Origin of the sequence: Peribacillus sp. NPDC096622 (assembly GCF_044762665.1) — a bacterium.
Lineage (GTDB): Bacteria > Bacillota > Bacilli > Bacillales > DSM-1321 > Peribacillus > Peribacillus frigoritolerans_B.
Genome location: NZ_JBIWES010000003.1, coordinates 57,672 through 115,342, shown reverse-complemented (window position 1 = coordinate 115,342; position 57,671 = coordinate 57,672). Strand labels below are relative to the sequence as shown.

The window sequence follows — 57,671 nt, the reverse complement described above, 5'->3', positions numbered from 1 at the left end:
GGTGCAGAGGTTGATGGTTTGGGTTGAGAGCCATGGATTCGGTCCTTTGTTCATATTGCTCTGCTTCCCTTTTACACCTTCTGCTATCGTTAATATCGTGGCAGGACTTTCAAAAGTCAGTACCCTGCAATATGGACTTGCAGTAGTGGGAGGGAAAGCGGTGATGATTTTTACGATCAGTTTCGTGGGTTACGATTTAGTATCCTTAATTCATAAACCGGTGCGAACGGTCATTATCGGAATCGTCATCTTCATCCTATGGTATGTGGGGAAAAGATTGGAAGTCCGGTTAAATAGAAGCATGAAGAGAGAAGAAGGACAATAAATTAATATATAAATGCAGTAGGGGTTGAACTAGATGGAAAAAACAAACAAGAATTCTTTATCCGATTGGATAAAACCAGCGATGATAGCTTTTGTTATTTACATCTTAATCCGTACATTTCTCTTTTCAAGCTATGATGTTGAAGGAAAGTCGATGCAGCCGACCCTTGAAGATGGAAATAAACTTGTTGTGAATAAAATCAATTACCAGATTCATGATATCAACCGTTTTGACATTATTGTTTTTCATGCGAATTCACAAGAAGATTATGTTAAGCGGGTTATAGGGGTTGCAGGCGACCGTATTCATTATAAAGATGATTGGCTATATGTAAATGGTAAGAAAGTGGATGAGCCTTATCTTGAGAAATTCAAGGAAGGTTTCCCAGGACAGGATTTTACGGGTGATTTTACATTAAAAGAATTGACGGACATGACCAAAGTTCCGGAAGGCAAGCTTTTTGTCATGGGTGATAATCGTCTTGAAAGTGCTGACAGCCGTCACTTTGGTTATATACCGGTTGAAAACGTTGTTGGTAAAGTGGATGTTCGATATTGGCCGGTCAAGGATTTCAATTTTAAATTTACAGGTGAATGATTGTGGAAGCCCGAGAATTATGTGGGCTTTTTCTTTTGGGGGAAAAGCGAACGTACGATTGGTGTTTTTTTAAGGGAAACGGTAAAATAATAGAAAGTAAATCTAATTGGAAACAGAAACCTAGTCATAAAGACGAAGCTATTTCTGGTATGATGGGTCTAGATATTAAGTTGTAAGGGGGAAAAAGAGATGTCACTCCGTTTTTTACTGGGAAGATCGGGTGCAGGGAAAACTTCGAATATATTGGACGAAATCCGTTCTAAAATGGCAGAAGATCCCGAAGGAAATCCAATTATCTACCTCGTTCCTGATCAGATGACGTTTCTATCTGAATATAAATTAATTAAAACACCAGGCCTTGCCGGAATGATCCGGACACAGGTTTTCAGTTTTAGCAGGCTTGCTTGGCGTGTTCTTCAGGAAACCGGGGGGATGAGCAGGCTGCATTTGGACAGTGTTGGCGTTAATATGTTGATACGGAAAATCATGGATGATAAAAAGGAAGAGTTAAAGATGTTTCGTCGATCTGCTGATAAGCAGGGGTTCATTGCACAGATGGAGCTAATGCTGGCTGAGTTCAAGCAGTATTGCATCCAACCTGATGACATTCAAAACTATATGGCTGAAACCTCGCAGGCCGGCAGCGGCATTCAGGATAAACTGCATGATCTTGAATTGGTCTATCAGGCTTTTGAGGATGAAATGGTCAACAAATATTTAGATTCCGAAGATTATTTCACTTTGCTGATCGAAAAAATGTCAGAGTCTTCATATATAAGGAATGCGGATATATATATTGATGGTTTTTATAGCTTGACCCCACAAGAATTATTGATTGTGGAAGAAATGATGAAGCTGTGCAGGAGTGTAACGATCTCGCTGACGTTAGATCAGCCCTACAGGCGATATGCTCCGGATGATTTGCAATTGTTCAGGCAAACGGGAAATCTTTATCATCACCTTTATCAGGCTGGATTGAGGAATAGCATTCCGATTGCAGAAGACCGAATCTTAAAAGGAACGGAAAGGTTTGGAAAGAGTCCGGGGCTGAATCATCTGGAAACCTATTTTTCCACGCGTCCTGCACAAACGTTTGAGCAGTCACCTGATGTAACGATCGCCCAGGCAGTTAACCGCAGAGCTGAGATTGAAGGAGTTGCCCGGGATATCTTGTCGCTGGTCAGACAGAAACAGCACCGTTTCCGTGATATCGTGATTTTAGTCCGTAATGGGGAAGCATACGCTGATATTTTACAAACCGTTTTTCGGGATTATCAAATTCCCTTGTTCGTCGATTCCAAACGGACGATGCTGAATCATCCTCTGATAGAACTGATTCGTTCCACTTTGGAGATCATCAATGGCTATTGGCGTTATGAGCCGGTATTTCGTGCAATCAAGACGGAGCTTCTATTTCCGCTGCAAAAAAACCACGATAGGATGCGTGAACAGGTAGATAAGCTGGAAAACTATGTGCTGGCCCGCGGCATTAAAGGAAGCAGGTGGACGTCCAAAGATCGATGGACCTACCGGCGCTTCCGCGGACTGGAACTCGAGGACCGTAACCAAACGGATAAGGAAATGATGCTTGAGCAAGAGTTGAATGAGATGAAGCAATTATTTACCGAGCCGATCTTAAAGCTCTCAAAACGGGCTAAAAAGGCTGCTAATGGCAGGGAATTGTGTGAAGCCCTTTATCTATACCTTGAAGAATTGCATGTGCCGGAAAAATTGGAAAAGCTGAAACTGGAGGCGGAAGAAGCAGGTGATTTGGTATCGGCAAGAGAGCATGAGCAAACATGGAATGCGGTTGTCGACCTATTGGACCAATTCGTCGAACTGCTGAGCGGGGAAGAGCTTTCCATGAAACAGTTTGCGGTAATCATTGAAGCTGGTCTGGAATCTCTTGAATTTTCTTTGGTACCGCCGGCAATTGACCAAGTATTGGTAGCTAATCTAGATTTATCCCGCCTGGATGATGTGAAGACAGCTTTTGTTATCGGCCTGAACGAAGGGGTTCTGCCTGGGAAAGCTGTATCTGACGGGATATTTTCAGATAGTGATCGTGAGGTGCTGCTGGCTGGTGGACTTGATGTTGCCCCAAGTTCAAAGGTGCGCCTGCTGGATGAGGAGTTTACAGCATACAAAGCATTCACTACGCCTGCCGAGACCCTTTATTTATCATATCCCCTTGCCGATGAGGAAGGAAAGGCGCTTTTACCCTCATCCTATTTGAAACGGGTAAGGGACGTATTGCCTAACGTTTCCGAGGTGTATTATATGAACGATCCGTCCGATCTATCTGCTGCGGAACAGGTGAAGTATGCTGCGAATCATGATGTGGCCCTATCGTACCTGGCTGCACAATTGCAGCTGAAAAAAAGGAACTATCCAATCCATCCACTATGGTGGGATGTATATAATGCCATTATTGATGATGAAATGGCCGGTCCTTCAGCAACTAAGGTTTTATCGAGCCTTTTTTATCAAAATAGGACAAAGAAATTATCTGAGGAAACAAGTAAGCAATTATACGGTGAGAGCATTCTTACGAGTGTATCCCGGATGGAAATGTTCAATAGCTGCCCGTTTTCCCATTATGCCGCTCATGGCTTGAAATTACGGGAACGGCAGATTTTCCGTTTGGATGCACCTGATATAGGCGAGATGTTCCATGGAGCGTTGAAAATGATTTCCGATTACTTGAAGGAACATGATATTCCTTGGGCTACATTGACCTCGGAACAATGCTTGGAGCTGGCCAGAATTGCTGTGGAGAGACTTGCTCCTAAACTCCAAAATCAGATTTTGTTAAGTACGAACCGCCATCACTATTTACGCAGGAAACTGGAACATGTGATTGGACGGGCCTCGATCGTATTAAGTGAACATGCAAAGGTGAGCGGTTTTGCTCCAATCGGATTGGAACTTGGATTCGGAAAAAATGGCGAGCTGCCGCCACTTTCTTTCACATTGAAAAACGGTACGAAGATGGAATTGATCGGCCGGATCGACCGTGTGGATAAAGCGGAAGAAGATGAGGGTGTTTATTTGCGTGTGCTCGATTATAAGTCGAGTGAAAAGGAACTGAACATGAGTGAAGTATATTATGGACTCGCGCTGCAAATGTTGACATATCTTGATATCGTCGTCACCCATTCAAAGTCGCTTATTGGAAAAGAAGCAATTCCAGCCGGAGTTTTGTATTTTCATGTGCATAATCCCGTTGTCAAATCAAAGGGAATGCTCAGTTTGGATAAAATTGAAGAAGAAATTTATAAAAGTTTTAAAATGAATGGACTTGTACTGGACCATTCAAATGTCATTCAGATGATGGATACCTCACTTGATATTGAAAATTCTGGTAAGTCGGATATCATTCCAGCTGGATTTAAAAAGGACGGATCGCTCCTGGCAGCTTCCAAAGTTGCCAGCAGGGAAGAGTTTTCGCTTCTGAATCATCATGTGCGCCGTATTTATCAGGAAGCTGGTAATCGAATGGTCGATGGTGATGTGGATATAACACCATACAAATTAAAGGAAAAAACGCCGTGTACCTTCTGTTCCTTTAAATCTGTATGCCAATTCGACCAGTCACTGGAGGAAAACCAGTTCAGGAATTTGGCACAGAAGAAACAAAATGACGTCCTTGAGCTATTAAGGGGAGAGGAGGAGAGAGATGAGTAAAACGAAAATTCCTGCCCTGCCAGAAGACGTGACTTGGACGGAAGATCAATGGAAGGCGATATGGGCTAAAGATCAGGACATTCTGGTAGCGGCTGCTGCAGGTTCAGGGAAAACAGCGGTACTGGTCAATCGGATCATTCAAAAAGTCATTTCAGAAAAAGATCCAATCGATGTTGATGAACTGCTCGTGGTTACATTCACCAATGCCTCGGCTGCCGAGATGCGCCATCGGGTAAGTGAGGCATTAGAAAAAGCGATCAATGATAATCCGCATTCACAGCATTTGCGTAAGCAGTTGAGCTTGATTAATCGTGCTTCTATTTCCACACTCCATTCTTTTTGTTTGGAGGTGATCAGGAAGTATTATTATCTTACGGATATCGACCCGGGCTTCCGTATTGCAGATTCTACGGAGATCCAGCTGCTCCGTGATGAAGTGATGGAAGAGCTTTTCGAGGAGCAGTATGGCCAAAGTGATAACGAAGATTTTTTTAATTTGGTTGATGCTTTCACAAGCGATCGAAACGATGATGCACTTCAGAATATCGTTCGATCGCTGCATGATTTTTCGCAATCGAATCCAAACCCGGACCGATGGCTCGACGGTGCGGCCAGAATGTATGAGCTGGCAGATGATGATGGGATCGATGATCTTTCGTTTATCGATTCATTGAAGTTCGATATTGGTTTACAATTGGATACTGCCAGGGATTTATTGGAACGCTCGCTTGCGTTGACAAAAGTCCCTGGGGGGCCGGCACCAAGGGCTGAAAACTATTTAGCCGATCTTGCCCTGGTTGCTAAACTTTCGGAAGTGAAGGACCAATCCTGGAATGCACTTTATGAGGAAATCCAAAACGTGAAATTTGGGACGGCAAAACGCCTTACTGGTGCAGATTTTATTAAGGAAGTTACAGATGAGGCTACCAAGTACCGGGATAAGGCCAAGAAGATCATCAAATCGTTACAGGAAGAGTTATTTTCCCGTAAACCGGAAAGCTACCTGCGGGATATAAGGGAGCTTAAGGGTTATGTTGATACACTTGTAATGCTTGTTAAACGGTTTGACGAAAGATTCTTTGCTGCAAAAGCAGAAAAAAACTTGGTGGATTTCGCCGATTTAGAACATTATTGTCTTCAAATTTTGACAGGGGAAACGGTGGATGGTGAACGAAAACCTTCAGCGGCAGCCATCGAATACAGGAACCAGTTCAAAGAGGTACTCGTAGATGAATACCAGGACACGAACCTGGTTCAGGAATCAATCTTAAAACTGGTGACGGCTGACGGAGAATATGATGGGAATCTTTTCATGGTAGGCGATGTCAAGCAGTCCATTTACCGGTTCAGGCTTGCAGAACCGAATCTCTTCCTTGGAAAATACACACGATTTACCCATGACGGTGTTGATTCCGGACTGAAAATTGATTTAAACCGCAATTTCCGGAGCCGAAAGGAAGTTCTCGATGGGACCAATTTCTTGTTTCAACAGTTGATGGGCATTACAGTCGGTGAGATTGATTATGATGAAGATGCCCAATTGAAAAAAGGTGCCCCATATCCCGAAGACGATCCAAACCCGATCGAACTTCATTTAATTGATGGAACAGCCGATCCGGAAGCTCATTCGGAAATGGAAGGATATGATGGCGGGTTTGAGGCCGAGGAGCTTGAAAAAGCGCAGCTCGAAGCAAGGCAGATGGCAAAGCTCATTAAAAAGGCTATAAGCGAAAAGCAACGGACATATGATACGAAAACCAAAAAGTACCGATCTGCCACTTATCGGGACATGGTCATTCTTCTTCGTTCGATGCCATGGGCACCGCAAATCATGGAGGAATTTAAAAAGCAGGGAATTCCAGTCTATGCCAATTTGTCTACAGGGTATTTTGAAGCGACCGAAGTGGCCATCATGATTTCCTTATTGAAGGTGATTGATAATCCGCAACAGGATATCCCATTGGCATCCGTTCTCCGTTCACCCATCGTCGGGTTGGATGAAGAAGAGATGTCAAAGGTGCGTTTATTCCATACAGGAAGCTATTACGAAGCGCTAGCTGATTTTTACAGAAAGAGTGATCCGGAAGAACATCCGGGGCTTTATGAAAAAGCCTCCGCTTTTTATAAAAAACTAGTGAAGTGGCGGAAGCTTGCCAGGCAGGAGGCATTATCAGATCTGATCTGGCTCCTATACCGCGAAACGCAGTTTTATGATTTTGCAGGTGGGATGCCGGGCGGCAAACAGCGTCAGGCCAATTTACGAGCGCTGTATGACAGGGCAAGGCAATATGAAGCAAGTTCTTTCCGCGGTCTGTTCCGTTTCTTGCGGTTCATAGAAAGGATGCAAGAACGTGGAGATGATTTAGGGGCAGCTCGGGCTTTAGGGGAACAGGAAGATGTAGTCCGGCTGATGACGATTCACTCGTCAAAGGGGCTTGAGTTCCCGATTGTGTTCATTGCCGGTCTTTCCAAGCAATTCAATATGATGGATTTACGCAAGTCCTATTTACTGGATAAGGATTATGGCTTTGCGGCAAAGTATGTGAATTCCGCATTACGAATAACTTATCCCTCCCTCCCTCAATTGGCTTTTAAGAAAAAAAAGCAGCTTGAATTAATTGCCGAGGAGATGCGTGTCCTCTACGTGGCGCTTACAAGGGCTAAGGAAAAGCTTTATTTGATTGCAAGCATCAATGATGCAGAAAAAACGCGCCAGAACTGGGAAAGTAATGCTGCCCATGGAGATTGGTTATTAAAGGACTATGTACGGGCAGGTGCAAAAAGTTATCTTGATTGGATTGGTCCCTCCCTTGTCCGACATCGGGATTCTCTTGGTGCTGCAGGTCTTGGCTCGGAAATGGAGTCGCATCCCTCGAATTGGTCCATTTCCGTCATTCCAAGTGAAGAGCTTGCTGTTCTGGATGAGGAAGAGGCACTGGTTCAAGAGCAAATGCTTGAACATGTCCAGAAATCGGAGAAGGTCGGTATCGTTTCCGAGTTTTATGATGATATCAAGGAACAGCTGGAATGGGAGTACCCCGAGCATGAGGCGACGGTGTATCGCTCCAAGCAATCCGTTTCTGAATTAAAACGTCAATATGAACTCAAGGACGAGCAAAGCTCCACAGAGCTGTTGCGTAAATTTAAGCGGCCTATCACGAAGCGGCCGACTTTCATGCAAGAAAAGTCACTGACTCCTGCTGAAAGGGGTACGATTACACATTTAGTCATGCAGCATATCGATCTATCTAAAGAAATTACCATTCAATCGATTCAGCAACTGATCATTGACTTGATTCAACGTGAGTTGTTGACGGAGGAACAGAAGGAAGCTGTGGATCCGGAGACGATCGTCGATTTCTTTGACAGTGAAATCGGGCAAAGAATGCAGAGGGCCGAAAGCATTCGCCGTGAAGTGCCATTTACGATGTCGCTGCCTGCAAAGGAAGCTTACAGCGATTGGACAGCTGGAGATGAAGAAGTCCTTATCCAAGGTGTGATTGATTGTATCTTTGAGGATGAACAAGGTCTTGTGCTTCTCGATTATAAAACGGATACAATCACCGGCCGTTTTGCAAGCGGGTATGAAGGGGCTAAAGGGATTCTTGCCGATCGATACCGGATGCAGCTTCAGCTTTATACGAGGGCTGTTGAAGGGATAATGAATAAGAAGGTAACCGGCCGTTACTTGTTTTTCTTTGACGGCTCGCATTTATTGGAAGTATAGGAGAGAAGGAGTGTCCCATTGATGTGGGACGCTCAGTTTGTAGACAAAAGGGGTTCGGAATTTAAAAAATTCCGAACCCCTTTTAAAATCCCCTTGAAATTTTGACCAAAGGATAAGAGATTTGGGCTCTTCGAGCCACTATGTTAAGCCATTTTAGGACCTTTCCATGTCCAAGTGGCCGTCTTCTTTAAATTAATGGCAGCGAAAGTAAGCATTGCTTGCATCGACAATTTTTTAAGTCCCCTTAAAGTAGTCCAACGCATACCATGCTTTTCTTTTGCATCTGCGAATACACGCTCAATCGTTTCTTTGCGTACGATTTTCTTTTCAAATTTACGCTTATTCGCATTGGCTTTCACATGTGTGGAATCGACAAATATATGTTTAGCACTTATTAACTTTCTTTCAGCAGCTGTCATTAAGATGCGATAGAAAATCTGTTCAAACAGGTCTGTATCTTTAAAGCGTCGCTCATAATTTTTCCCGAAAGTTGAGAAATGAGGTACTTTATCATGGAAACCATAGCCTAAGAACCAACGGTAAGCCATATTTGTTTCAACTTCTTCAATCGTTTTACGCATGGAACGAATACCGAAGGTATATTGAATGAATGTCAGTTTAACTAAGATAACTGGATCAATACTTGGGCGTCCTACCTCTGAATACATAACTATCACCAAGTCATAAATGAAAGTGAAGTCAATGGAAGCCTCCATTTTACGAACCAAATGATTCGCCGGAACCAGTTGATCTAAAGTAATTATTTCAAGTTGATCTCGCTGATTAGAATTATGTTTCGAAAGCATCCTCATCACCTCAAGTTTTAATAGTTCTATTTTAAAACAAAAAAGACTGTAGGCAAAAAGGAGTTCTATCTGAAATTTTAAACATAGTTGATTGGAACGGAAGGTGCGAGACTCCTGCGGGAATAGCGAGTCCAAGGGAGACCCCACAGGCGTAAGTGCGCCGAGGAGGCTCCCGGACCGCCCGCGGAAAGCGAGTGCCTGAAGTGGAAATCAACGTCAAAATTTGTACAAGCCCAAAAAAACTGTAGACAAACTCGATTTTCATCGAGTTTGTCTACAGTCTGAGTGTCCCATTGATGTGGGACGCTTCTTTCTGATTAAATAAACAGAATAGTTTGAAAAGGTATAAATGCTTACTATATACTAGTGGAGAAAAATACCTTTTTAAAGGAGTAGAGAAGAGTATGACGAGTGAGATCAAGAGCAAGGGATACTTTGGTGAGTTCGGTGGAAGCTTCATACCTGGTGAACTTCAGGAAGTTATGGATATTTTAGAAGCGGAATTCCTGAAATATAAGGATGATCCGGAATTTATTGAGGAGTTTCAATATTATCTGAAAGAATATGTCGGACGCGAAAACCCGTTAACACTTGCAAAGAATTTAACGGAAAAGGTTGGCGGGGCAAAAATATATTTGAAGCGTGAAGATCTGAATCATACAGGTGCTCATAAAATTAATAATGCGATCGGACAAATACTGCTCGCTAAACGAATGGGTGCTAAACGCATCATCGCAGAAACAGGAGCTGGACAGCATGGTGTGGCGACTGCGACAGCATGTGCGATGTTTGGCATGGAGTGTGTGATCTATATGGGTAAGCTGGATACGGAGAGGCAGGCATTGAATGTCTTTCGGATGGAATTGCTGGGGGCAAAAGTCGTAGCGGTCGAAAAGGGACAGGGTCGATTGAAGGATGCCGTTGATGAGGCATTGAATGACTTGGTTCAAAACTATGAAAATACTTTTTACTTGCTTGGTTCAGCAGTGGGACCACACCCGTATCCAACGATCGTTAAGCATTTCCAATCAATCATAAGTGAAGAATCAAAGCGTCAGATCCTTGAAAAGGAAGGAAAACTGCCAACTGCTATCATTGCTTGTGCAGGAGGGGGAAGTAATGCGATCGGTGCTTTTGCTCATTATCTCGATGAAGAAAATGTCCGTTTAATTGGTGTAGAGCCAATTGAAGCCCCAAGTATTTCGCAAGGTGTCCCAACAGTTTTGCACGGATTCAAAAGTTTGACGTTAGTGGATGGGCAAGGGGAACCAAAACCGACATTTTCCATAGCCGCCGGTTTGGATTACCCAAGCGTGGGACCCGAGCATAGTTTTTTGAAAGATAGCGGACGGGCAGAGTATGTGACGGTAAAAGGGGAAGAAGCTCTAGAGGCTTTTCAGGTATTATCCAAAACAGAGGGAATCATTCCAGCTCTCGAAAGCTCACATGCTCTAGCTCACGCCATGAAGCTCGCAAAAGAGTTAACAAGAGATGATATACTGATCGTTAATTTATCAGGCAGGGGAGACAAAGATGTTGAGCAAGTATTTAACATGTTAGAAAAATAGGCCGAGAATAAAAGCCTCCCTGGAAATGGGAGGCTTTTTACTTTGGCTAATTATTCCCTGTAATGGGCTGGTCGACCCCATTGACATCAAGGACATTGCTACCGTTCAGGCCATTAGCCGTGAAGGTGATTGCAGCTGTGTTCCCTGAACCGGATCCGTAAACGGATTTGGAGGAAGACTTAGGGGAAATGACAGCGCAATCACCGAATAACAGGTTTCCTTGCGCGACATTGAATACTTGAACTGGGCCGATAATGGCGGGCATATGAACCCCTCCTTTAAAAGTTTAAGTGTTGTTGGTTGAATCCTCGATTGGCGTCTCTTCGTTTTCTTTAGGAACCTCCCGAATATGTTTCACTCTTGATTCCATACGTGCATGGCCTACGTTCCCCACACCAACCACAGATGAGGCTGATACCCCGATTATATTGATATTGCCGACCCGTATGAAGGGATTCGGATTTGAAAAACTTGATATGACTGGTTCATTCAATCTTGGGATGCAAAATGGTTTCTTAAAAATGTCATAGTCTTCGAAATGAATATCGACTGAGTGGAAAGTTTCACTTCTCTTTTGGACTGCTAAAGCCTGGGAATTACCGTCTATATATGAAGTATCCCCGATTTGCAAAGTGGAGCTGAATGATACCGTGTCGGATAATAAAGATTTTACTTTTGATATTCTAGAAAACATGTTATTTATCCTTCTGGAGAAAGCGGCACGAGTGGCCCGATGATAAGGGATTCCGGCGGGGTATCGAATGCCGAGGATAGTTGGATCGTTTGTACATCCCCTATGAGAAATAAAGCAGAACTTGCTACACCGGTAATTTTAATATCTCCTACGCAAAGCTGATGATTGGTTACATTAAACTCCATTTGGATTTCCTCCTGTCTCGGCTTGTGAATGGGTAATGAATTGAAATAGTGCGGTTTGAATATCGGATTTCACCTTTTCCCTGATCTTTTCCTTGATATTATCCCTTTGCTGCGGAGCACGTTCAGCGTACGAAAGATTATCGAAATACATATTGATTCGTTGGTGCAGCTGGCGTTCTACATCCTGCTTAATGAAGTCATGATAAGAAGGTTCCAATGATATTTTCAGCTGGTTTTCCGCATCGTGAATCATATTTTCCAAGTCTGAAAGTATTTCGTTATGAATTTCCTGGACGACGATCTCCCTGCCTGGAAATAGGTTAGGGGCAGGTGGAACAGGTTGGTTGTTTACGGCAAATTCATCTATGTTGTTAAGGTCAGTTGGATTTAAACCGATATTCAATGTTCCATCTAAAGATTCGACCTTTAACTGATCGAATTTATATTCAATTTTATCAACATGGATTGGCGGTTTATTTTTCAGCTCGGCTAGTTCATCTGTCAGGCGTTTGATTTCGTGTTCAAGTTTCATGATCCGTTTATCCTGGGCTTCAAGAAAACGCTGCATTTGTATGGAATATGAATAAAGATCCTGATTCACGATTCAACACCCCGCCTTCACAATAAGTTAATTTCATATATGACAGTATATGAAAAAGTTAGATGTAGGTGAATGCCTATGAACTAGGAGGGTGTAAATGGGACGAAGCTGGTTAATGGGACTACATCAGCTTCAATTTCGGGAGCAGGCTCAGTGAATCCACCGGTATTGGCTAATGTGGAATATGGTTTAATCACTCCGGCACTTCCTATTTGAAAAACGGATGAATTGGCGATGCTTTCAATTTTTATCATATTGATTTGTATGGTCTGGTGAATATTGAAGATCATGCTGACTCCTTTCTTAAAACATTAGAGATTTAGGACCAGTGGCTGATCGACACCATCAGTATCATTTGTATTCGTGGTGCTATGCGCATTATAGAGGGATATGGATTCACCTGTATTAAAAGAGCCAGCACCTGCAAACGTTTTTGAGGTGGAATATGGATTAATTTTAAAGACGTCACCAATATGGACAATTCCACTGCTACCGACGTTGATGACTTGAACGATTCCTACGATGGCCGGCAAGAAAATCACCCTTTTTTTATTCTGGTTTTCCCCATGAATCTCAGGCCACGAGCCTATCACTGAAGGGAGTTTCAATGTATTGTATGTTGACTCATGATTGATGTGATTCATCTGCCTATAAATATATTGTTATATAACAATGGCTGACATTATTGAAATGTTAGAAACAGATATGGTAACATAATGTTAATTCAGAATTTTCTAAATAAAATTAGAGGTGAGGAAATGAACGTACCATTAGTTTTATCGCATTTCTTAGATCGAGCAGCCTTACTATATGGCGATAAGAAAGCCATCATTGGAGATGACAAGGTTTTAACATACTTAGAGCTGAATGGCCGTGTAAACCAGCTTTCAAATGGGTTAAGGGATCTCGGTGTCAAAAAGGGTGATAAGGTGGCCTATTTGGCACCCAACTCAATTGAAATGCTTGAAGGCTTTTATGGGGTATTTCAACTTGGGGCAGTAATCGTTCCCTTGAATATCCGTTTGAAGCCTGCAGATTATGTATTCATTTTGAACCATAGCGAGTCCAAGGTCCTTTTCGTAGATCAGGAATTGTATCATCTAATTTCACCTATCAAGGATGAACTTGAATCGGTGAAGCACATAATCGTTCATTATAAAGATGAAGAGATAAATGAAACCGATTACAACCATTGGCTGGAACGTTATGATAACAAGTGCTTTAATCGGGAGTCAGTGGATGAAAATGATGTTTCGAGCCTCCTTTATACTAGCGGGACCACAGGAAATCCCAAAGGGGTGATGCTGACTCACCGCAACAACTATTTACATGCCCTGGGTGCGATGCATCATTTCAGGGTCAATGACCGCGATACATATTTGCATGTACTGCCGATGTTCCACGTGAATGGGTGGGGTGCGCCATTTTATTATACGGCAAATGGTGCCACTCAAGTTTGTTTGAGGAAATCCAGCCCCGAGATGATATTTGATGCACTACAAAAGCATAAGGTTTCCATAATGCATATGGCACCCACGGTTCTGAATTCACTGTTCCAATATTTTGAACGGAGTGTTCCGAATATCGAGCAGGATATCCGAATTGTTGTTGCTGGTTCCGCTCCGCCTCCTGCATTCGTTACAAGGGTGGAAAAAGAGTTAGGCTGGGAATTCATTCAAATTTACGGAATGACTGAATCAACACCGGTCAGTCTGATATCGCTGATTCGTTCTGAATTCGATGATCTTCCGGAAAGAGAAAAATACAGAATGAAGGCGAAAGCCGGATATCCCATCATAGGCAGTGAGGTAAAGGTTATCCATGACAATGGTGAGGAAGTTGCCCATGATGGGGTGGATATCGGCGAGCTTATCGTCCGCAGCCATGGAGTGATGTTAGGTTATTGGAAAAATGAAGAAGCGACCAGCCAGACACTGATAAATGGATGGCTGCATACAGGGGATATGGCCACAATCGATGAAAATGGGAATGTGGATATCGTTGACCGCAAAAAGGATATAATCATTAGTGGCGGAGAAAATATCTCTTCCATAGAAGTGGAAGGAATACTCTACGAACATCCGGACATTCTTGAAGCGGCAGTCATTGCCGTTCCGCACGAAAAGTGGGGAGAGACACCGCATGCCTTCATTGTGCCGAAAATGGGCGTTGAATTATCGGAGGATGATATAAAGGCCTTCACACGGGAAAAATTAGCTCATTTCAAATCAGTTACCAGTGTGTCGTTCGTCGATGAGCTTCCAAAAACGGCATCGGGGAAAATACAAAAAATCCATCTCCGTAATGATTATTGGGAATCTAAGGGGAAAACAGGCAGATTCGTTAATTGAAGCTCGCTAACGCTGTTCAGAAATGATCAGCGTTTTTTTCTTTGCCCTTTAAATTCGGTTTCATATTAAGCAATGAAGATTTCATCCTGAAGAAATGAAAATTGAGGTGGACACTGATAGGTTTCCATTCGTAAATAAGCCGCAGTAACTCATGTCAATGTTGGATAAGGGATGGTCATTCAGGAACACTTGAATTTGTTTCGATAAAAAGCTTCCTGTTTAACGATAAAATGTTACTATTATAAAATATTTCAAATTATTATAATTTTTCTTTTTTCATCAAGTTGATTTTAAGAGTTTTGGATTGTGGGGGAGAGCATTGAAACGTATTCATTATAGCTGGGTTATTTTAATCATAGCATTCTTCTCGATTATTGTAGCCGGAATCGTAAGGTCATCATCAGGAGTATTCATCGTACCATTTGAAAATGAGTTCGGGTGGGACCGATCCGTCATTTCTTTAGCCTTCGCCATAAGTCTTTTTCTTTATGGATTATCGGGTCCGTTCATGGCCGCGCTAATTGAAGTTCTTGGATTGAAGAAAATGATGGTATTGGCCATGTCCACTTTATTGGCAGGGATTTTCCTCACTTTTTTCATGCAGCATGAGTGGCAGCTCATTCTTATTTGGGGAATTATCATTGGATTGGGTTCTGGAGTGTTTTTAACGGTATTGAGCCCATATGTGGCAAATCGTTGGTTCGAGAAGAGGCGGGGGCTGGCGGTCGGGATACTGACGGCAAGTACGGCAACAGGTCAGCTCATTTTACTTCCGGTTTTAGCCATCATCATTGAGAATTATTCGTGGAGATTTGCGATTGGATTAATTTTGGTCCTTATCTTGATCATGCTGGCAATCATCCTTTTGTTCATGAAAAACAATCCGAAGGAAGTCGGCGCTCTTCCATATGGATTGGAAGAGGAAAAGCAGGAAACTGTTACAGTCCAAAATAAGAACCCCGTCGCCATGGCTTTTCAGTCGTTGATTGAAGCGGTGAGAGTGAAGGAATTCTGGTTATTGGCAGGAAGCTTTTTTATATGCGGACTTTCTACGAGTGGGTTAATCGGGACACATTTCATTTCTTACTGCATTAGTTTTGGTTTACCAGTTGTGACGGCAGCATCATTGCTATCTTTCATGGGAATCTTTGATTTGATTGGTACGACTGTATCCGGGTGGTTATCAGATCGTTTTGATAACCGCTGGCTGTTGTTTTGGTATTACGCTCTAAGGGGTGCTTCCCTCGTATTACTTCCTTTTGCACTAAATGAAGGCTCTATCGGTCTATTGGTCATCTTTTCCATTTTTTATGGCTTGGATTGGATAGCGACCGTTCCTCCGACCATAAGCATTTCAAGGCAAGTATTTGGCATGGGGAAAAGCGGGATCGTATACGGGTGGATATTCGCGGCCCATCAGGTGGGTGCAGCAGTGGCGGCGTACGGTGGAGGGCTTATCTTCAAAATATTCAGCTCCTATACATGGGCATTCTTCCTTGCAGGAATCTTTTGCTTATTGGGCAGCTTGTTTGTCATACTGATAAAAAAGCAAAAAGCGGTCACGCAAGTTAAAGATGATGCAATGGAGATATAGAAAAGATGTTAAATCTGTATGAATGAAAGAGGGTGTACCCATGAAGGGTGCGATGGTACCATTGCAGGAAAGTAAACGGATCGTAAGCATCGATCTTTTACGTGGATTAGCCATTTTAGGGATCTTTTTAGTGAATATGCCTTCTTTCCACTCTCCGCTCTTGTACATAGATGGTGCCGAGCGGTGGGCAGGAGGATGGGACAGGATTTTGTACAGTTTCAGTGATATAGTCGCACAGGCTAGCTTTTATCCGTTATTTGCCTTTCTGTTCGGTTTCGGGGCAATCATTTTGGCAGTAAGGAGTGAAGAAAGGGGTATTTCATTTCCGTTACTATATATGAAAAGGCTAAGTTTCCTGCTGATACTTGGTTGCATTCATGCTTTCTTCATCTGGCATGGGGATATCCTCATTAATTATGCTGTATTTGGGTTTGCACTTTTGTTTTTTTATAAGATGAAGGCCAGGAATTTAATTCTGCTAGGTTCGGTTTGTTATGTCCTGCCTTTTGCGATATTGGGCTCTCTATTTCTTATAATGGGCATTTTTGATAGTGAAGGGATGGCGATTACGACTGATTCAGCGATGGTGAAACAGTCTTTGGAAGTTTATCAATCTGGTACATTTACGGAACTGATGAGTCAAAGGGCACTGGATTGGTATATGGTGAACAACCCTTTTAATGCCATTATCCTTTTTTTATCGATTTTTCCGTTTTTTTTAATTGGAGCAGGCGTTGCAAAACAAGGTTTTCTCCAAAATCCAACCCAATATAAACGACAATTGAAAGCGATATCGATTGTAAGCTTGCTATTGGGCATGTCAATTAAGATTCTGCCATATGTGTCTGTATACCATTTTGGAACGATATTCGTGCAGGATTATTTGGGAGGGCCGTTACTTACGGTTTTTTATATCACGGCAATCACGCTTTTGGCGGAACGGTCAGGGGCTTCCCGCCTGTTACACCCGCTTTCGTATATCGGAAGGATGTCGATGAGCAATTACTTGTTCCAATCGATGGTATGTACGGCCATTTTTTATTCATATGGCCTTGGTTTATATGGATCAGTCTCATATACGACAGGATTTGTTTTCTTAATAGCCCTGTTTTGCCTGCAAATTCTGCTTTCCTTATTGTGGATGGGTCTGTATAAATACGGACCGGTTGAATATATATGGCGTTTTTTTACATATGGTAAAAAGCCGGTTATGCGCAGGTAGGGACCAGTTAAGAAGAAATGTAAATGATGTTCATTAAATTGTTGGTTTTACCCATTCAGGTGGATACTTAGTTTTGTTTTTTTCTAAAAGCCTATGATATGATGAAATGGAAACTGAACGAGGGGGCAAAAAAATGACTACACATATGCATATTACAGCTTGGGTTATCGGAATCATTCTTTTCTTTGTCACATATTCGATGCTTAAAGGTGGAAACCCGAAAGCGAAAATGCTACATATGATAACACGGTTGTTCTATCTATTGATTTTCCTTACTGGCGGCATGCTGATCACTGATTTTGGTGCTTACGCAGTAAAAATGATTGTTGGGATCATCGTGATTGCGGCGATGGAAATGGTGCTGGTCCGTACGAAAAAAGGAAAAAGCACAAGTGCCATGTGGATATTGTTCATCGTAGCGCTTGTATTCGTCCTTTATTTAGGACTTGCGCTGCCACAAGGAATGGACTTTTTTTAATACAGAATTAAAGACGGGTAAATGAGGAAATCTCATTTACCCGTTTTCTTTTACCTGTTATTGTGAATTCACTTTCTCAATGACGATCCTTTTTCCGGTGTTCAGGGTGAATTCAAAACGATCATGATCCTTTTTCCCGTAAGAAAAATGGTGCTGAACGAGGCAAATTTGGCTCTCGTTATCAAAGGTGAAGAAATTCACGCCGGACTGGTTTGGGACGGCCCTTAAAAAAGTAAGCTGGTTATAGCTATATATACAATCATAAATAGAAAAATCAAGTGAATTCAATGTCGTTACAAATTGGAAAAAGGAATCGTCGTTCAATTCTTCCAATAAACGTTCAAAAGAGTAGAGCAGCTTTTTGCGTATCCGAATGGGCTCATTTTCCCTTAAGAAGGTGATTTCCCGGTGAAGCAGGATTTTTCCCTCTTCTTCAACTACTCCTTGCTGCCAGCGCCCACCCCTGTACACTTCGATGATGCTGTCAACGTGGTCTTCAATGGAGCAGGCCTCATCTGTTTCATCATCGAAAAAAATCCATTGTTGATTGATATTTTCCACTGTTCCTTCGGTAAAAGCTCTTGTTTGCCTATTCATTAACTTAGTTCGTTGTTGCTGACTCATACATATACCTCCAATAGTGGAATCCTCACCTACTTTTTAGTCAAAATCCAATGAAAATATAACTGTATATTTTAAAATATTATGGACAAATAACCATCTTTCCGTCTTTGCATAGGCTATGTTTAACACGGGATGCTTTGCTCAACAATTCATTAATGACGCCGGGCGTTGTTGGCAGGGGGTCCTACGGAATGATGCTGAGCGATACTTAGGGACTGTAAATCTTTTTAAGACAGGGAGCCAATATATTTTTGATAGTCCGGATAGAAAGGATGAAGTGTAAAATGTGTGGGATAACAGGCTGGGTGCATTTTCAAAAAGATTTACGGACAAAAACGAAAACGCTGGAAAACATGACAAAAACGTTGGCAAAGCGGGGGCCTGACGAAGATAATGTTTGGAGCGAAGCCCATGTTGCCTTTGGTCATAAACGGTTAACGGTTGTCGATGCGGAAGGCGGAAAACAGCCGATGACGAAAAATCACGAAAACGGCAGATATACGCTTTGTTATAATGGTGAGCTATATAACACCGAGGATATTCGTAAACAGCTATTATTAAAAGGATATTCCTTTAAAGGTCATTCTGATACAGAAGTTTTATTAACTTCTTATATAGAATGGAAAGAAAAATGCATTGACTTGTTCAATGGGATTTTTGCGTTTGCGATTTGGGATGAAAAGGAACAGAAATTATTCGTTGGAAGAGATCGCATGGGGGTAAAACCATTCTTTTATGCGGAAAGGGACGGCGGGTTCATTTTCGGATCGGAGCTGAAGTCGATTCTTGCCCATCCGGATGTTAAAACGGAGATTGACCGCGAAGGGTTGTCTGAAGTTTTTGGTGTTGGTCCATCCCGGAAGCCAGGTTCAGGCGTATTTCATAATATCCAGGAATTAAGGCCTGCCCATGCGCTTACTTTATCAAGGAAAGGCCTCCGGATTTGGAGATATTGGAATGTGAAAAGCGAAGAACATCGGGATACGCTTGATGAGACGGCCGAGAAGGTTCGCTTTCTTGTCGAAGATGCAGTGACGCGGCAACTTGTATCTGATGTTCCGCTTTGTACCTTCTTATCAGGAGGGCTTGACTCAAGCGCGATAACGGCCATTGCTGCAAATGCCTATCAAAAAGAAGGGAAAGGCCAGCTTCATACGTATTCCATTGATTATGAGGATAATGAGCGTTATTTTAAGGCGAATGATTTTCAGCCAAACTCTGATGGGTATTGGATTAAAAAGATGTCGGATAGTTTTAACACCGTTCACCATTCATCGGTCATCACTCAAGAGCAGTTAACGGATTATTTAACGGAAGCTGTCCTTGTAAGGGACCTCCCAGGCATGGCGGATGTCGATTCTTCTTTACTTTGGTTTTGTAAGGAAATCAAACGGGATTTTGTCGTAGGCCTGTCCGGCGAATGTGCGGACGAAATTTTTGGGGGTTATCCTTGGTTTCATCGTGAGGATGATTTGAATCGTGCCGGTTTTCCATGGATGAGGTCGACCGGGGAGCGGGTATCTTTATTGAAAACGGGATGGCGCGAGAAACTGAAGCTGGAGGAATATGCGCAGGAAGCTTATTTGGAGACACTTGCCGAAACGCCTAAATTGGAAGGGGAAAGCGGTATAGCAGCAAAGCGGAGAGAGCTTTTCTATGTGAATTTATTATGGTTCATGACGACGCTCCTTGACCGGAAGGATCGGATGAGTATGGGGGCAAGTTTAGAGGTGCGCGTGCCATTTGCCGATCATCGCCTTGTTGAATATGCATGGAACATTCCTTGGGAAATGAAAATGGAAGGCAACCGTGAAAAAGGTATTCTTAGGAAGGCTTTGGAGGGGTTATTACCGGATGAAGTATTGTATCGTAAAAAAAGTCCATATCCAAAAACCCATAACCCTATATATACAGAACGTGTGCAGGCGTGGTTGAAAGACTTACTGACGGATAAGAATTCGGTCCTGCATGAGTTTTTCGATAAGCAGAAGCTAACCGATATAGTGGATTCCAAGGGTGCTGCTTTTAAAGTGCCGTGGTTCGGGCAATTGATGTCAGGTCCACAGTTGCTCGCACATTTGGCACAGACCCATGTATGGTTCAAAGAATATGATATCCAAATAATCGAGTGAAAAAAACGGGGCGGATGATTTTCATTGCCCCGTTTTCATTTGCCTCAATGATTGAATGCGAGAATTTTATATTGATAACCACCCAACTCAAATTTGCCAACCTGTGTGGTTTCCTTTGTTCTTAAATCCGTTAGTGTACGTCCTTTCAAATCAACAGGAAGGGTAAAGGATTGCTGGACGTCGGTCGGATTGATGAGGATCACGACAGAACGTTTTTCATTATACTTTTGGTAGGCCACGATATTTTCGTTTCCGGCTGTATCAAGGAATTTGAACTCCCCGTCATTGGCAAGTAACCGTTCTTCTTTTCGCAAGTGGATCAATGCCTTAATTTCATTGAGTAGCTCGGTGTTTTGTTTTTCTTCTTCCCAGACCATGCATTTTCGGCACCCAGGATCCATCCCACCGGTTAAGCCGATTTCATCTCCATAGTAAATACAAGGGGTGCCATTGAATGTCAGCAGGATTGCGTGAATGAGCTTGGCTCGGGCTAGATCTTCCCCGCAATCCGTGAAAATCCGCGGTGTATCATGGCTTCCAAGAAGATTGAATGTCACGTCAAAAACATTGGTCGGATAACTGTGATAGATGGCTGTCATTTCTTCAGTGAATTCGCGTGCATTGATCGTTTGTGAGGCGACCAGGCGAAAAACTTGGTTGGTGAAAGGGTAATTCATGACGGCATCGAATTGATCGCCGCGAAGCCATGGCATGGAGTCGTGCCAAATTTCCCCAAGAATATAAAGGTCAGGCTTTATATTTTTCACTGTTGTTCGAAATTCACGCCAGAATGGCTGATCGACCTCATTTGCCACATCGAGGCGCCAGGCGTCTATATCGAACTCCTTGATCCAATAAGCCGAGACTTCGAGCAGATATTCTTTCACCTCCGGATTTGCCGTATTCAATTTTGGCATCGATTCAAAAAAACCGAATGTTTCATAATTGGGCCTTTCCCCTCCCTTAAGAGGGAAGCTGTGTGGGTGGAACCAATCCTTATATTTCGATTTCTCTCCTTTTTCGAGTAAATCCTGAAAAGGGGGGAAATAGTAGCCGCTATGGTTAAAAACGGCATCCAGCATGACCCGTATATTCCGTTTATGGCATTCGGCTATTAGTGTCTTCAGTGTTTCCTTCGTTCCGAATTGCGGATCGATACTCCGATAATCAATCGTATCGTATTTATGATTGGAGTAGGCATGGAAGATTGGCGTGAAATAAATTCCGTTGATGCCGAGATTCTCAAGGTAATCCAAATGTTCAATGATTCCCTCGAAGTCCCCGCCAAAAAAATTATCCACCGCCGGGTCTTCACTTCCCCAGGGTTTCACACCTTCCGGATCGTTGTCGGGGTTTCCGTTTGCAAACCGCTCAGGGAAAATTTGGTACCAAATAGTATCCTTGACCCATTCCGGTGCCCCAAAAACTTCATTTTGATGGAGATAGGGAATCGCGAAATAGCTTCCGGGATCTCGGGGAGGCTCTTTAAAGAAGCCCTTTTCCGTGTAAATGGAGCATTCATCTTCTGACGATACCTTGAACCCATATCGAATTCTTCGGTAGGGAGGCTTCACATAGATATGCCAATAATCATGGCGGTTATCGCTGCCTGACAAACTCATGGGAAGTTCTTCGTACTGCCATTGACCATTATCTGAAATGTATGGATCGCCAAAGATCAATCCAACTGAGGAGATATCTTGTTTTTTCGTACGTAGGCGGATATGTAGGGTTTCGGTGTTGATGGGATAGCCGTAATTGTCATTAGGTCTATGGTGTATGGATGAAAATTCCATTAAAAACCACTCCAATTCTATAAGTATTTGAGGATGTGAAAAAGGAAACTTCCAGCTGTTTATGAGGGGGATCTCCATGAAGCTGCACTAGCCAGGTTAAGTGTTTTTTCAATACGGTTATATACCCCATTTCAATTGAAAAAAGCACTTATTAACTAAAAAATAACAAAAAGTGCTCATCACTACAAGGAAATAAAAACGCCAAGTAAAATGTTGTAAAAACCAAAGCCGTTCATATAATGATAACAATAGCTTTGGTATCGCTTTCATTAAGTGGCTTTATTTGAAGTACTGAACTGAAAAAACAGTATTATTTGGTGCTTTTGGACATGATAGAATAAACATTTTAAAAAGGAGAATGAAAGTGAAGAAGTTGATTTTTCATTTGTTCATGTCCATGTTTTTGATCGTTAGTGTAAATGCTTGTGGTTCCAGTTCAGATTTGGAAAATGAAGCAGTTAAAGAAAATAAGAAAAAAGAAGACGAAGCCAGTAATGAAGCGAAGCCGGAAAAACTGATCATTTGGGAGGAAAAAGGTAAAGCGGAGGCTCTAAAGCCGGTAATTGAAGCTTTTGAAAAAGAATATGGAATCAAAGTTGAGCATGAAGAGCTTGAAATGGCTACCGAGATGTACGAGCGGCTTCGTCGTGATGGGCCAATCGGAAACGGAAAGGCCCCGGATGTCGTAACTTTTTCCCATGGAAAAGTCGGCCAAATCGTGAAGGAAGGCTTAATTCAGGAAGTGAAGGTGGACGATGAGGTATTGGATGCCTTCATTGAATCTTCAATTAGAGGGGAGATGTATCAAGATAAGGTATTTGGATTGCCGAAATCCGTAAACACATCCGTTTTCTTTTATAATAAAAAATTGATGCCTAAGGCTCCTGAGACGATGAATGGCCTTTATAAAAAGGCGAAGGGATTAAGAAAGGGCAATGTTCATGGTTACTATGCCAAATGGAATGATTTCCATGATTCGTATGGAGTAATCGCTGGAATGGGAGGTTATATATTTAAAGATAAGAATGGAAAATTAGACCCTAATGACATTGGCTTGAATAATAAGGGTGCCATAAAAGGGGCTTCGTACATCCAAAAATGGTATGGGGCGGGTTTGATTCCCAAAGGCGACAAGGCAGTGATCGAGAAGTTGTTTCTACAAGGGAATTTGGCTTCTCTCATGAGTGACGGGAACTCATTTACCGAGCGAAAGGATACAGGAATTGCCCCCATGCCCAAATTGCCCGATGGCAAGCCAATGAAAACGTTCATGGAAATCAAAGGCTGGCATGTAACAGCTTTCACAAAACACCCTTATTGGTCTACGAAGTTAGTTGAATATTTGACTAATGATAATAATGCAATGCAGCGTTATGATTTAACAGGGGAAATGCCTCCTAATGAATCAATCAAACACAATGCCGCAATCAAAGAAAATGAAAGGGCACAAGCCTTAAGCATACAATTACAATACGCTGAACCAGTGCCGAATATTCCGGAAATGAATAAGGTATGGGGACCGATGAATTCAGCCATGGATGAAATGACCACTCAAAAAGCAAAACCAAAAAGGGTTTTGGATAAAGCGGTAAAGACGATAAAAAAAGAACGTTAACCGTGTTCTGCTCTCTTCCAATTCAGTAACCATAACCAGTATCCCCAGTTTGTCCCTTAAGTGTAAAGTTTTTTATAAATTGGATTTGACGTTAAGGGGGCAAAAGGCTAATCTTAAAGGCGTAAAGAGATAGCTAGGAGGAGAGCGGATATGAGAAAAAGAGCGTTATCACTCGCTTTAATTCCGTTGCTTCTTTTTTACGCCATTCCAGTAGGAGCAGCTGAAAAAGAACAACGAACTTGGAAGGATGAAATCGTATATTCATTATTGGTCGACAGATTTTTCGATGGGGATACTCAAAATAACGGAGATGCGAACGTGAATGACCCTTCCGCGTTTAATGGTGGGGATTTCGAAGGTATCACGAAGAAACTGAATTATTTAAAAGATATGGGTTATACCGCTATCATCCTTTCACCGATTTTCGCTAATGATGAAAATGGCTATCATGGCGATTGGGTGGCCGATTTTTATAAAACCGATAAACACTATGGGACAATGAAAGAGTTTAAAAAACTCGTGAATGAGGCACATAAACGCGATATGAAGGTGATCATTGATTTTCAGGCAAATAATGTGGGCCCTGACTCCGCGTGGCTGACCGATCCCAAAAAACAAGATTGGTTCCATGAAGAAAAAAAGATTTCCAAGGACGGTAAGCAGAATGATTTGGAAACAGGATGGGTCGATGGTCTTCCCGATTTGAATCAAGATAATGAGGAAACAAGGAAATATTTACTGGATGCAGCCAAATGGTGGATAACGGAAACCGATATTGATGGATACCGTATAAATAAAGTCCAATACGTAGCAAAAGATTTTTGGAAGGAATTTGTGGATGCAGTCAAATCTGAAAAATCAAATTTCTATACAATCGGCGATGTACAAGGTGATGCGGAATTGATCTCAAGTTACAAGGAGACGGGTATCGATGCTTTTATGGCTTATCCGCAGAATGCTGAGCTACGTGAATCATTTGCTGCGCCCGATAAGGAACTGAAACCTGTTTTTAAAGCGTTTGCGAAAAGCGAAGATGAATTAGGGGGCAATGCCCATCAGGCATTGTTCATGGACACACAGGGAATGCCCCGTTTTACAAAGGATGCAGCCGATCATAACGAAAATCCAGGCTCCAGATGGAGAATGGCTCTGTCGTATCTATATACAATGCCAGGGGTTCCTATCGTATTTTATGGATCGGAAATTGCCTTAAATGGCGATATTGCCCCGGATAATCATAAGTTGATGAATTTTAAGACAGAACAGGAATTGGTTGAATATATAACAAAGCTTTCTGATCTCAGAGACATGTACCCAGCATTGGCAAAAGGGGATATGGAGCTTTTATATGAAAATGGTGGAGCTTCGGTATTCAAGCGTGCATATGGTGATGAAACCATTGTCGTCGCCATGAACAATACGACTGAAACTCAAACGATAAACCTTACTGATAAGGAACTTGAAAGTAATAAAGAGTTGAGAGGTATGCTGAATGGGGATCTGGTCCGCAGTAAGGACAACAGTTACTCGATCGTAATCGACAGGGAGACGACAGAAGTCTATACGCTGTCACCTAAGTCGATTATTAATATTCCTTACCTGTTAGTTATAGGATTGGTTCTTCTCATTTTTGGTATATTCATTGCTTTGGTTATTAAGCGTTCAAAACGGAATCAACCAAAATAATCATATACCTCTCGATTGTCGGTAGCCGCCAAACATTGTCCCTAAGGCTTTGTGGAAAACAGGATCGGGAGGTTACAGCATGAATAAGACCTGGTGGAAAGAAGCGGTTTGCTATCAAGTTTACCCGCGCAGTTTCATGGATAGTAATGGTGATGGAGTCGGAGACATAAAAGGTTTGATTTCAAAGCTCGACTATCTGCAGGAATTAGGGATAGATGTTATTTGGATTTGTCCTTTTTATAAATCTCCCAATGCAGATAATGGCTATGATATTAGTGATTATCAAGCAGTTTCCGATGAATTCGGTTCAATCGAAGATATTGATCTGTTATTGAAAGATGTTCACGGACGTGGGATGAAGGTGATACTCGACCTTGTTTTGAATCATACTAGTGATGAGCACCCCTGGTTCGTCGAGTCACGTTCGTCCCGCGATAATCCGAAACGGGATTGGTATATTTGGAGGGATGGGCAGGACGGCCGTGAGCCTAATAATTGGGAAAGCATCTTTTCCGGAAGTGCCTGGAAATTCGATGAAAGGACCAATCAATACTATTTACATTTATTTGCCGAAAAGCAGCCAGACTTAAACTGGAAAAACCCTGATGTGCGAAAAGCATTATATGAAATGGTCAATTGGTGGCTCGATAAGGGAATCGATGGCTTCCGGATTGATGCGATCACGCATATTCATAAGCGTGAAGGCCTTCCGGATATGCCCAATCCTTATTGGCATCAGTATGTACCTGCGTTTGAAATGCATACCAATCAGGACGGGATTCTGGATTACCTTCAGGAGTTGAAAGAAGAGACTTTCTCTAAGTATGATATCATGACGGTCGGTGAGGCCAATGGCGTCAGGATTGAGCAGGCGGAAGAATGGGTCGGGGAATCGAATGGGAAGTTCAATATGATCTTTCAATTTGAACATCTTGGACTTTGGAATAGGGGACAGAATCACGCTGTTGATGTTCAAGGGTTAAAGCGCACGATGACCAAATGGCAAAAGGGGCTGAAAAACAAAGGATGGAATGCTTTGTTTTTTGAAAATCATGACCAGCCGAGAAGTGTATCAACGTGGGGAAATGATCATCAATATTGGTTGGAAAGCGCAAAAATGATAGGAGCCCTATACTTTTTCATGCAAGGGACACCTTTTATTTATCAAGGTCAGGAAATTGGCATGACGAATGTCCAATTTGATTCGATTGATGATTATGATGATGTCGGAATGAAAAACTTTTACAGGATAGAGACCTCGAAAGGTCGTCCCCATGATGAAATCATGAACATTATATGGCATAGCGGCCGTGATAATTCACGAACACCGATGCAATGGAATGATATTGAAAATGGCGGATTCACTCATGGAACACCTTGGATGAGGGTTAATCCAAATTACCGCGCCATTAATGTAGAACAGCAGAAAAATGACCCGTCATCCATTTATCATTTTTATAAAAAGATGATTGAACTTCGAAAAAAACATCAGGTCCTCGTATATGGGGAATATGAATTATTATGGGAAGATCACCCCGATCTTTATATTTATACAAGAACTATGAATGATAATTCAGTCATGGTAGTATGTAACTTTAGTATGAATCACCATCAAATCGACCTTTCCTATTGGGGGGAAATGGAACTTTTGCTGGCTAATTATGAGGATTGTCCTGAGGTGTCGCTTATTGATTTACGTCCATATGAAACGAGGATTTATCGTTATTGATTTCTATGGACTAGATTGGAAATGGCTTAAAACCTATGTAGTTAGTCGTCTGACTTCTTGATTTCCAATAGACCTGTCGTTTTTTAAGAAGCTGATCATACATCAGCTTCTTTTTGGATTTTAAACATGAATGAAGAAAACGGAAAAGTAAGTATTTTCTGAAAAATTAAATAAACATTAAAAAAAGTATGGATATAACTATTGGACTGAGTGTATTATGAATACATACAAAATGTATAAATATAAAACAAATATTAAAGAAGTGTTTATTGGTATTCACCTTTTTTTAAAATGAAGTCAATAAAGGCTAAGAAGGGAGAGGGGAAATGCATGGCCATCACAATAAAAGATGTGGCACAGCTAGCGAATGTTGCTCCTTCAACAGTTTCTCGAGTGATTGCAAACAATCCTCGGATAAGTGAAAAGACAAAGGTACGGGTACGTAAGGCGATGACTAAATTAGGATACCATCCAAACTTCATTGCACGTAGTCTTGCCAATCAATCGACCAGGATCATTGGTTTGGTAATGCCAAGTTCGTCAAATGATTATTATCAAAACCCATTCTTTCCGACGATCCTCCAGGGTCTAAGTGAGGGAGCTCAGGAAAACCATTATTCCCTGTTGCTAAGCACGGGAAAAACAGAAGATGAAATCTACGAAGGAGTAGTGAATATGGTGCAGGGAGGGATGGTGGATGGAATAATCCTGATGTATTCAAGGATGAATGATCACATCCTGACCTATTTGAGGGAAAGGGCTTTTCCATTTGTGATCATTGGGAAACCCTATGATTACATCGAGGAGATAACATATGTTGATAACGATAATATCTTGGCTGCCGAACAGGCAACGGATTACCTCATACAGCTAGGACATGAAAGGATTGGATTCATCGGAGGTGATGTAACCCTTGTGATGACCCTTGATCGCTTGTCAGGTTATGAACGGGCATTGAAGCGGGCTGGAATCGATCGAAGGGGGGAATATACCCTGCATGAAGATTTTTTGCATGAAGGGGGACAAGCAGCTGCAAAAAGGTTACTATCCATCGAAGAACCACCAACCGCTTTGGTTGTCAGTGATGATCTCATGGCACTTGGCATCGTGCATTCACTTCGCGAGATGGGCGTGCGCACTCCTGAAGAAATTTCAATCGTCAGCTTCAATAACGTTCTTTTCTCTGAACTGTCATTACCAGCCCTGACTTCCGTAGATATTAATATTTTTGATTTAGGATATCAGGCCGCTAAGGGCATCATTCATATGCTGCAGACTGGAGATGCACCTGCCGGGACCATCATTCCACATCATTTCGTGGAAAGGCATTCCTGCAGATCGATCAAGCAAGGTGCAATGGCCATGACATACTGAACGAGAGGGCATTGCGTAAAAGCAATGCCTTGTTTTCACTAGAAATGTATGCTGAAACTTTTGAATGCATGTACACCCGTTCCGTGTCTGACTAAATTATTCTCTTTAAGATATTGAATGGCTGCAAGGACTTCTTCAAGGATCCCTGGTTCGAGGCCTAGTTGGTTGTGCCCGCCATAGATTTTGGAGACTGACTTGATCTTTGTGATTTTTTCCAACGAATTCACAAGGTCTTCAGGACTTGTCGAGGGATAAAATGCATAAACGGGAGTATCTGAATAAAGCAGGTCGCCAGTAAATAAATAACCTGTTTCATTATCCAAAATTGAAATGTGGCCAGGTGAATGCCCAGGTGTATGATAAATGCCTAAACTGCGGTTTCCAAGATCAATCGTGTCCCCATCCGATAACAGCCTATCAGGGTAACCCCGGTATGGCTTGTATGTATCAGGATTGAATGATTCGGGTATGGGTAATGTGATATCCCGGGCCATGTCCTTTCTTATTTGTTCCAAGGACAAACCTGCAATGCCATTAATCAGCCAATTGGCATCATCACCATGAACATAAATTGTGTCATAATCACCGTGACCGCCAATATGGTCAGCATGAACGTGTGTGGTCAGGACGATGATCGGAAGATCTGTAAGCTGGTCTGTAATCCGCTTAATCGAATCGATGCCTAACCCTGTATCGATTAACGCAGCCCGGGTCTCCCCTAGTAATAAAAAGGAATGAACTTTCTCCCAATGACCATATTCACTGATTGCAAACGTTTTTGAGTCCAATCCCTGAACGGTGAACCATGGATCTACAATATTTTTCAAAAATGACTCCACTCCTTCCCACTCATATATTCCGCGTTAACCGGGAATATCCTGCATGAAAGAGCAAAAGCAGTGGATTTCAATTTGTGAAATCCACTGCTTTTGGAAAGGTAAGGTCTTATCCGTTTACAACGGTCCCGCCGTTTACATGGATGACTTGTCCGCTTACATAGGATGAATCATCACTTGCCAAATATACATAGGCTGGTGCCAATTCCTCTGGCTGCCCTGCACGGCCCATTGGAGTATCCTGCCCGAATTTGGCAACATCCTCTTCGCCGAATGAGGCAGGAATCAACGGTGTCCAGATCGGACCTGGCGCAACACCATTCACTCGGATGCCATCTTTTGAGATGGAGTTCGACAGGGCTCTTGTAAATGCCAGTATTGCACCTTTTGTTGAAGAGTAATCGATTAGTTTTGGGTTGCCCTGATAGGCTGTGATAGAGGTTGTATTAATGATGCTGCTTCCTTTTTTCAGGTGCTTCAATGCAGCTTTAGTTAAGTGGAACATCGAGAAAATATTCGTGCGGAACGTTTTTTCCAATTGTTCAGCCGAAATGTCCAGGATACTTGTCTGCACATGCTGTTCTCCGGCGTTGTTGACTAGAATGTCCAAACCGCCAAATTCTTCAACCGTTCTTTTGACGACATCCTGGCAGAAGGCTTCATCACCGATATCACCGGAAATGAGTAAACATTTTTGGCCTTCTTTTTCGATCAATTCTTTTGTCGCTTTGGCATCCTCGTGTTCATCCAAGTATGCAACTGTCACATTCGCTCCTTCTTTAGCGTAGTAAATGGCAACTGATTTACCGATTCCGCTGTCTCCTCCTGTTATGATTGCCGTTTTACCTTTTAATTTGCCGCTTCCTTTGTAGGCAGCTTTAACTGAATCAGGGTTCGGTTCCATTTTTGTTTCCAATCCAGGTTGATGCTGCTGATGTTGAGGTGGAAATCCTTGCTTGTTCTGATTTTGAGTAGTCAAGATATAAACGCCTCCCATTTAATTATCTACGCTTTCTCTATTCCTTCTTTTAGGAAAAAGAAAACATGGAAAAAATACCCACAAAAATCATGTTTAATGTTTTAACTGAAGGGAACATGACTAGTCTTTCCATGTTCCATGAAGGCGATTCATTTGAAGGAAATGGGGGATGAACGCTGAAGGAGGCAGTTGAAACAATTAAAAAAAGACCCACCAACAGGTGAGGCCTTCATACTTAGCGGTAATTTAAGAATTGTACATCAATGGACAGATCAGCGCCCCGAATAGCGGAAATGATACCTTGTAAATCATCCCGGTTCTTACCGGTAACCCGGATTTGATCATCCTGGATCTGGCTTTTTACTTTAAGGCCGCTATTTTTAATGATGGTATTGATCTTTTTAGCTTGCTCCTTATCGATGCCTTGAATTAGCTTGGCCCGTTGGCGAACGGTCCCGCCAGAAGCCCCTTCTAATTTGCCATAATCCAGGTTCTTGACGGGTACGTCACGTTTAATGAGTTTACTGATGAGAACATCCTTTAGCTGTTCGAGCTTATATTCATCGTCGGATACTAAAACCAAGTCTTCTTTTTCAATGGTGATGCTGCTTATGCTCCCTTTGAAATCATAGCGTGTCTGTATTTCCTTCATAGCCATGGTAACTGCATTCGTTACCTCTGAAAAGTCTACTTTCGAAACAATATCAAATGAATTTTCCTTTGCCATCACTTACCTCCAGCAGGGTTTATTTCCTTTATTATAGAGAAAGTATGTTAGGAAGACAACTATCTAAACGATATAAAAAAGCGAGGGGACAAGCCCCACGCTTCATTTATGGTCCGTTTTCTTCGAATAGGAGTGCTTACCTGCAGCAAGGTTTTCCTGATATGCGATATTTTTTTCAGCATTTCTCGCTTGGTTATCTTTTGGCCTTTTATTGTCATCGGCTGTTTTGGACATAGTGAAAACTCCCTTCCATTATCTGATCAATATATATTGTTCACAATTATGGAAGGGAGTATGTATGTTTATGATTTCTCAGGGGTATCGTTTAAGAAGAAGAGGGCAATTGTGCCAGGACCGGCATGTGCACCGATGACGGAGCCAATTGTATGGATCATGAAGTCGGTTGTCCCGAATTCATTTTGGATGGCTTCCTTCCATTCCAGGGCAGTTGCTTCATCGTCACCATGACTGATGGCAATCGTTTGGGTTGTTAAGTTTTTGCCTCTTTCATGCATTAATTCGATTACACGTTTAATCAATTTCTTTTTGCCGCGTATCTTTTCAAGCGGAACAAGCTTCCCATCTTCAACATGCAATAACGGTTTAATGTTTAATAAACCGCCAACAAGGGCAGATGTCTTGGAGATACGGCCGCCACGGGCCAGATATTCAAGGTTATCTACAGTGAATAGATGCTCCATATGCCGGCTTTGGAATTCGATGGCAGCCAGGATTTCTTCTTTAGTGGCACCGTTGGCTGCCAGATCGGCTGCTTTTTTTACAATTAAACCGACGCCCATCGAAGCGCATTTCGTATTGACGATTTCAATGTCAAGGTCAGGGTACTCTTCCTTCACCTGATTAAGAATCATCACTGCCGTTTGATATGTTCCAGATAACTCAGAGGAAAAGGCTATATAAATCCCTTGTTTTTTCTCTTTGGCAAACTGTGTGAAAAGTTCTATAAAGTATTCTGGGGAAGCTTGCGATGTTTTCGGGGTTTTTCCTTCAAGCATCGCCTGATAGACTTCGTGAGAATTAATGGTAAGTAAATCTTCATAATTTTCCCCGTCAAGATGGACTTGTAAAGGGATTAATGAAACATTGTTTTCCTTATAGAAAGACAACGGCAAATCACATGCACTATCTGCAAGAATTGTGATAGCCATAATACACCTGCTTTCTTTTTACAATTTTTAGAAAATGAGTGGTCACTCTACTTTTTAGTGTAGCACGTAACGGTAAAAATTCAATCTCTACGTAAATAGAATAAATAATTAAGGGTAAAAAGATAATAGAATAAGGGTGAAATGGAGGTTTTTTAGGATGTACAGTGGTGAAATGAAGAAAATTATCATAGTTGTGGTGGGCGCATTGCTTAATGCCGTTGCAATGAACTTTTTTCTAATACCGGCAAACGTATATGCAAGCGGCTTTACGGGAGTGGCCCAGCTTCTATCGAGGATGATTGGATCTTTTGCTCCTTTTGATGTATCAACAGGTATTCTATTGTTTTTATTGAACATTCCAGTAACGATCATTGCTTGGCGAAAGGTTGGAAAGTCTTTCACATTTTATAGTTTCCTCAGCGTCGCCTTGATGTCCTTCTTTATGGAAATCATTCCGATCACACGCTGGTCACCTGACATATTATTGAATGCGGTATTTGGTGGAGTCATAGCTGCAGTAGGTGTGGGGATCACCTTGAAATACGGTGCATCGACTGGCGGAATGGATATTATCGCCATGCTTCTTTCACGGAAGAAGGATAAACCTGTAGGTACTTATTTATTTCTGCTGAATGGCGTGATCATTGTAACGGCAGGTGCTGTTTATGGACCGGAAAAAGCTTTGTACACGCTTGTTACCCTTTACACATCGACCCGTGTCGTGGACGCGATACATACACGTCATGAAAAGCTTACGGCCATGATCATTACAAAGAAAAGCGAAGAGCTTAAACAGGCAATCCATGCTAAGTTAGTTCGCGGAATTACAAGGGTTCCCGCTAAAGGTGCGTTCACCAACGAAACTAAGGAAATGCTATTGATTGTCATTACAAGGTATGAACTTTATGACCTTGAAAAGATCATCAAGGAAGTGGATCCACATGCTTTCACGAACATCATAGAAACGTCAGGCATTGTTGGAACTTTCCGCAGGGAATGATATTAACAAAAAATCAAGGCCACTATTAAAGGCGGTAAGGCACGAAATAACAATTGATGAAAACAAAGTGAAAGCCTCCAGGAATCCTGGAGGCTTTCACATTATTTAGAGTGATTTTCCAGCTCTTCCTGAAGTTCTCGCAATTGTTCTTTTTCAGCCTCGGTCGTATTGGCAAAAGCTGATGAAAGAGCGTTTTTAGCGATTTCCTCAGTCTTATGCTGGTCACCCTCATGCTCAGAGTGGAGAGCTTCTTCAACAAATTCCCTAGCCTTTTGGAATAATTTGTTTCCCATTAGAAGCCACCATAGCTTTGTTCAGACATAATTCTTAACCTGTCTTTTTCAGCCTCTTCAAACGTAGTGTGATAAGGGATTTTTTCGGCATGCCTGGCAACACTTTCTTTGCCCTGCTGAACAAATCGTTTAGATTTACTGCTTTTACCCATTCTTATCTCCTCCGATTCTGAGCGTTGTCGACAACGGAATGAATCTGTTGTCCATATTAGTTTGGCTTGAAAGGTGGAAATTATGAAGGTAAAAAATGACGGATTAGGCTTTTATATTGAATTTTTCTTCGAGGAAAACGGCTATACCATCTTCTTCATTCGTCAATGTAGTCGTATTTGCTACCGTTTTTACTGGTGAGATCGCATTTCCCATGGCCACCCCGGTTCCCGCATATTCGAGCATTTCCAAATCATTATCTTCATCACCGAAAGCGATTATCCTGTTTTGAGGAATTTCCAGATAGTTGGATACGCGTTTTAGCCCTACGGCTTTACTTAACCCGCTTTTTATTATTTCGATGATATGAAAAGGCTCTGCCCATCGGCGATGATCGACCAATTCTGCATGGACATCGGATAAATGCTGGCGAATCTGTCCTACGAATTCACTATCTGTGTGAATCAGCATCGAAGTTGGGGAATCCTGAAGGTAATCGCGCAAGTCACCGGTCTTCATGATCGGATTTCCTAGATTGAACATGTTCATCAACTTTTCATCATGATAATGGACATAAACTTCATCCCGGACTTCAGCGATGATGTTGTGAAATTTAAACTGATCACACGCTTCGACAATATCTTTCGCAACATTTATATCCAGTGGAGAGTGGTATACCCCCCAGCTTGTATGTAATGGGTGATGGACGAAAGCGCCATTGAAATTAACGATTGGTGTAGTCAACCCCAATTCCCGGTAATATTGTTCACTTGAGCGAAAGGGACGCCCGGTGGCGATCATAACCTCGTGTCCATCTTCCTTTAGTTTTAGGAGTGTTTTTTTAGTCCTTGAAGAAATTGTTTTGTTATCTGTAAGTAAAGTACCATCAAGATCCAATACGATTAAATGTTTCTCAGCCATGTACACACCTTCTGTTCTTTTTGATTTCATTATATGCAAATATTGTTAAGCCTATTTTAAGGTAAATGTAAATCTTTTTCATTCTTTATGCATTCCTGTATGATATTACTATATCCAGGATTATTATAATTAAAGCGAAGCTCAGGTTTAAAGGAATGGAATCCATTTTGATAATGGTATTGGAAAGACCGGAACAAATTATTCGGAGGGGTTAACTTGATAATAATTGAAAAAGAACTAATAGGACAAATTCCTGTATTGCACCTAGGGGAAGAAACCACTTTCAATCAGGAATTGCCGCTTATAATTTTTATACATGGTTTTCAAAGTGCAAAAGAACATAATCTACACTATGCTTATTTATTGGCTGAAAAGGGGTTTCGTGTGCTTCTGCCTGATGTGATTCATCATGGGGAAAGGGAAGCCGGTTTAAGTGAATCTCAAATGATGCCCCGTTTTTGGGAAATGGTTTTACAAACAATCCAGGATTTATCTTTGTTGAAGGATGATTTATTATCCCGAAAATTGATTGAGCCCGAAAGAATTGGCGTAGCAGGTACCTCAATGGGGGGAATAGTGACTAATGGGGCCCTGGCTGCTTATGAATGGATTTCCGCCGGAGTCAGTTTAATGGGGAACCCATCATATGTCGCGTATGCTGAGCTCCAAATGGAGGAGATTAAGAAAAGGAAAGTTAATTTCCCAGCTACTGATGAGGAAGTTGCGAAGGTGATTGAACAGCTCAAGCCATTTGATTTGAGTCTTAATCAGGATAAGCTTTCCGACCGACCGCTTCTTTTTTGGCATGGAGCCAAAGATCCGGTTGTGCCTTATCAACATGCATACCGTTTTTATGAAGGGGTCAAAGCAGGGAATGACGAGACAGAAGGAAAAATTGATTTTATCCTTGACCCTAAGGCTGGACATAAGGTCAGTAGAGAAGGAGTGCTTAAGACAGCAGACTGGTTCACGAAACATTTACTGTCAACTGTGCAAAATGCTTAAGTACTCACTCAAAATCTGTTATGATGCTTATACGGACATAATGATGAAACCGATAATCTAAAACGAAGAAATTTTTCCATAAAAGGAGTGATCGAAGTGGATCAAGATACAAAAGACATTATTTTTGGAGCTTTGGAGCAGGTCATTGACCCTGAGCTTGGTATAGATATCGTTAATTTAGGCTTGGTATATGATGTGGATATGGATGAGGAAGGTCTGACTACCGTTACGATGACATTGACAGCAATGGGCTGTCCGCTAGCCGGGACGATCGTCGATCAAGTTAAATTGGTTCTGGAAGATATCCCAGAGGTCAAGGAAACGGATGTAAAGATTGTCTGGAGTCCGCCATGGACGAAAGACAAAATGTCCAGGTATGCTAAAATTGCATTAGGAATCAAATAATATCTCTGTAATAGAAATGAGAAGCCAGTCAAAAAAAGTGAATCCATTCAAGGAGCCACTTTTTATGGTCTGGTTTTTTCTAATACATTCGGCTAGGAGTGGTTAATTGAACAGTCAAATTAAAGATTCATTGGACAGGCCACTAAGGGATTTAAGGATTTCAGTCATAGATCGCTGTAACTTTCGCTGCTCGTATTGCATGCCTGCTGAAATTTTTCATGAGAATTTTCAGTTCCTGCCTAAAAGTGAGCTATTATCTTATGAGGAAATTGTAAGGCTTTCTAAAATATTCGCAAGCTTAGGTGTAAAAAAACTAAGGTTGACAGGCGGGGAACCATTACTCCGGAGAGATCTTACCACTCTGGTTTCAAATCTCGTTAAAATTGAAGGTATTGAAGATATTGGACTGACCACGAATGGTGTCTTCTTGAAAAAGCATGCCGTGGATTTGAGGGAAGCTGGTTTACAGAGAGTGAATATCAGCTTGGACAGCCTCGATGACGATCTTTTCAAGAAGATGAACGGCAGGGATATCGGCATAAAGCCCGTTATTGAAGGCATCGCTGCTGCCAAAGAAGCAGGGCTTGGCGTTAAAGTGAATATGGTTGTGAAAAAAGAAACCAATGAATCTCAAATCCTGCCGATGGCCCGATTTTGTAAAGATGAGGGCATTCAATTACGCTATATTGAATTCATGGATGTCGGACACACAAATGGCTGGCAGTTGAAGAATGTCATTACGAAAAAAGAACTGCTTGCGATGCTTCAAACCGAATTCGATCTTGAACCTGTTGAAGAAGATTATTTTGGGGAGGTGGCAAAACGCTTCCGTTATAAGGGCACTACTGCAGAAGTGGGCTTCATAACCTCGGTATCCGAGTCTTTTTGTTCAAGTTGTACACGTGCACGTCTTTCTGCAAATGGAAGTTTATATACATGCCTGTTTAATGGAAAGGGACATGACTTGAAGTCATTGCTCCGTTCCGACATGACAGATGAAGAGTTGACCGGGTTCATCATTTCACTTTGGAACCGCAGGGACGACCGCTATTCGGATGAACGGGCAGCGGGAACGGTGAAGAAACAGGAAAAAATCGAAATGTCATTCATTGGCGGGTAATCTGTCCTAATGAATGAAAAATTAAGGGATGGCAGCTATGCCATCCCTTATTAGTATAGTGTCAGGATTTGATGTCAGACAATGGACGAAATCGATTTTTATACTTTTTTTATGCATTTTTATATAGGACACAAGGTAATGAAAATAATTCAAAGGTCCTAGGGGTGGATTTAGCCTGAAATAAACTCCAATCATATTAAGATCAGTAAGGCATTATGTATTGCTTCTTTTTATGGGATGGATTCAATCGATGGTACAGATTTCAATTGGACAGTTTTCACAGTCGATTTCCTGTTTCAAATAGTCAAAGTCAAGAATCGTAATGCGTCCCTTTTTAATCGAGATGACATTGTTTTTCCTTAATTGAGCGAGCATTCGATTGACCACCTCGCGGGAAGTACCGCAAAAATTGGCGAGTTCTTGGTTTGTAAATGGAAGATTGATAATTTTACCGTTTTCTGCTTCAGTTCCATAGCTATTTGATAAACGGATGAGGGTGGAGTAAAATGCCCCTTTCTTACCGTGCAGGAGCATATCGCGGAATTTAGCCTGATTTTTACGGTTTTGAGAGGATAACCATGTCATCATCTCAACAGCAAGAAGGCTATCGGAGGCGATTTTTTTCTCTAATGATTCTTTGGAAATAACCGCAACAGTTCCATCTTCCATCATTTTTGCATTCATCATATATTTAGGATTTTGAGAAAACAAGACTGTTTCCCCAACCAAATCATTCTCCGAACTAATGCGTATAGTTAATTCACGACCGTCTGGAACAACCTTGCTCACTTCCACTTTCCCTTTAATAATGTAATACAAATCACTTGCTGGGGTGCTCTCATGAAAAAGGTAGCACCCTTTTTCCATATGTTTAACTTGTTGTTTATTATCTAAAATTGCATGCATCCGATTAGATAATGATAATTCATTCATGCCTATGACCACCTTTCAAAAACCGTCATTACTCAATTACTCCTTTGATTTAAACGAAAAAAAACCTAGTAGTCAACAAGTTTGGATAATTTTAGGATTTTAGATGGATGATTTTTCATTTGGAATTTATGTTTTAAATTTTATAAAAATACATTTGATTTTATTTTTATTCAGTCTTATAATAATAGAATCAAAGATTGACAGGGACCTGAAATTATAGGAGATGGTTTTATGAACGTATCAATAGTAGGCGCAACGGGTTATGGGGGAATGGAACTAATAAGGTTTTTGAATAATCATCCGCAATTTAAAATAAAATCATTGCATACTTCATCCCAATTTGGTCGAAATTTATCTGAAGAAAATGCACATTTAATGCATATGGAAGATACATTAGAAGAAATTGACCCGGAAGCGATTGCAAAAAAATCCGATATTGTATTTCTTGCAACTCCTTCTGGTGTTTCATCGCAATTGGTTTCGGAATTTTCTGACCTTGATATTAAAGTGATCGACCTATCAGGAGACCTCAGGCTTCAAACTCCAGGTGAATACGAGCACTGGTATAAAAAGCAGGCCGCGCCACAGCATATTATTGAAGAATCTGTATACGGATTGGCTGAATGGAATGCCGAAGCAATAAAAAAAGCGGCGATTATTGCAAATCCTGGGTGTTACCCAACCGCTTCACTATTAGGTCTTGCCCCTTTATTCACTGAAGGATTGGCCGGAGCAGCTGCCGATGTCATCATCGATGCAAAGTCCGGGGTTTCAGGGGCGGGTAAATCACTTTCGGCAGTCACCCATTATAGTGAAATGAATGAGAACTTTAAGATATATAAGGTGAATCAACATCAACACATACCGGAAATCGAACAACAGCTCGGGCGATGGTCATCAGGTTTACAGCCCATTACATTTAATACCCATCTTGTTCCAATGACAAGAGGGATTATGGCAACGATGTATATAAAGGTAAATCGGGAAACCTCAAATGTTGAATTAAAAGATTTATACGAAACCGTATACGAGAACCACCCATTTGTCCGGGTACAGCCCCTTGATCGCTTTCCATCCACGAAACAGGTATATGGATCGAACTTTTGCGACATTGGCATTGATTATGATGAAAGGACAGGTAAGGTAACGGTGGTTTCGGTTATTGATAATTTAGTGAAGGGTGCTGCAGGGCAGGCCATTCAAAATGCAAATATAGTAATGGGACTAGAAGAAACGGCAGGACTATGGAACAGTCCGATATATCCGTAAACTTTGGAGGGAAACAATGAATACACTACAGCCAGTTGAGGAAATCAAACAAGTTCAAGAAGGAAACATTTTAATGCCCCAAGGGTTCAAAGCGTCAGGTGTCCATGCAGGATTACGCTATTCTAAAAAGGACGTTGGCATCATTTTTACCGATGTTCCAGCATCAGCGGCGGCGGTTTATACACAAAATGTAGTTCAAGCCGCTCCAATCAATGTAACGAAAGATAGTATTGCGGTTACTGGAAAACTCCACGGCATAGTAGTGAATAGTGCTTGTGCGAATGCTTGTACAGGTGAACAGGGTTTAAAAGACGCAAATGAAATGAGGAAGCTTGCGGCTCAAAAGTTCGGTTTGGAGGACCATTCATTTGCAGTGGCTTCAACGGGTGTCATAGGGGAATTCATGGAAATGGAAAAGGTAAGAAAAGGCATAGAGTCATTGCAGCCAGAAAATACACCTGAAGCTGCTGAAGCTTTTGGTACCGCCATTTTAACAACGGATATCGTAACCAAGAGCTGTGGATATGAAACAATCATTGACGGTAAAACCGTGAAAATGGGCGGTGCTGCAAAGGGTTCGGGAATGATTCATCCAAACATGGCCACAATGCTCGGCTTCATTACGACGGATGCTGTAATTGAACCGGATGACTTACAGCAAGCACTATCCTCCATTACAAATGATACATTCAATCAAATCACGGTTGATGGCGACTGTTCAACGAATGACATGGTTTTGGTGCTCGCAAATGGAGAAGCGAATAATGAACCTTTGACACCTAACCATCCAGAATGGTCCATCTTCCTGGAATTATTAAAGCAAACTTCGGAAAATCTCGCCAAACAAATTGCTAAAGACGGAGAAGGTGCCACAAAACTGATTGAAGTGAATGTTCATGGCATGCATACGAAACAAGATTCACAGATGATGGCGAAGACGATAGTTGGTTCAAATCTAGTGAAAACGGCAGCTTTTGGAGCGGATGCAAACTGGGGACGAATCATAGCTGCAATGGGAAGAAGCGGAGTGGTATTCAATCCGGATCAAACAACAATCGTTTTTGGTGATATCGTCGTACTTAAAGATGGTGAGCCGATTATGTTTTCTGAGGAAGATGCCAAAGCATACTTGGAAAATGAAAGTATCATCATAAATGTTTATTTGAAAGATGGTAATGAATCAGGCACGGCATGGGGCTGCGATCTAACCTATGATTATGTGAAAATAAACGGAAGCTACCGTTCGTAGAGGTGAAAAGTATGAACATATTAGTCATAAAGTGCGGCGGCAGCATCATTAATGAGTTATCGGAGTCATTTTTCAATAGTGTTAAAGAGTTACAAAACCGCGGCTACCATATCGTCTTTGTGCATGGAGGCGGCCCTGATATAAATTCAATGCTTGAAAAATTTGAAATTGAACCAGTATTTGAAGATGGGTTAAGAAAAACGACCGCTGAAGTGCTGGAAATCGTGGAACTTATGCTGGCAGGCAAATCGAACCGTAGCCTCGTTCATAAATTGGCAGCTCATGGCATCAAGGCAGTCGGTTTAAATGGCTCTGACGGCGGAATTCTCACAGGTGATTATATCGATGAACAGAAACTTGGGGCTGTTGGTGAAATACAACAAGTCAATACGGAATTATTCGGACTTTTATTCGAAAAAGGTTATTGTCCGGTATTGACGCCCATTTCATCTACCGAAGAAGGCACTAAATTAAATGTGAATGCCGATATGGCTGCCGGGTCTGTAGCGAAGGCACTATCGGCTGATATGTGTTTATTTGTGACCGATGTTCAAGGGGTCTTGAAGAATGGGCAGATCATTGAGAAATTGAATGAAACGGAAACGAAGAATATGATCATGGATGGAAGTATCCATGGCGGAATGATCCCGAAAGTCAATACAGCTTTATCGGTGCTGAATAAAGGGATTGAAGAAGTGATGATCGTTAGCGGGAAAGATCATTTTTATCAAGGCGGACAATTCATCGGTACGAAATTTCTTCAGGAGGAAGGGGTATTTCAATGAGTTCTTTATTTCCAACATATGCAAGGTGGAACATTGAGCCAAGAAAAGCGTCAGGATTGAAGATTACGAGTGCAACAGGTAAAGAGTATCTGGATTTCACATCCGGAATCGGGGTTTTGAATCTTGGACATTGTCATGAAAAAGTAAAAATGGCCGTGACGGAACAACTTAATAAATATTGGCATGTATCGAACATGTTTCAAAGTTCCATACAGGAACGGACAGCAAAAATGCTGGCTGATGCCTCTGGTTTAAGTCGGGTGTTCTTTGCCAACAGCGGTGCCGAGGCGAATGAGGCAGCTATCAAACTAGCACGAAAAGCTACCGGGAAAAGCAAAATTGTCACATGTCAGCAGTCTTTCCACGGACGTACGTTTGCGACGATGGCTGCAACGGGGCAGGAAAAAATCAAGACTGGTTTCGGACCGATGCTGGCTTCGTTCGAATATGTTCCATTTAATGATAATGATGCCATGACAGCAGCCATTGATGAAAATACGGCAGCTGTAATGATTGAAATCATTCAAGGAGAAGGCGGCATCCATGTTGTACAGCAATCATATCTGGACGTGATTCAAACCAAATGCCAAGAACACGGAGCTCTCCTCATCATAGATGAAATTCAGACTGGGATAGGACGTACAGGGAAACCATTTGCATTTCAGCATTTCAATATCCAACCGGATATCATCACTTCAGCAAAGGGGCTGGGAAATGGCCTGCCAATCGGGGCGATGATTGGGAAGGAAGCGCTGTCTGAGTTCTTTAACCCTGGAAGTCATGGATCCACTTTTGGAGGTAATCCCGTAAGTGTCTCTGCAGCCGAAGCCGTATTAAAGGAAATTTTTCAATCAGGGTTTTTAAAAGAAACCGTTAAAAAGGCTGAATACCTTGAAAGTGAATTGGCAAAAGCATTGAAGGACATGGAAGAAGTGAAAGAGATTCGCGGTCTGGGAATGATGGTCGGAATTGAATGTAAACAAGATGTTCAGGTGTTTTTAATGGAACTCCAAGAAGAGGGCTTACTTGTATTGAGTGCAGGCCCTAAAGTACTTCGTTTACTCCCATCCCTGACAGTTACCGAACCTGAGATCGATAGGGCTATATATAAAATTAAAAAAGTATTGGGAATAAAACAAACCGTCTAAATTTATTGAATTTTTATAGAACAAAATGAATAATTATGCTATTGTATATATAAATATACATCATCTAAAGAGGTGAAGATCATGAAAAGCTATCTATATTTAGAGAATGGTTCCGTCTTTGAAGGCGAGCTGCTGACTAAATCGACTGAAAAAACAATCACTGGAGAGATTGTCTTTTTCACAGGAATGACCGGATATCAAGAAGTGCTGACAGATCCTTCATATAAGGACCAGATTGTCATCTTCACATACCCGCTAATAGGGAATTATGGAATCAATGAACATGATTTTGAAAGTAAGAAGCCGCATGTTGCCGGTGTGATTGTATATGAAGGAAATATGAGCCATTCCCATTATCAGGCTAAATATTCACTTGGCGAATATTTAGACAAGTGGAACATTCCTCTTTTAAGCCATGTTGACACAAGAGCGGTCGTTAAGAATATAAGACAGGAAGGTTCCATGCAGGCAGTCATCACAGCCGAAGAAAAATACACTGTCGTACCGGGCCTGAATGGATTATCACCCCACGTTGCCGAGGTATCCACAAAGGTTGTCCAGAGCTTTGGGGAAGGCGACAAGCATGTTGTGATGATGGACTTCGGCTATAAAAAATCCATATTGGATTCATTGGTCGAGCAGGGCTGCCGAGTCTCTGTCGTGCCATTCGATACTGAATTCGAGCAAATCAAGGACTTGAAGCCAGATGGTATTTTGCTTTCAAATGGGCCTGGGGATCCAAAACAGCTTGAATACCTCTTAGGAAACATTAAAAAAATCATTACGAATTTCCCAACGATGGGCATCTGCCTCGGTCATCAATTAACGGCCCTTGCCTTAGGCGGGAATACAAAAAAAATGCTGTTTGGACATCGCGGTGCAAATCAGCCCGTGGTCGATTTGAAAACGAAAAAGGTGTATATGAGTTCGCAGAACCATAGTTATGAGGTTGATGAACCGAGCCTACAAGGAACATCGCTGCAAGTGAGATTCAGAAACGTGAATGATGACACGGTTGAGGGACTCATGCATGAAGACTTGCCAATCTTCACTACCCAGTACCACCCAGAGGCAAATCCGGGACCTATCGAGAGTTCATTACTATTCAATGACTTTTTACAAATGATAAATGATTATAGCGGGAGAGAAAAAGCTTATGCCTAAGGACGACACGATACAGACCATTTTAGTGATTGGTTCGGGGCCGATTGTCATCGGGCAGGCCGCCGAATTCGATTATGCAGGTACACAGGCCTGCCTTGCTTTAAAGGAAGAAGGATATAAAGTCATCCTGGTCAACAACAATCCTGCAACGATCATGACTGATGACATGAATGCGGATGCTGTCTATTTCGAACCTTTAACGGTTGATGTACTGGAAAAGATCATTTCCAAAGAAAAGCCCGATGGCCTGCTCGCTACATTAGGCGGTCAAACAGGATTGAACCTAGCTTATCAGTTGGATGATGCTGGAATACTTGAAAAATATAAAGTCAAATTATTGGGAACTCCGATCGATTCCATCAAAAAAGGGGAGGATCGTGAGCTGTTCCGTGAGTTGATGTTTGAAATAGGTGAACCCGTTCCCGACAGTACGATTGTCCATACACTTGAAGAAGCGCTGGCTTTTGCCGACAAAATCGGTTTCCCCATAATCGTACGTCCCGCTTATACACTCGGCGGAACTGGCGGTGGTATTGCCGATTCACTGGATACCTTTAAGGAACTTGTACGGGGCGGACTGCAAGAAAGCCCAATTACACAATGCTTGATTGAAAGAAGCATAGCTGGTTATAAGGAAGTCGAATATGAGGTTATGCGAGATGGCAACAATACGTGCATCACCATCTGTAATATGGAAAATATCGATCCGGTAGGGATCCATACAGGTGATTCGATCGTCGTGGCACCATCACAGACTTTATCGGATGATGAGTTTCAGATGCTGCGTGCCGCTTCCATTAAAATCATCTCTGCTTTAGGCATCATAGGCGGCTGTAATATTCAATTTGCACTTGATCCGAATAGCAAGCAATATTATTTAATAGAAGTGAACCCGCGCGTCAGCCGTTCATCGGCACTAGCTTCAAAAGCAACAGGTTATCCCATTGCCCGCATAGCGGCAAAGCTCGCTGTCGGCTACGATTTATCGGAGCTCATCAATCCTGTAACGAAAAGCACTTATTCAAGCTTCGAACCTGCGCTTGACTATGTAGCTGTGAAGTTTCCGAGGTGGCCATTCGATAAATTCACGACCGCCGACCGCAAATTGGGAACACAGATGAAGGCGACTGGTGAAGTGATGGCTTTACACCGCAGCTTTGAGGGTGGAGTCCAAAAGGCCGTAGATTCTTTGGAATTGAAAACGATCGGGCTGCAGCTATCATCGCTGAAAAATAAAACCGTTCCTGAACTTTGGGGAAAGCTTGCCGAAAAATCGGATGAACGAATCTTTGTCATTTTTGAAATGCTTAGAAAAGGCGTGACCATTGAAGAAATCCATGAAGCGACAGCCATAGATTATTTCTTCCTTAAATCCTTTGCTTCATTGATCCAAAGCGAAATGGAGATTGAAGCGAAGGCAATCGATCAGGTAACAAGGGAAGAACTTCAGACATACAAGGAAAAGGGCTTTTCCGACCGCTATCTTGCTTCCGTATGGAAAGTAAGTGAGATGGAAGTGAGAGCACACCGCAAATCACTAGGCATTACGGCGGTCTACAAAACGGTTGATACATGTGCAGCCGAATTCGAATCACATACAAACTATCACTATTCAACATATTTTGGTGAGAACGAACAGCAAAAAACTGATAAAAAGAAAGTCTTGATGATTGGCAGCGGTCCGATCCGCATCGGACAGGGAATAGAATTTGATTACTGTTCGGTTCACGGTGTTTATGCACTCCAGGATGAAAATGTTGAAACGATCATGATCAATAATAATCCGGAAACGGTGAGCACGGATTTTGCGACGGCAGATCGCCTTTATTTCGAACCGTTGACCCTTGAATATGTTCTTAATGTAATAGAAGCGGAAGACATAAAAGACGTTATCGTCCAATTTGGTGGGCAGACTGCAATAAACCTTGCAAAAGGCCTGGAAGAATACGGTGTCAATTTGTTGGGGACATCCTTCGATACACTTGATCAATTAGAAGATCGTGATCGTTTTTATCAGCTTCTTCAAAAACTGGATATCCCCCATGTACCAGGTTCAATGGCTAATGGTGAAGAACAATTAATTGCCCATGGAGAGGCAATCGGCTATCCGGTGCTCTTACGCCCATCCTATGTAATAGGCGGCCAGGGAATGGAAATCATCCGCTCCAAGGAAAGCTTGTTGAATAGAATAGCAAATGGAACGGCACTAGTCTATCCCGTGTTGATCGATTCCTATATTCCAGGGAAGGAAGCCGAAATCGATTTGATTGCGGATGGAAATGATGTATACATTCCCATCATTGCCGAACATATAGAGAAAGCAGGCGTCCATTCAGGGGATAGCATGGCATTATTGCCAGCTCAATCCTTAACGGATGATATCAAAGATAAAATGACCCTTTATGCTAAAAAACTTGTTAGTGAACTTGGTTATAAAGGGCTTATGAACATCCAATTCGTAATTGAGGGAAATAGTGTATATGTATTGGAAGTGAATCCTCGTGCAAGTCGGACAATTCCAATCATCAGTAAAGTGACCGATGTACCCTTGGTGCAAATAGCGACAAAAATATTGCTTGGGAAATATTCATTGTCGAATGCATTCGAAAAAACGGGCTTAATGGATGAAATTCCATATGCAGTCGTCAAATATCCCGTATTCTCTACATTTGCGCTAAGCGGCCTTGATTCGAAGGTAGGTCCGGAAATGAAATCAACAGGTGAAGGAATCGCCATTGGGGATACGGTAAATGAAGCGTTGACAAAAGTGTTCCATGCTCAAAAAGCTAAACATACTACAGGTGTTTATCAATCAGGATCAGTCCAATTAAGTGAAGATTTGTTAGTGCAAATCAAAGAAGCAGGTTTGACATTGGGGAACTCAGGTTTTGATAAATGGTTAAATGAAGGAAATGCGGCGGTCGTTTTGGCATATGGATCAACGGAAGAAGATAAGAAGCTAAGGTTACTTGCAGCGAAATACCGACTGCTTGCATTTACGGAAGAAGAGACGTTCAAGGCCTATCTACAATCGGTAGAAAATGCTGATCCAGGGGTTACCTCGCTTCAGGAGTGGCTTTTACCATATACGAAAGGAGTGTCACACGTATGAGTTCAATGACGGCACCGACACAAGCGAAGATTTTAAATGGAAAAGATTTTTTGACCATGAAAGAGTCTACACCAACGGCAATTGCAGATTTGTTAAAGCTGGCACAGACCATTAAAGGCAAATTGCAAGCTGGTGAAGAATATACCCCTTTAAAAGGGAAAACGCTGGGGATGATCTTCGAAAAATCGTCTACCCGTACCCGTGTTTCTTTTGAAGTGGGCATGATGCAGCTTGGCGGACACGCTTTGTTCCTGAGTGGCAATGATTTGCAAATTGGACGTGGTGAAACTATTTCCGATACTGCAAAAGTCCTTTCTGAATACATTGACGGCATCATGATTCGTACCTTCGAGCATGAAAAAATCCTGGAATTGTCAGAAAATGCTTCTATTCCAGTCATCAATGGATTAACAGATCTTGCACATCCCTGTCAGGTGCTTGCTGACTTCTTGACGATCATCGAGATAAAAGGGCAGTTAAAAGGCTTGAAGATGAGTTATATCGGTGATGGCAATAATGTTGCCAATTCATTGATGGTAGGCTGTGCAAAAATGGGAATGGATTTTTCCATTGGATGTCCTGACGCCTACAAACCTGATGAAAAGGTCGTCGCCTATGCTAAAAAAGTGGCAGAGGAGACTGGCAGTGAAATTTTGGTGACAACCTCAGCTTCGGAGGCCATAAAAGATGCGGATATCGTCTATTCAGATGTTTGGACCTCCATGGGGCAGGAAGTCGAGAATGGTATCCGCTTAGAAGCTTTTAAAGATTATCAAATCAATGGCGAGCTGGTAAAACTTGCCAAAGAAGATTATTTATTCATGCATTGCCTGCCTGCACATCGGGAGGAAGAGGTTACGGCTGAAGTCATCGATGGACCTAATTCCGTCGTTTTCCACCAAGCCGGAAATCGCCTTCATGCCCAAAAGGCGGTCCTGGTTGACTTAATGTCTTAACCAAAAAAGGCGTCTGCTCTGAGCAGACACCTTTTTTGTTTCCTAATTTTTCTGACATGAAAGGAAGGAACCTGGTAATAATAACAGAGAAAGCATGCAAAGGGGTGAAATCTATGGGGCAAAATCGTCAATTTAAGCCAGGTCAGAAGGCACCTAATAATGGGACCTACGTAGAAATCGGTGAAACGGGCAGCACGGTAGTGAATCCGAAAATGGTAAAGCTTGATGCAGGGGATTCTTTTCCTGAAACATCCAATCATAACCGGATTTGGACATATAAGCGGAAGCCATGAAACATCTAAAAGCAGGAAAAAGGAATGGTGGCCATCCTTCTTCCTGCTTTTTTCCTATTCAGTGGAATAACCGAATATATTCGAGATTTCCAAACAGCTCTTCCTTAAATAGTCGCTTAAAGGATCTTCATAATGATCAGGAATGCTTTCGGTGAACCCAACGGCAGTGATCGCTCCCAACAATTCCGAATTATAATTAAAAACTGGAATGGACATGGAGGAAACCGATGGTACAAGAGGCTCTTTGGCAAAAGCAATTTTGTATTTCCGAATTTCATCATATTCATTTGTTTCTTTAAGGAACGAGCCCGCAACATTACGATCTTTTTCAATCCATTCCGCCGTCAAGGAAGGATCCTGAAATACAGTGAATACCTTTCCGGAAGAGGATGATGGCGGAAGTCGCGTACCTAACTGTGCCCCGATGTTTAAGTTTTGGTTGGAATTCCATATTTTTGCCGTGATTGGTCCATCATATGTCCAAACGGAAAAAAGGACCGTGCAAGAAGTATGGTGACTGATTTCCTGTAAATAAGGAGTTATTCTGCTCGTTACATCCTCATTTCCTATCGCTGCCATTCCGTATTGAATCAATTTGCTCCCAAGGTGATACATACCGGTTGTCTTATCGCGATATAGTAACTCCAGTTGAGTCAAAGTATTTAAATACTTATAGAGGTTACTTTTCGTTATTTCCGTTAATTCCTGAATATCAGAGAATCTTAAAGGAGTTCTTTGGGAAGCAAGTAAATCTATGATGCTCATCCCTATTTGTAATGATTGAATCGTCGAACCGGATTTTACGATTTCCATAAATCAATCTCCCTAATCTGTTTTAATTTAGGTCTAGTATATCAGAATCTCTAAAATATACGTAACCGCCTGCTGCTGAAGCTATCAATATACTTTCCTATTAAATGAATAACTTTAGTTCATTTTTTGATTCCGCAGTACTGATAATGGTGTAGATGATAACATTTGCGCAAAAATTTGCAATACTTTCTTGACAATATTCCGAAAATTGAGTTATTATTTATATAAATAGTGAACAATGTTATCTATAAGTGAAACAGATAAGGTGTACAGTCATTCAAATTCTGGTTTGCGAAGCAAATACAGCAGAATTAGGATGGTGGCATCAAAAAGAGTTTTAATAAAAATCCAGATTAATAAAGGAGAATGAAATATGAAATTAGTAACTTTCAGCAGTCAAGGATTTAAACGTATTGGTGCAATTTACCCAAATGATGTTGTAGTTGACTTGAACTATGCCTATCAAGCTCTTCTAGAAAGCGAGGGGAAACTTCGCAGTGAACAAATCGCTGACGCGTATGTCCCTGCAACAATGGAGGAGTTTTTACAGGGAGGGAATGAAAGCCTTTCCATCGCGCAAAAGGCTGCGGACTACGCTATTAACAATCGTGATTCCTTCAGACATCAATTGGTCCATGAAATTGAAAATATAAAACTTGAGGCTCCTGTCCAAAAGCCAAGCAAAATTATTTGTGTCGGACATAACTACCGTGAACACATTGCTGAAATGGGTCGTGAACTGCCGCCATTCCCTGTAGTATTCGCAAAGTTCGCCAATACAGTAATCGGTCCCCAGGATGATATACCGTTTTTCCCAATCTCAGAGCAACTAGATTATGAAGCGGAATTCGCTTTTGTAGTCGGACAAAGGGCACGTAATATTTCAAAAGAAGATGCTCTTGATTATGTAGCTGGTTATACAATTGCGAATGATGTCACTTACCGTGATATCCAACGTCGTACACTTGAATGGCTACAAGGGAAAACGGTTGAAGGAAGTGCTCCGATGGGGCCTTGGTTAGTCACTTCAGATGAACTTTCCGATCCATCAGGCTTAAATGTCCGATTAACGGTAAATGGTGAAGAACGCCAAAAAACGAATACATCCAACTTCGTATTCGATGTGAAATATCTAGTTGAATTCTTATCGAACTTAATGACTCTTGAACCAGGTGACATCGTACTCACAGGAACACCGGGTGGGGTAGGAGTAGCCCGTGATCCACAAGTGTTCTTAAAAGATGGTGACGTTGTCAAAATCGAAATCGACAAAATAGGTTATCTTGAAAATCGTGTGAGACGTGTCGGGGAGGGAAAATAAAATGGCTTATCAGGAAATCGGGACATCAATCCAATCGGTTCAACAATCAATCGACCATATTCTAGAGACTACGGCAAACCTACCGGAAGAAACGATCCGATTTAAACCAGCAGAGGATGAATGGTCGATCATGCAGATACTCTCCCATTTAGCTGAAGCCATTCCTTATTGGTTAGGTGAAGTGGAAACTGTAATAGCGATGCCTGGAGTCGAATGGGGACGTGGATTGCAAGATCCAGCCCGATTGGCGGCAGTTACCGATACTGACAAACTTGCTGTCGATGATGTCATGAAGCAAGTGGAGGAGCTTAAATATAAAGTGGAGAGCATTCTCAAGAATTTAGATGAAGAAACACTATCCAAAGAATCGCCACACCGGAATTTCGCTAAATTCGGAAACAAACCAGTTTCTTATATAGTCGATCACTTCATCGATGAGCATGTTTCAGGACACTATGATCAAATCAAGCGAAATCTTTCTAAAATCCAGTGAGGCAAGATAAAAAAGAAAGTAGGGACTAATATGGCTGAAAAATCGGAATACATGAATAGTACAATCGTAAAAGATTTTACAAAGGATATTCAGCAGTATAACCTTGGGCCGTTGTGGGAAGCCATTCCCGCTCTGATGGACCATGAACCTAAACCCCATGCGCATGCCTATTTATGGAAAGAAGAGCTTTTGACAAAAAAATTGATGGAAGCAGCCGAAATCTTCACACCTGACCGAGGCGGGGAGCGCAGGGCGATTTATTTTCAAAACCCTGGCCTTACTTATCGCCAGCCTTGGGGATGGGCTTCGACAACACAAACGCTATATGCGGCGGTCCAGCTATTGTTGCCAGGTGAAGTGGCCCCTTCCCACCGTCATTCCCAAAATGCACTCCGTTTCATTACGAATGGTGAAGGTGCCTACTCCATCGTGCAGGGAGAAAGGATCTTCATGGAAGAAGGAGATTTCTTGATCACGCCTAAAAACCTATGGCATGGTCATGGACATGTTGGCGAAAAACCAATGATTTGGATGGATGCCCTTGATATCCCAACCATCTATTCCATAGGCGGCACTTTCTTTGAACCATATCCAGATAGGATAGAAACGCCTAAACGGCCGGATAATTTTTCAGAGCTCCGTTATCAAGGCGGAATGGTTCGTCCAGTATCCGACCGTTATTCACAAGTGGCACCGCTTGCCAACTACAAGTGGAAAGGCACCAAAGCAGCGATAGAAGGGTTGATGAATTTCGAACCAGATCCATATGAAGGTTTCGCCGTGGAATATATCAATCCATCAAATGGCCAAACGGCCAATCCAACGATGGGGGCATGGATGCAGAAACTTCCTAAAGGTTTCCATACGAAAGCACATCGCCATACCCATTCCACAATTTATCAAGTGCACCAAGGATCAGGATATACGGTCATTAATGGAGTGCGTTTTGACTGGTCCAAGGGAGATTATTTCGTCGTTCCGAATTGGGCCTGGCATGAGCACGTTGCAGAGGAGGATTCCTACCTATTCTCGGTAAACGACCTGCCAATAATGGAGAGATTCGATTTGGAACAGCAACAGGCATTAGACACAAACAATGGGTACCAAAAGGTTGAAAGTGAATTCAAGCCTGTTTTGGTTTGATAATAACCTGTTTGGAATCTTAAGCATAGATCCTTGTGAATATATGAATGCCAGTCGAATGAAAACGCTTACTGTGGTAGTGGTCCGCAACATTGGCTAAAAGCAACTATATAGGGGGAATTGATGATGAACACAGAAAATAAACCATTCATCGTTATCGGTGGGGGAATTGGCGGATTGGCAACTGCTTTAGGAATCGCAGAAACAAAACAGTATGTAAAAGTCCTTGAACAAGCTCCCGAATTTGGTGAAATTGGTGCAGGGATTCAGCTTGCAGCAAATGCCACCAACGTATTGCAGCGTTTAGGCGTCATGGATAAAATCAATGAAATTGCAGTATTTCCAAAAAGATTGGTGCTGATGGATGCCTTTTCCGGCAAAGAGCTTTCCGCTTTGGATTTAGGTGATGTTTATAAAGAAAGATATGGAGCGCCGTATGTTGTTTTGCATCGTTCCGATTTGCATAAAGTACTGGCTGAAGCCTGTGAAAAGAACCCGTATATTGAACTGGTCACGAACCAAACCATTATTGAAACAGTAGAAAATGAAGGTGAAGTGACGGTTACTTCTGCCAACGGGTCTAAACATTCAGGAACTGCTGTCATTGGAGCTGATGGATTATGGTCCAAGGCACGGAAACTTTTTGTGGAGGATCAGCCGGTCTGTTCACAATATGTTGCATACAGGGGAGCGATCCCGATGGAAGAGGTTACGAGCCATGGAGATTTAGATGATGTATATATGTGGATTGGGCCAAACCTTCATCTTGTTCAATACCCGGTTAGAAGGGGAGAACTATACAACCAAGTAGTGGTGTTCAAAAGTTCTCAATACACGGAAGAAAACGAAAAAACAGATCAATGGGGAACCCCGGAAGAAATGGACAGTGTATTTGCCGGAACTTGTGAACTTGTTCAGAATGCGATTTCATTCATTCAAAGACAACGCCGCTGGCCGATGTATGACCGTTTACCAATTGATAATTGGACAAAAGGAAGAATTACGCTTACGGGCGATGCTGCACATCCGATGCTTCAATACTTGGCACAAGGGGCTTGTCAGGCTTTAGAAGATGCAGCTTATTTGTCGGATATGCTTCATAAGCATGGGAATGACATTGAACAGGCATTTTTGGAATATCAAGAGGAACGCATTCCGCGTACGGCTAATGTTCAAACGAGTGCAAGAATGTGGGGGGAAATCATCCACAATACGACCGATGCAGGCATTCTGCTCCGAGATACGATCCTTGCAGGTCGGACGGATAAGGATTTCCAATTCGTCGATGAATTTCATGGTTACAATAAAACGGCCGTGAAAGCATAATCCATTTTGTTTCATCTATGCAGTTGATTGGAACGGAAGTACGAGACTCCTGCGGGAAAAGCGAGTCCAGGGGAGACCCCGCAGGCGCAAGGCGCTGAAGGCGGAACGCCCGCGGAAAGAGAGTGCCTGGAGAGGAATCAACCAAATTGTACAAACGGCAAAAGCCTTTCTTCTATATGAAGAAAGGCTTTTGCCGTTTATCCTCCATACCAACTGCATTTTTTATAACTTTCCTTTACATGGGGAAAATTAGAAGTATAATGAAAATATAAAGGTCAAATTTGGTCAAACCGAGTGGGAATTCGTTCATGATATATAGATGAATGGGAGGTTTTAAGATGGATATTAATAATATGACGGAGAGAACCCAACAGGCATTCATTGGCGGCCAGGAACTAGCCAAAGATAGAGGGAATCCCGAGCTGACGGAGCTTCATCTATTAAAGGCCTTAATGGAGCAGGATGAAAGTTTATTAATCAGGATTTTATCGGAATCTGGTAAACCGGTGAATCAATTTGATATAGAGCTGAATAAGGAACTGGATAGATTACCGGAAGTGAGCGGGGGTGTTTCCCAGGTTTACATGTCATCCTCCCTACAGCAAATTTTGACGGCTGCCGAAAAGGAAATGCAGATGTGGCAGGATGAATACTTATCAGTCGAACATATACTGCTTGCGTCTTTGCAAGTCAATAAAACGAATGTAAACAGGCTATTTTCATCATATGGAATTGATTATGATAAAGCAAAACGGGTTATAAGCGATATAAGGGGGAATCAGCGAGTGACTAGTCAAAATCCTGAAAGCACTTATGAAGTACTGAAAAAATACGGCAGAGATCTCGTTGCTGAGGTTAAATCGGGTAAGGTCGATCCCGTAATCGGTCGAGATACGGAAATCCGTAACGTCATTAGGATCCTTTCACGGAAAACGAAAAATAATCCTGTATTAATAGGAGAACCTGGAGTAGGTAAAACAGCGATTGTCGAGGGGTTGGCACAAAGGATCGTCAGGAAGGATGTGCCGGAAGGTTTAAAGGATAAGACCGTTTTTTCACTGGATATGAGTGCACTTGTCGCAGGGGCCAAATTCCGCGGTGAATTTGAGGAACGCCTAAAAGCGGTGTTGAATGAGATCAAGAAGAGTGACGGGAAAATTCTCTTATTCATTGATGAATTGCATACTATTGTCGGTGCAGGAAGAACGGATGGCGCACTAGATGCCGGGAATATGTTAAAGCCGATGCTTGCGCGCGGTGAGCTGCATTGTATCGGTGCAACGACCCTTGATGAATATCGGCAATATATTGAAAAGGATCCGGCTTTGGAACGCCGTTTCCAACAGGTTCTGGTTCCTGAACCGGATGTTGAAGATACGATTTCAATTTTGCGGGGATTAAAGGAACGGTTTGAAATTCACCATGGTGTCAGGATACATGATCGGGCGATCGTTGCGGCCTCTGTCCTTTCGAACCGATATATAACGGAGCGATTTTTACCGGATAAAGCGATAGATCTTGTGGATGAAGCATGTGCGATGATCCGAATGGAAATCGACTCAATGCCATCCGAATTGGATGAAATCACGAGAAAAGTCATGCAACTTGAAATTGAAGAAGCGGCCCTGAAAAATGAAGAGGACCCTCAAAGCAAAGCAAGGCTGGAAGTGCTTCAAAAAGAACTATCAGAACTTCAGGATCAAGCGAATAGCATGAAATCCAAGTGGCAAATGGAGAAATCAGCGCTTCAAAAGGTGCAGGATAAACGTGAAGAGCTTGAGAAACTGCGTCATGAACTGGAACAGGCAGAGAATGACTATGACCTTAACCGGGCAGCTGAACTTCGGCATGGAAGGATTCCGCAGCTTCAAAAAGAATTGGAAGCAATGGAAGGCGAATTGGAAAAGGAAAAACAGGAATCACGATTGCTTCGCCAGGAAGTGACGGAGGAGGAAATTGCCTCGATTGTTGCAAGGTGGACGGGGATTCCGATAAGCAAGCTGGTGGAAAGTGAAAGGGAGAAGCTACTACGCCTATCCGATATCCTGCATGAACGTGTAATAGGTCAAGGAGAAGCGGTGGAACTCGTGTCCGATGCTGTTTTAAGAGCAAGGGCTGGAATTAAAGATCCAAACAGACCAATCGGTTCATTCATTTTTCTTGGGCCGACTGGTGTCGGTAAAACCGAATTGGTAAAAGCTTTGGCAGAAACGTTATTCGATAGTGAGGAACATATGATTCGAATTGATATGTCGGAATATATGGAGAAACATTCCGTGTCCCGACTTGTTGGTGCACCTCCTGGTTATGTTGGATTTGAGGAAGGCGGCCAACTTACGGAGGCTGTTAGGAGAAACCCATACTCAGTCATATTATTGGATGAAATTGAAAAGGCGCATCCGGAAGTCTTCAATATTTTACTGCAAATGTTGGATGATGGAAGGATAACAGACTCCCAAGGCCGAACAATCAACTGTAAAAACACGGTGATCATCATGACTTCCAATATCGGTTCCCATTTCTTATTGCAATCCAACCGGGTGGATGGTGGCATTGAAGAAGAAATAAAAGATCAGGTCTTTAAAGAATTAAGAGGGCATTTCCGTCCGGAATTTTTGAACCGCGTTGATGACATAGTTTTATTCAAACCTCTGACGAAACAAGAAATCGTTGAAATCGTAGATAAAATGGTTCATCAATTACAAGTGAGGTTAACTGAACAAAATATAGTCCTGAACGTTACAGAAGCGGCTAAGGAATTCATTGCGGACCAGGGATATGATCCGGTATATGGAGCAAGACCGCTGAAGCGATTCATCCAAAAGCATCTGGAAACGAAAATCGCCCGTAAAATCATATCTGGGACTGTTGAGCTTAAAGAAGGAATGACGATTGATTATGCTCATGATGAATTGATCCTCATATAAAAATGTTAAAATGCAGTTTACCGGTAAGCAAAGTACGGTATAACAAAAAGGACATCCTAAAAAGGATGTCCTCTTTTGTTTCTTAATGTTGATGGGAGTCTTTAGCTGGCCCGGCAGGCATGATAGCTGGGATGATACAAATCAGGATAGCAGCAGCTAATCCTAAAATAGTTCCCTGCGCAGCATCATATGAAACTCCGATCATGGAAGAAACAACATATACAGTCATATGCACTAATAAGAATGTCCAAAAAATTGTCCAAGCATAACGCATCGAATTTCACCTCATTCCACTACATTCATTTTTATCTTACCATAATTAATATACAGTTAAAACGTGTTTTTAATAATAACCTTTAAATAATTCAATACATTAAATCATAAGTGAAATTTTTTGGCAGACAAGTTGGTTCCAAACTTCAAAAGGGAAATCATAGGGGGAAATAAAAACAAAAATCGTCCCTGCTTGGTTAATTTAAGATAAGAAGTTAGGCGTTTCCACTGACCCTTTCTATTTTTCGTCATAAATTAATATAGTAGTAGTAATATTCCTTAAAGGAGTTTGAACGATGGAACAACGAACTTTTCAAATTGATGACCAATGGAATATCATCTATTATCCAGAGCGGCCCAGTGGTTTTTCCGTAATGGTTATTGGAGACCGTAGTCATTTTGTCGAAAAAGACAGCAGCTTTTGGCTGCAGCATCCTGGCAGGCTGCAGATATTGGAATATTTAAAGGAATACGGATACACGCTATTTTCATCCAATTTTCACGGAGCCAACTGGGGCAGCCCTAAAGCACTGGACCTTTCCCTTAACCTATATATTCTTTTCATGAAAAAAGAAATAGTCAATCAAAGGGTTCATATATTGGCAGAGGGGACAGGCGCACTACTTGCCCTAAAGCTAATGAATGAACTTGGAAATAAAATTCGGTCTGTCGTATTGATTGATCCGGTTTTTTCCTTGAAAGCACAATTGGAAAAAGAAAAGGAAAATAAGTTCTTCTATAAAAAGTGGCTGTCCGAGGTTGCTGCTGCATATGAGCTCGATCCGGCAGAATGTGAACAGCATATCCTGGACACTGAAGATTCAGTCATCGCAGAGAATATCCCCATGAAAGTGATTCAGGTTTTTGGAAGCTTACGGAAAGAGCAAGCCTCCCTTTATCGGCAAATCCAGCTGGCTAGAAAAACAGACTTGCAGCTGACGTATATATTGCCCGAAAAACGTTATAAAATCCCCTATCAAATACAAAAGTTTTTCAATGAGAATGAAGAGATTTTATGAGAAGAGATATATTTTTACAATAGTTTGCATACGATACAGCATCTAAAAAAA

At 42.0% G+C, this 57,671-nt stretch carries 52 protein-coding genes (1 of these 52 only partly in view); 32 read left to right on the top strand and 20 right to left on the bottom strand.

Annotation, left to right across the window (positions count from 1 at the left end; translation table 11 throughout):
• From ACIQYG_RS06975 to addA, 4 genes are all read left to right on the top strand, one after another.
• On the top strand, positions 1-325 hold the 3' portion of the coding sequence (locus tag ACIQYG_RS06975; protein ID WP_402836555.1) for a TVP38/TMEM64 family protein. The gene continues 290 nt to the left of window position 1, outside the view; 325 of the gene's 615 nt are visible here — the last part of the coding sequence; its start codon lies beyond the left edge, outside the window; it ends in the stop codon at positions 323-325.
• A gap of 33 nt (positions 326-358) precedes the next feature.
• On the top strand, positions 359-922 hold the full coding sequence (gene lepB / locus ACIQYG_RS06970; protein ID WP_402836553.1) for a signal peptidase I: 564 nt from the start codon (positions 359-361) through the stop codon (positions 920-922).
• A 189-nt stretch (positions 923-1,111) separates the two neighbouring features.
• Positions 1,112-4,609, top strand: a complete 3,498-nt coding sequence (gene addB, locus ACIQYG_RS06965; RefSeq protein ID WP_402836551.1) for a helicase-exonuclease AddAB subunit AddB — start codon at positions 1,112-1,114, stop codon at positions 4,607-4,609.
• The gene (addA, locus tag ACIQYG_RS06960) at positions 4,602-8,336 is read left to right on the top strand and encodes a helicase-exonuclease AddAB subunit AddA (protein WP_402836549.1); all 3,735 of its coding nucleotides are present in this window, start codon (positions 4,602-4,604) and stop codon (positions 8,334-8,336) included. The genes addB and addA overlap by 8 nt, the downstream gene beginning before the upstream one ends.
• Positions 8,337-8,479: 143 nt before the next feature.
• Here addA and ACIQYG_RS06955 read toward each other — a convergent pair whose 3' ends face one another.
• Positions 8,480-9,142, bottom strand: coding sequence for a transposase (locus ACIQYG_RS06955; RefSeq protein WP_402836547.1), 663 nt, complete (start codon positions 9,140-9,142; stop codon positions 8,480-8,482).
• A 404-nt stretch (positions 9,143-9,546) separates the two neighbouring features.
• Here ACIQYG_RS06955 and trpB point away from each other — a divergent pair, with 404 nt between their 5' ends.
• The gene (gene trpB, locus ACIQYG_RS06950) at positions 9,547-10,710 is read left to right on the top strand and encodes a tryptophan synthase subunit beta (protein ID WP_402836545.1); all 1,164 of its coding nucleotides are present in this window, start codon (positions 9,547-9,549) and stop codon (positions 10,708-10,710) included.
• Between the two features lie 46 nt (positions 10,711-10,756).
• On the opposite strand, the gene ACIQYG_RS06945 is transcribed toward trpB, so the two are convergent.
• The 6 genes from ACIQYG_RS06945 to ACIQYG_RS06920 all read right to left on the bottom strand — a co-directional run bounded on the left by ACIQYG_RS06945 (position 10,757) and on the right by ACIQYG_RS06920 (position 12,723).
• Positions 10,757-10,975 (bottom strand): spore germination protein, encoded by a 219-nt coding sequence (locus ACIQYG_RS06945; RefSeq protein WP_095392665.1) that lies wholly within the window; start codon positions 10,973-10,975, stop codon positions 10,757-10,759.
• Positions 10,976-10,996: 21 nt separating this feature from the next.
• On the bottom strand, positions 10,997-11,404 hold the full coding sequence (locus ACIQYG_RS06940; RefSeq protein ID WP_402836542.1) for a spore germination protein GerPE: 408 nt from the start codon (positions 11,402-11,404) through the stop codon (positions 10,997-10,999).
• 5 nt (positions 11,405-11,409) lie between these two features.
• Positions 11,410-11,589: a spore gernimation protein GerPD gene (locus ACIQYG_RS06935; RefSeq protein ID WP_402836540.1), complete on the bottom strand. Its 180-nt coding sequence runs from the start codon at positions 11,587-11,589 to the stop codon at positions 11,410-11,412.
• Positions 11,579-12,190 carry a spore germination protein GerPC gene (gerPC, locus tag ACIQYG_RS06930; protein WP_402836538.1) on the bottom strand — a complete coding sequence of 204 codons (612 nt, stop codon included), beginning with the start codon at positions 12,188-12,190 and terminating at the stop codon, positions 11,579-11,581. Before gerPC ends, ACIQYG_RS06935 begins: the two co-directional genes overlap by 11 nt.
• Positions 12,191-12,273: 83 nt before the next feature.
• A complete protein-coding gene (locus tag ACIQYG_RS06925) occupies positions 12,274-12,480 on the bottom strand; it encodes a spore germination protein GerPB (RefSeq protein WP_137017139.1) in 207 nt (68 codons plus the stop codon).
• Between the two features lie 21 nt (positions 12,481-12,501).
• Complete coding sequence (locus tag ACIQYG_RS06920; protein WP_402836534.1) at positions 12,502-12,723, bottom strand: spore germination protein; 222 nt, start codon at positions 12,721-12,723, stop codon at positions 12,502-12,504.
• A gap of 225 nt (positions 12,724-12,948) precedes the next feature.
• Between ACIQYG_RS06920 and ACIQYG_RS06915 the strand changes: the two genes are divergently transcribed.
• The 4 genes from ACIQYG_RS06915 (at position 12,949) to ACIQYG_RS06900 (ending at position 17,835) form a co-directional block, all read left to right on the top strand.
• Complete coding sequence (locus ACIQYG_RS06915; protein ID WP_402836532.1) at positions 12,949-14,541, top strand: long-chain-fatty-acid--CoA ligase; 1,593 nt, start codon at positions 12,949-12,951, stop codon at positions 14,539-14,541.
• A gap of 319 nt (positions 14,542-14,860) precedes the next feature.
• Entirely contained in the window at positions 14,861-16,135 is a 1,275-nt protein-coding gene (locus ACIQYG_RS06910; RefSeq protein WP_402836530.1) for an MFS transporter, read from the top strand.
• Positions 16,136-16,175: 40 nt separating this feature from the next.
• Entirely contained in the window at positions 16,176-17,357 is a 1,182-nt protein-coding gene (locus ACIQYG_RS06905) for a DUF418 domain-containing protein (RefSeq protein ID WP_402836528.1), read from the top strand.
• Positions 17,358-17,490: 133 nt separating this feature from the next.
• Entirely contained in the window at positions 17,491-17,835 is a 345-nt protein-coding gene (locus ACIQYG_RS06900; protein WP_402836526.1) for a YisL family protein, read from the top strand.
• A 57-nt stretch (positions 17,836-17,892) separates the two neighbouring features.
• On the opposite strand, the gene ACIQYG_RS06895 is transcribed toward ACIQYG_RS06900, so the two are convergent.
• Positions 17,893-18,459: a DUF2777 domain-containing protein gene (locus ACIQYG_RS06895; protein ID WP_063232220.1), complete on the bottom strand. Its 567-nt coding sequence runs from the start codon at positions 18,457-18,459 to the stop codon at positions 17,893-17,895.
• 284 nt (positions 18,460-18,743) lie between these two features.
• Between ACIQYG_RS06895 and asnB the strand changes: the two genes are divergently transcribed.
• Positions 18,744-20,591 carry an asparagine synthase (glutamine-hydrolyzing) gene (asnB, locus tag ACIQYG_RS06890; protein WP_402836524.1) on the top strand — a complete coding sequence of 616 codons (1,848 nt, stop codon included), beginning with the start codon at positions 18,744-18,746 and terminating at the stop codon, positions 20,589-20,591.
• A gap of 44 nt (positions 20,592-20,635) precedes the next feature.
• Here asnB and ACIQYG_RS06885 read toward each other — a convergent pair whose 3' ends face one another.
• The gene (locus tag ACIQYG_RS06885; RefSeq protein WP_402836523.1) at positions 20,636-22,387 is read right to left on the bottom strand and encodes a glycoside hydrolase family 13 protein; all 1,752 of its coding nucleotides are present in this window, start codon (positions 22,385-22,387) and stop codon (positions 20,636-20,638) included.
• Positions 22,388-22,751: 364 nt separating this feature from the next.
• Between ACIQYG_RS06885 and ACIQYG_RS06880 the strand changes: the two genes are divergently transcribed.
• From ACIQYG_RS06880 to ACIQYG_RS06865, 4 genes are all read left to right on the top strand, one after another.
• Positions 22,752-24,002: an extracellular solute-binding protein gene (locus ACIQYG_RS06880; protein WP_402836521.1), complete on the top strand. Its 1,251-nt coding sequence runs from the start codon at positions 22,752-22,754 to the stop codon at positions 24,000-24,002.
• A 150-nt stretch (positions 24,003-24,152) separates the two neighbouring features.
• Entirely contained in the window at positions 24,153-25,688 is a 1,536-nt protein-coding gene (locus tag ACIQYG_RS06875) for an alpha-amylase family glycosyl hydrolase (protein WP_402836519.1), read from the top strand.
• 79 nt (positions 25,689-25,767) lie between these two features.
• Positions 25,768-27,417 carry a glycoside hydrolase family 13 protein gene (locus tag ACIQYG_RS06870; RefSeq protein ID WP_402836517.1) on the top strand — a complete coding sequence of 550 codons (1,650 nt, stop codon included), beginning with the start codon at positions 25,768-25,770 and terminating at the stop codon, positions 27,415-27,417.
• A 330-nt stretch (positions 27,418-27,747) separates the two neighbouring features.
• Positions 27,748-28,791 (top strand): LacI family DNA-binding transcriptional regulator, encoded by a 1,044-nt coding sequence (locus ACIQYG_RS06865; protein ID WP_402836515.1) that lies wholly within the window; start codon positions 27,748-27,750, stop codon positions 28,789-28,791.
• Between the two features lie 38 nt (positions 28,792-28,829).
• Here the strand turns inward: ACIQYG_RS06865 and ACIQYG_RS06860 are convergent, their stop codons facing one another.
• The 5 genes from ACIQYG_RS06860 to ACIQYG_RS06840 form a co-directional block, all read right to left on the bottom strand.
• On the bottom strand, positions 28,830-29,618 hold the full coding sequence (locus ACIQYG_RS06860) for an MBL fold metallo-hydrolase (RefSeq protein WP_402836514.1): 789 nt from the start codon (positions 29,616-29,618) through the stop codon (positions 28,830-28,832).
• 118 nt (positions 29,619-29,736) lie between these two features.
• Positions 29,737-30,624: an SDR family oxidoreductase gene (locus ACIQYG_RS06855; protein ID WP_402836512.1), complete on the bottom strand. Its 888-nt coding sequence runs from the start codon at positions 30,622-30,624 to the stop codon at positions 29,737-29,739.
• A gap of 217 nt (positions 30,625-30,841) precedes the next feature.
• Complete coding sequence (locus ACIQYG_RS06850) at positions 30,842-31,333, bottom strand: YajQ family cyclic di-GMP-binding protein (RefSeq protein WP_063232211.1); 492 nt, start codon at positions 31,331-31,333, stop codon at positions 30,842-30,844.
• Between the two features lie 102 nt (positions 31,334-31,435).
• Entirely contained in the window at positions 31,436-31,567 is a 132-nt protein-coding gene (locus tag ACIQYG_RS06845) for a DUF3941 domain-containing protein (protein ID WP_402836510.1), read from the bottom strand.
• Positions 31,568-31,635: 68 nt separating this feature from the next.
• Complete coding sequence (locus ACIQYG_RS06840) at positions 31,636-32,502, bottom strand: DegV family protein (RefSeq protein ID WP_402836508.1); 867 nt, start codon at positions 32,500-32,502, stop codon at positions 31,636-31,638.
• 157 nt (positions 32,503-32,659) lie between these two features.
• On the opposite strand from ACIQYG_RS06840, the gene ACIQYG_RS06835 reads away from it, so the two are divergent.
• The gene (locus ACIQYG_RS06835) at positions 32,660-33,502 is read left to right on the top strand and encodes a YitT family protein (protein ID WP_402836506.1); all 843 of its coding nucleotides are present in this window, start codon (positions 32,660-32,662) and stop codon (positions 33,500-33,502) included.
• A 101-nt stretch (positions 33,503-33,603) separates the two neighbouring features.
• On the opposite strand, the gene ACIQYG_RS06830 is transcribed toward ACIQYG_RS06835, so the two are convergent.
• The 3 genes from ACIQYG_RS06830 to ACIQYG_RS06820 all read right to left on the bottom strand — a co-directional run bounded on the left by ACIQYG_RS06830 (position 33,604) and on the right by ACIQYG_RS06820 (position 34,866).
• Positions 33,604-33,795 (bottom strand): DUF3813 domain-containing protein, encoded by a 192-nt coding sequence (locus ACIQYG_RS06830; RefSeq protein ID WP_402836504.1) that lies wholly within the window; start codon positions 33,793-33,795, stop codon positions 33,604-33,606.
• Positions 33,795-33,947: a hypothetical protein gene (locus ACIQYG_RS06825; protein ID WP_164468789.1), complete on the bottom strand. Its 153-nt coding sequence runs from the start codon at positions 33,945-33,947 to the stop codon at positions 33,795-33,797. The genes ACIQYG_RS06830 and ACIQYG_RS06825 overlap by 1 nt, the downstream gene beginning before the upstream one ends.
• Before the next feature lie 103 nt (positions 33,948-34,050).
• Positions 34,051-34,866, bottom strand: coding sequence for a Cof-type HAD-IIB family hydrolase (locus tag ACIQYG_RS06820; RefSeq protein WP_402836502.1), 816 nt, complete (start codon positions 34,864-34,866; stop codon positions 34,051-34,053).
• A 216-nt stretch (positions 34,867-35,082) separates the two neighbouring features.
• Between ACIQYG_RS06820 and ACIQYG_RS06815 the strand changes: the two genes are divergently transcribed.
• The 3 genes from ACIQYG_RS06815 to moaA all read left to right on the top strand — a co-directional run bounded on the left by ACIQYG_RS06815 (position 35,083) and on the right by moaA (position 37,396).
• Entirely contained in the window at positions 35,083-35,871 is a 789-nt protein-coding gene (locus tag ACIQYG_RS06815; protein ID WP_402836500.1) for a prolyl oligopeptidase family serine peptidase, read from the top strand.
• Positions 35,872-35,967: 96 nt separating this feature from the next.
• Complete coding sequence (locus ACIQYG_RS06810; protein WP_192203688.1) at positions 35,968-36,276, top strand: metal-sulfur cluster assembly factor; 309 nt, start codon at positions 35,968-35,970, stop codon at positions 36,274-36,276.
• 106 nt (positions 36,277-36,382) lie between these two features.
• A complete protein-coding gene (gene moaA, locus ACIQYG_RS06805) occupies positions 36,383-37,396 on the top strand; it encodes a GTP 3',8-cyclase MoaA (RefSeq protein ID WP_402836497.1) in 1,014 nt (337 codons plus the stop codon).
• Positions 37,397-37,639: 243 nt separating this feature from the next.
• Here moaA and ACIQYG_RS06800 read toward each other — a convergent pair whose 3' ends face one another.
• On the bottom strand, positions 37,640-38,329 hold the full coding sequence (locus ACIQYG_RS06800; RefSeq protein ID WP_402836495.1) for a Crp/Fnr family transcriptional regulator: 690 nt from the start codon (positions 38,327-38,329) through the stop codon (positions 37,640-37,642).
• A gap of 231 nt (positions 38,330-38,560) precedes the next feature.
• Here ACIQYG_RS06800 and argC point away from each other — a divergent pair, with 231 nt between their 5' ends.
• The 8 genes from argC (at position 38,561) to ACIQYG_RS06760 (ending at position 48,305) form a co-directional block, all read left to right on the top strand.
• Positions 38,561-39,598 carry an N-acetyl-gamma-glutamyl-phosphate reductase gene (argC, locus tag ACIQYG_RS06795; RefSeq protein WP_402836493.1) on the top strand — a complete coding sequence of 346 codons (1,038 nt, stop codon included), beginning with the start codon at positions 38,561-38,563 and terminating at the stop codon, positions 39,596-39,598.
• 16 nt (positions 39,599-39,614) lie between these two features.
• Entirely contained in the window at positions 39,615-40,847 is a 1,233-nt protein-coding gene (argJ, locus tag ACIQYG_RS06790; RefSeq protein WP_402836491.1) for a bifunctional ornithine acetyltransferase/N-acetylglutamate synthase, read from the top strand.
• Positions 40,848-40,858: 11 nt separating this feature from the next.
• Positions 40,859-41,632: an acetylglutamate kinase gene (gene argB / locus ACIQYG_RS06785; protein ID WP_402836489.1), complete on the top strand. Its 774-nt coding sequence runs from the start codon at positions 40,859-40,861 to the stop codon at positions 41,630-41,632.
• Positions 41,629-42,780: an acetylornithine transaminase gene (locus ACIQYG_RS06780; protein ID WP_402836487.1), complete on the top strand. Its 1,152-nt coding sequence runs from the start codon at positions 41,629-41,631 to the stop codon at positions 42,778-42,780. Before argB ends, ACIQYG_RS06780 begins: the two co-directional genes overlap by 4 nt.
• 81 nt (positions 42,781-42,861) lie before the next feature.
• Positions 42,862-43,944, top strand: coding sequence for a carbamoyl phosphate synthase small subunit (locus tag ACIQYG_RS06775; RefSeq protein ID WP_402836486.1), 1,083 nt, complete (start codon positions 42,862-42,864; stop codon positions 43,942-43,944).
• Positions 43,937-47,056 carry a carbamoyl-phosphate synthase (glutamine-hydrolyzing) large subunit gene (locus tag ACIQYG_RS06770; RefSeq protein WP_402836485.1) on the top strand — a complete coding sequence of 1,040 codons (3,120 nt, stop codon included), beginning with the start codon at positions 43,937-43,939 and terminating at the stop codon, positions 47,054-47,056. The genes ACIQYG_RS06775 and ACIQYG_RS06770 overlap by 8 nt, the downstream gene beginning before the upstream one ends.
• Complete coding sequence (argF, locus tag ACIQYG_RS06765) at positions 47,053-48,012, top strand: ornithine carbamoyltransferase (RefSeq protein ID WP_402836484.1); 960 nt, start codon at positions 47,053-47,055, stop codon at positions 48,010-48,012. The genes ACIQYG_RS06770 and argF overlap by 4 nt, the downstream gene beginning before the upstream one ends.
• A gap of 113 nt (positions 48,013-48,125) precedes the next feature.
• On the top strand, positions 48,126-48,305 hold the full coding sequence (locus tag ACIQYG_RS06760; protein ID WP_034314546.1) for a YjzC family protein: 180 nt from the start codon (positions 48,126-48,128) through the stop codon (positions 48,303-48,305).
• Positions 48,306-48,359: 54 nt separating this feature from the next.
• Here ACIQYG_RS06760 and ACIQYG_RS06755 read toward each other — a convergent pair whose 3' ends face one another.
• Positions 48,360-49,118, bottom strand: a complete 759-nt coding sequence (locus ACIQYG_RS06755) for an IclR family transcriptional regulator (RefSeq protein ID WP_402836481.1) — start codon at positions 49,116-49,118, stop codon at positions 48,360-48,362.
• A 373-nt stretch (positions 49,119-49,491) separates the two neighbouring features.
• On the opposite strand from ACIQYG_RS06755, the gene ACIQYG_RS06750 reads away from it, so the two are divergent.
• The 5 genes from ACIQYG_RS06750 (at position 49,492) to clpB (ending at position 56,328) form a co-directional block, all read left to right on the top strand.
• A complete protein-coding gene (locus ACIQYG_RS06750; RefSeq protein ID WP_402836480.1) occupies positions 49,492-50,439 on the top strand; it encodes a fumarylacetoacetate hydrolase family protein in 948 nt (315 codons plus the stop codon).
• 1 nt (position 50,440) lies between these two features.
• The gene (locus ACIQYG_RS06745) at positions 50,441-50,932 is read left to right on the top strand and encodes a DinB family protein (protein ID WP_402836478.1); all 492 of its coding nucleotides are present in this window, start codon (positions 50,441-50,443) and stop codon (positions 50,930-50,932) included.
• 30 nt (positions 50,933-50,962) lie between these two features.
• Positions 50,963-52,075 carry a cupin domain-containing protein gene (locus ACIQYG_RS06740; protein WP_402836476.1) on the top strand — a complete coding sequence of 371 codons (1,113 nt, stop codon included), beginning with the start codon at positions 50,963-50,965 and terminating at the stop codon, positions 52,073-52,075.
• A 123-nt stretch (positions 52,076-52,198) separates the two neighbouring features.
• Positions 52,199-53,401, top strand: coding sequence for an FAD-dependent monooxygenase (locus ACIQYG_RS06735; RefSeq protein ID WP_402836474.1), 1,203 nt, complete (start codon positions 52,199-52,201; stop codon positions 53,399-53,401).
• Positions 53,402-53,739: 338 nt separating this feature from the next.
• The gene (clpB, locus tag ACIQYG_RS06730; protein WP_402836472.1) at positions 53,740-56,328 is read left to right on the top strand and encodes an ATP-dependent chaperone ClpB; all 2,589 of its coding nucleotides are present in this window, start codon (positions 53,740-53,742) and stop codon (positions 56,326-56,328) included.
• Between the two features lie 82 nt (positions 56,329-56,410).
• Here the strand turns inward: clpB and ACIQYG_RS06725 are convergent, their stop codons facing one another.
• Positions 56,411-56,602 (bottom strand): YjzD family protein, encoded by a 192-nt coding sequence (locus tag ACIQYG_RS06725; protein WP_048686917.1) that lies wholly within the window; start codon positions 56,600-56,602, stop codon positions 56,411-56,413.
• Between the two features lie 295 nt (positions 56,603-56,897).
• Between ACIQYG_RS06725 and ACIQYG_RS06720 the strand changes: the two genes are divergently transcribed.
• Positions 56,898-57,620: an alpha/beta fold hydrolase gene (locus ACIQYG_RS06720; protein WP_402836470.1), complete on the top strand. Its 723-nt coding sequence runs from the start codon at positions 56,898-56,900 to the stop codon at positions 57,618-57,620.
• Positions 57,621-57,671 lie beyond the last annotated feature (51 nt).

Excerpts from the sequence above, each read along its gene's own strand:
- lepB (WP_402836553.1), top strand. The coding sequence starts at position 359 with ATGGAAAAAACAAACAAGAATTCTTTATCCGATTGGATAAAACCAGCG.
- addB (WP_402836551.1), top strand. The coding sequence starts at position 1,112 with ATGTCACTCCGTTTTTTACTGGGAAGATCGGGTGCAGGGAAAACTTCG.
- addA (WP_402836549.1), top strand. The coding sequence starts at position 4,602 with ATGAGTAAAACGAAAATTCCTGCCCTGCCAGAAGACGTGACTTGGACG.
- ACIQYG_RS06955 (WP_402836547.1), bottom strand. The coding sequence starts at position 9,142 with ATGCTTTCGAAACATAATTCTAATCAGCGAGATCAACTTGAAATAATT.
- trpB (WP_402836545.1), top strand. The coding sequence starts at position 9,547 with ATGACGAGTGAGATCAAGAGCAAGGGATACTTTGGTGAGTTCGGTGGA.
- ACIQYG_RS06945 (WP_095392665.1), bottom strand. The coding sequence starts at position 10,975 with ATGCCCGCCATTATCGGCCCAGTTCAAGTATTCAATGTCGCGCAAGGA.
- ACIQYG_RS06940 (WP_402836542.1), bottom strand. The coding sequence starts at position 11,404 with ATGTTTTCTAGAATATCAAAAGTAAAATCTTTATTATCCGACACGGTA.
- ACIQYG_RS06935 (WP_402836540.1), bottom strand. The coding sequence starts at position 11,589 with ATGGAGTTTAATGTAACCAATCATCAGCTTTGCGTAGGAGATATTAAA.
- ACIQYG_RS06925 (WP_137017139.1), bottom strand. The coding sequence starts at position 12,480 with ATGATCTTCAATATTCACCAGACCATACAAATCAATATGATAAAAATT.
- ACIQYG_RS06915 (WP_402836532.1), top strand. The coding sequence starts at position 12,949 with ATGAACGTACCATTAGTTTTATCGCATTTCTTAGATCGAGCAGCCTTA.
- ACIQYG_RS06905 (WP_402836528.1), top strand. The coding sequence starts at position 16,176 with ATGAAGGGTGCGATGGTACCATTGCAGGAAAGTAAACGGATCGTAAGC.
- ACIQYG_RS06900 (WP_402836526.1), top strand. The coding sequence starts at position 17,491 with ATGACTACACATATGCATATTACAGCTTGGGTTATCGGAATCATTCTT.
- ACIQYG_RS06895 (WP_063232220.1), bottom strand. The coding sequence starts at position 18,459 with ATGAGTCAGCAACAACGAACTAAGTTAATGAATAGGCAAACAAGAGCT.
- asnB (WP_402836524.1), top strand. The coding sequence starts at position 18,744 with ATGTGTGGGATAACAGGCTGGGTGCATTTTCAAAAAGATTTACGGACA.
- ACIQYG_RS06885 (WP_402836523.1), bottom strand. The coding sequence starts at position 22,387 with ATGGAATTTTCATCCATACACCATAGACCTAATGACAATTACGGCTAT.
- ACIQYG_RS06875 (WP_402836519.1), top strand. The coding sequence starts at position 24,153 with ATGAGAAAAAGAGCGTTATCACTCGCTTTAATTCCGTTGCTTCTTTTT.
- ACIQYG_RS06870 (WP_402836517.1), top strand. The coding sequence starts at position 25,768 with ATGAATAAGACCTGGTGGAAAGAAGCGGTTTGCTATCAAGTTTACCCG.
- ACIQYG_RS06865 (WP_402836515.1), top strand. The coding sequence starts at position 27,748 with ATGGCCATCACAATAAAAGATGTGGCACAGCTAGCGAATGTTGCTCCT.
- ACIQYG_RS06855 (WP_402836512.1), bottom strand. The coding sequence starts at position 30,624 with ATGGGAGGCGTTTATATCTTGACTACTCAAAATCAGAACAAGCAAGGA.
- ACIQYG_RS06850 (WP_063232211.1), bottom strand. The coding sequence starts at position 31,333 with ATGGCAAAGGAAAATTCATTTGATATTGTTTCGAAAGTAGACTTTTCA.
- ACIQYG_RS06845 (WP_402836510.1), bottom strand. The coding sequence starts at position 31,567 with ATGTCCAAAACAGCCGATGACAATAAAAGGCCAAAAGATAACCAAGCG.
- ACIQYG_RS06840 (WP_402836508.1), bottom strand. The coding sequence starts at position 32,502 with ATGGCTATCACAATTCTTGCAGATAGTGCATGTGATTTGCCGTTGTCT.
- ACIQYG_RS06835 (WP_402836506.1), top strand. The coding sequence starts at position 32,660 with ATGTACAGTGGTGAAATGAAGAAAATTATCATAGTTGTGGTGGGCGCA.
- ACIQYG_RS06830 (WP_402836504.1), bottom strand. The coding sequence starts at position 33,795 with ATGGGAAACAAATTATTCCAAAAGGCTAGGGAATTTGTTGAAGAAGCT.
- ACIQYG_RS06825 (WP_164468789.1), bottom strand. The coding sequence starts at position 33,947 with ATGGGTAAAAGCAGTAAATCTAAACGATTTGTTCAGCAGGGCAAAGAA.
- ACIQYG_RS06820 (WP_402836502.1), bottom strand. The coding sequence starts at position 34,866 with ATGGCTGAGAAACATTTAATCGTATTGGATCTTGATGGTACTTTACTT.
- ACIQYG_RS06800 (WP_402836495.1), bottom strand. The coding sequence starts at position 38,329 with ATGAATGAATTATCATTATCTAATCGGATGCATGCAATTTTAGATAAT.
- argC (WP_402836493.1), top strand. The coding sequence starts at position 38,561 with ATGAACGTATCAATAGTAGGCGCAACGGGTTATGGGGGAATGGAACTA.
- argJ (WP_402836491.1), top strand. The coding sequence starts at position 39,615 with ATGAATACACTACAGCCAGTTGAGGAAATCAAACAAGTTCAAGAAGGA.
- argB (WP_402836489.1), top strand. The coding sequence starts at position 40,859 with ATGAACATATTAGTCATAAAGTGCGGCGGCAGCATCATTAATGAGTTA.
- ACIQYG_RS06780 (WP_402836487.1), top strand. The coding sequence starts at position 41,629 with ATGAGTTCTTTATTTCCAACATATGCAAGGTGGAACATTGAGCCAAGA.
- ACIQYG_RS06775 (WP_402836486.1), top strand. The coding sequence starts at position 42,862 with ATGAAAAGCTATCTATATTTAGAGAATGGTTCCGTCTTTGAAGGCGAG.
- ACIQYG_RS06770 (WP_402836485.1), top strand. The coding sequence starts at position 43,937 with ATGCCTAAGGACGACACGATACAGACCATTTTAGTGATTGGTTCGGGG.
- argF (WP_402836484.1), top strand. The coding sequence starts at position 47,053 with ATGAGTTCAATGACGGCACCGACACAAGCGAAGATTTTAAATGGAAAA.
- ACIQYG_RS06760 (WP_034314546.1), top strand. The coding sequence starts at position 48,126 with ATGGGGCAAAATCGTCAATTTAAGCCAGGTCAGAAGGCACCTAATAAT.
- ACIQYG_RS06755 (WP_402836481.1), bottom strand. The coding sequence starts at position 49,118 with ATGGAAATCGTAAAATCCGGTTCGACGATTCAATCATTACAAATAGGG.
- ACIQYG_RS06750 (WP_402836480.1), top strand. The coding sequence starts at position 49,492 with ATGAAATTAGTAACTTTCAGCAGTCAAGGATTTAAACGTATTGGTGCA.
- ACIQYG_RS06745 (WP_402836478.1), top strand. The coding sequence starts at position 50,441 with ATGGCTTATCAGGAAATCGGGACATCAATCCAATCGGTTCAACAATCA.
- ACIQYG_RS06740 (WP_402836476.1), top strand. The coding sequence starts at position 50,963 with ATGGCTGAAAAATCGGAATACATGAATAGTACAATCGTAAAAGATTTT.
- ACIQYG_RS06735 (WP_402836474.1), top strand. The coding sequence starts at position 52,199 with ATGATGAACACAGAAAATAAACCATTCATCGTTATCGGTGGGGGAATT.
- clpB (WP_402836472.1), top strand. The coding sequence starts at position 53,740 with ATGGATATTAATAATATGACGGAGAGAACCCAACAGGCATTCATTGGC.
- ACIQYG_RS06725 (WP_048686917.1), bottom strand. The coding sequence starts at position 56,602 with ATGCGTTATGCTTGGACAATTTTTTGGACATTCTTATTAGTGCATATG.
- ACIQYG_RS06720 (WP_402836470.1), top strand. The coding sequence starts at position 56,898 with ATGGAACAACGAACTTTTCAAATTGATGACCAATGGAATATCATCTAT.